The organism is Pontibacter chinhatensis, from assembly GCF_900113285.1.
GTDB classification, from domain to species: Bacteria; Bacteroidota; Bacteroidia; order Cytophagales; family Hymenobacteraceae; genus Pontibacter; species Pontibacter chinhatensis.
Genome location: NZ_FOOT01000005.1, coordinates 1 through 57,671 on the forward strand (window position 1 = coordinate 1; position 57,671 = coordinate 57,671).

General features: G+C 52.9%; 49 protein-coding genes and 1 riboswitch (1 of these 50 running past the window's edge). Of the genes, 30 read left to right on the forward strand and 19 right to left on the reverse strand.

Annotation, left to right across the window (positions count from 1 at the left end; all coding sequences use genetic code 11):
* Positions 1-364 precede the first annotated feature (364 nt).
* Together BM040_RS14440 and BM040_RS14445 are read right to left on the reverse strand one after the other, a co-directional pair.
* Entirely contained in the window at positions 365-994 is a 630-nt protein-coding gene (locus BM040_RS14440; protein WP_092102967.1) for an L-threonylcarbamoyladenylate synthase, read from the reverse strand.
* A gap of 62 nt (positions 995-1,056) precedes the next feature.
* Positions 1,057-1,614, reverse strand: coding sequence for a GNAT family N-acetyltransferase (locus tag BM040_RS14445; protein WP_092102970.1), 558 nt, complete (start codon positions 1,612-1,614; stop codon positions 1,057-1,059).
* 112 nt (positions 1,615-1,726) lie between these two features.
* Between BM040_RS14445 and BM040_RS14450 the strand changes: the two genes are divergently transcribed.
* Positions 1,727-2,329, forward strand: a complete 603-nt coding sequence (locus BM040_RS14450) for an outer membrane beta-barrel protein (RefSeq protein WP_175491080.1) — start codon at positions 1,727-1,729, stop codon at positions 2,327-2,329.
* A gap of 25 nt (positions 2,330-2,354) precedes the next feature.
* Positions 2,355-2,903, forward strand: a complete 549-nt coding sequence (locus BM040_RS14455) for an RBBP9/YdeN family alpha/beta hydrolase (protein WP_092102977.1) — start codon at positions 2,355-2,357, stop codon at positions 2,901-2,903.
* A gap of 746 nt (positions 2,904-3,649) precedes the next feature.
* On the opposite strand, the gene BM040_RS14465 is transcribed toward BM040_RS14455, so the two are convergent.
* From BM040_RS14465 to fabG, 4 genes are all read right to left on the reverse strand, one after another.
* Positions 3,650-4,321: a pseudouridine synthase gene (locus BM040_RS14465; RefSeq protein WP_092102983.1), complete on the reverse strand. Its 672-nt coding sequence runs from the start codon at positions 4,319-4,321 to the stop codon at positions 3,650-3,652.
* A gap of 40 nt (positions 4,322-4,361) precedes the next feature.
* Positions 4,362-4,994 (reverse strand): GNAT family N-acetyltransferase, encoded by a 633-nt coding sequence (locus tag BM040_RS14470; RefSeq protein WP_092102986.1) that lies wholly within the window; start codon positions 4,992-4,994, stop codon positions 4,362-4,364.
* A 131-nt stretch (positions 4,995-5,125) separates the two neighbouring features.
* Complete coding sequence (locus tag BM040_RS14475; protein ID WP_092102989.1) at positions 5,126-7,204, reverse strand: hypothetical protein; 2,079 nt, start codon at positions 7,202-7,204, stop codon at positions 5,126-5,128.
* A 319-nt stretch (positions 7,205-7,523) separates the two neighbouring features.
* On the reverse strand, positions 7,524-8,270 hold the full coding sequence (gene fabG / locus BM040_RS14480) for a 3-oxoacyl-[acyl-carrier-protein] reductase (RefSeq protein ID WP_092102992.1): 747 nt from the start codon (positions 8,268-8,270) through the stop codon (positions 7,524-7,526).
* A 280-nt stretch (positions 8,271-8,550) separates the two neighbouring features.
* On the opposite strand from fabG, the gene BM040_RS14485 reads away from it, so the two are divergent.
* Positions 8,551-9,888, forward strand: a complete 1,338-nt coding sequence (locus tag BM040_RS14485; RefSeq protein WP_092102995.1) for a peptidoglycan DD-metalloendopeptidase family protein — start codon at positions 8,551-8,553, stop codon at positions 9,886-9,888.
* Positions 9,889-10,690: 802 nt separating this feature from the next.
* On the opposite strand, the gene BM040_RS14490 is transcribed toward BM040_RS14485, so the two are convergent.
* Positions 10,691-11,299, reverse strand: a complete 609-nt coding sequence (locus tag BM040_RS14490) for a tetratricopeptide repeat protein (RefSeq protein ID WP_092102998.1) — start codon at positions 11,297-11,299, stop codon at positions 10,691-10,693.
* A gap of 204 nt (positions 11,300-11,503) precedes the next feature.
* On the opposite strand from BM040_RS14490, the gene lpdA reads away from it, so the two are divergent.
* From lpdA to BM040_RS14525, 6 genes are all read left to right on the forward strand, one after another.
* The gene (gene lpdA / locus BM040_RS14495; protein WP_092103001.1) at positions 11,504-12,898 is read left to right on the forward strand and encodes a dihydrolipoyl dehydrogenase; all 1,395 of its coding nucleotides are present in this window, start codon (positions 11,504-11,506) and stop codon (positions 12,896-12,898) included.
* 321 nt (positions 12,899-13,219) lie between these two features.
* Positions 13,220-14,338, forward strand: coding sequence for a fatty acid desaturase family protein (locus BM040_RS14500; protein ID WP_092103004.1), 1,119 nt, complete (start codon positions 13,220-13,222; stop codon positions 14,336-14,338).
* A 127-nt stretch (positions 14,339-14,465) separates the two neighbouring features.
* A complete protein-coding gene (locus BM040_RS14505; RefSeq protein ID WP_092103007.1) occupies positions 14,466-14,987 on the forward strand; it encodes a GNAT family N-acetyltransferase in 522 nt (173 codons plus the stop codon).
* A 90-nt stretch (positions 14,988-15,077) separates the two neighbouring features.
* Positions 15,078-15,722, forward strand: a complete 645-nt coding sequence (locus BM040_RS14510; RefSeq protein ID WP_092103010.1) for an NAD(P)-dependent oxidoreductase — start codon at positions 15,078-15,080, stop codon at positions 15,720-15,722.
* 636 nt (positions 15,723-16,358) lie between these two features.
* Positions 16,359-17,339 carry a YpdA family putative bacillithiol disulfide reductase gene (locus tag BM040_RS14515; protein ID WP_092103013.1) on the forward strand — a complete coding sequence of 327 codons (981 nt, stop codon included), beginning with the start codon at positions 16,359-16,361 and terminating at the stop codon, positions 17,337-17,339.
* Positions 17,340-18,256: 917 nt separating this feature from the next.
* Complete coding sequence (locus BM040_RS14525) at positions 18,257-19,612, forward strand: DEAD/DEAH box helicase (protein ID WP_092103020.1); 1,356 nt, start codon at positions 18,257-18,259, stop codon at positions 19,610-19,612.
* 325 nt (positions 19,613-19,937) lie between these two features.
* On the opposite strand, the gene BM040_RS14530 is transcribed toward BM040_RS14525, so the two are convergent.
* Positions 19,938-20,834: a DMT family transporter gene (locus BM040_RS14530; RefSeq protein WP_092103023.1), complete on the reverse strand. Its 897-nt coding sequence runs from the start codon at positions 20,832-20,834 to the stop codon at positions 19,938-19,940.
* 63 nt (positions 20,835-20,897) lie between these two features.
* On the opposite strand from BM040_RS14530, the gene BM040_RS14535 reads away from it, so the two are divergent.
* The 5 genes from BM040_RS14535 to BM040_RS14555 all read left to right on the forward strand — a co-directional run bounded on the left by BM040_RS14535 (position 20,898) and on the right by BM040_RS14555 (position 26,683).
* Entirely contained in the window at positions 20,898-22,043 is a 1,146-nt protein-coding gene (locus BM040_RS14535) for an AI-2E family transporter (RefSeq protein WP_092103026.1), read from the forward strand.
* 81 nt (positions 22,044-22,124) lie between these two features.
* Positions 22,125-23,393, forward strand: a complete 1,269-nt coding sequence (locus tag BM040_RS14540) for a replication-associated recombination protein A (protein WP_092103769.1) — start codon at positions 22,125-22,127, stop codon at positions 23,391-23,393.
* 52 nt (positions 23,394-23,445) lie between these two features.
* On the forward strand, positions 23,446-23,649 hold the full coding sequence (locus BM040_RS14545) for a hypothetical protein (RefSeq protein WP_092103029.1): 204 nt from the start codon (positions 23,446-23,448) through the stop codon (positions 23,647-23,649).
* A gap of 189 nt (positions 23,650-23,838) precedes the next feature.
* Complete coding sequence (gene sppA, locus BM040_RS14550; protein ID WP_092103032.1) at positions 23,839-25,614, forward strand: signal peptide peptidase SppA; 1,776 nt, start codon at positions 23,839-23,841, stop codon at positions 25,612-25,614.
* Positions 25,615-25,870: 256 nt separating this feature from the next.
* Complete coding sequence (locus tag BM040_RS14555; protein WP_092103035.1) at positions 25,871-26,683, forward strand: purine-nucleoside phosphorylase; 813 nt, start codon at positions 25,871-25,873, stop codon at positions 26,681-26,683.
* Positions 26,684-26,764: 81 nt separating this feature from the next.
* Here the strand turns inward: BM040_RS14555 and BM040_RS14560 are convergent, their stop codons facing one another.
* The 8 genes from BM040_RS14560 to trxA form a co-directional block, all read right to left on the reverse strand.
* Positions 26,765-27,544: a hypothetical protein gene (locus BM040_RS14560; RefSeq protein WP_092103038.1), complete on the reverse strand. Its 780-nt coding sequence runs from the start codon at positions 27,542-27,544 to the stop codon at positions 26,765-26,767.
* Between the two features lie 250 nt (positions 27,545-27,794).
* Complete coding sequence (locus BM040_RS14565; protein WP_092103041.1) at positions 27,795-28,610, reverse strand: DUF4249 domain-containing protein; 816 nt, start codon at positions 28,608-28,610, stop codon at positions 27,795-27,797.
* The gene (locus BM040_RS14570) at positions 28,610-30,916 is read right to left on the reverse strand and encodes a TonB-dependent receptor (RefSeq protein ID WP_092103044.1); all 2,307 of its coding nucleotides are present in this window, start codon (positions 30,914-30,916) and stop codon (positions 28,610-28,612) included. Before BM040_RS14570 ends, BM040_RS14565 begins: the two co-directional genes overlap by 1 nt.
* 224 nt (positions 30,917-31,140) lie before the next feature.
* Positions 31,141-32,502, reverse strand: coding sequence for a TolC family protein (locus BM040_RS14575; protein ID WP_092103046.1), 1,362 nt, complete (start codon positions 32,500-32,502; stop codon positions 31,141-31,143).
* A gap of 45 nt (positions 32,503-32,547) precedes the next feature.
* Positions 32,548-34,428: a M61 family metallopeptidase gene (locus BM040_RS14580; protein WP_175491081.1), complete on the reverse strand. Its 1,881-nt coding sequence runs from the start codon at positions 34,426-34,428 to the stop codon at positions 32,548-32,550.
* A 347-nt stretch (positions 34,429-34,775) separates the two neighbouring features.
* Positions 34,776-35,477 (reverse strand): ABC transporter ATP-binding protein, encoded by a 702-nt coding sequence (locus tag BM040_RS14585; protein WP_175491093.1) that lies wholly within the window; start codon positions 35,475-35,477, stop codon positions 34,776-34,778.
* Between the two features lie 149 nt (positions 35,478-35,626).
* Positions 35,627-36,904, reverse strand: a complete 1,278-nt coding sequence (locus BM040_RS14590; protein WP_245756229.1) for an efflux RND transporter periplasmic adaptor subunit — start codon at positions 36,902-36,904, stop codon at positions 35,627-35,629.
* A 396-nt stretch (positions 36,905-37,300) separates the two neighbouring features.
* Positions 37,301-37,606: a thioredoxin gene (gene trxA / locus BM040_RS14595; RefSeq protein WP_092103055.1), complete on the reverse strand. Its 306-nt coding sequence runs from the start codon at positions 37,604-37,606 to the stop codon at positions 37,301-37,303.
* A 207-nt stretch (positions 37,607-37,813) separates the two neighbouring features.
* On the opposite strand from trxA, the gene BM040_RS14600 reads away from it, so the two are divergent.
* From BM040_RS14600 to BM040_RS14655, 12 genes are all read left to right on the forward strand, one after another.
* Positions 37,814-38,143, forward strand: a complete 330-nt coding sequence (locus BM040_RS14600; protein ID WP_092103058.1) for a hypothetical protein — start codon at positions 37,814-37,816, stop codon at positions 38,141-38,143.
* 107 nt (positions 38,144-38,250) lie between these two features.
* A complete protein-coding gene (locus BM040_RS14605) occupies positions 38,251-38,799 on the forward strand; it encodes a hypothetical protein (RefSeq protein WP_139217815.1) in 549 nt (182 codons plus the stop codon).
* A 1-nt stretch (position 38,800) separates the two neighbouring features.
* The gene (locus BM040_RS14610; RefSeq protein WP_092103065.1) at positions 38,801-39,622 is read left to right on the forward strand and encodes a sensor histidine kinase; all 822 of its coding nucleotides are present in this window, start codon (positions 38,801-38,803) and stop codon (positions 39,620-39,622) included.
* Positions 39,623-39,636: 14 nt separating this feature from the next.
* A complete protein-coding gene (locus BM040_RS14615) occupies positions 39,637-40,056 on the forward strand; it encodes a response regulator (RefSeq protein WP_092103068.1) in 420 nt (139 codons plus the stop codon).
* Between the two features lie 135 nt (positions 40,057-40,191).
* Positions 40,192-40,710: a CsgE family curli-type amyloid fiber assembly protein gene (locus tag BM040_RS14620; RefSeq protein ID WP_139217816.1), complete on the forward strand. Its 519-nt coding sequence runs from the start codon at positions 40,192-40,194 to the stop codon at positions 40,708-40,710.
* Positions 40,711-40,744: 34 nt separating this feature from the next.
* On the forward strand, positions 40,745-41,173 hold the full coding sequence (locus BM040_RS14625) for a curli production assembly/transport component CsgF (RefSeq protein ID WP_092103074.1): 429 nt from the start codon (positions 40,745-40,747) through the stop codon (positions 41,171-41,173).
* A gap of 56 nt (positions 41,174-41,229) precedes the next feature.
* Complete coding sequence (locus tag BM040_RS14630; protein ID WP_092103076.1) at positions 41,230-42,636, forward strand: CsgG/HfaB family protein; 1,407 nt, start codon at positions 41,230-41,232, stop codon at positions 42,634-42,636.
* 131 nt (positions 42,637-42,767) lie between these two features.
* Positions 42,768-43,967: a hypothetical protein gene (locus tag BM040_RS14635; RefSeq protein ID WP_092103079.1), complete on the forward strand. Its 1,200-nt coding sequence runs from the start codon at positions 42,768-42,770 to the stop codon at positions 43,965-43,967.
* A gap of 219 nt (positions 43,968-44,186) precedes the next feature.
* Positions 44,187-45,473: a hypothetical protein gene (locus tag BM040_RS14640; protein ID WP_092103082.1), complete on the forward strand. Its 1,287-nt coding sequence runs from the start codon at positions 44,187-44,189 to the stop codon at positions 45,471-45,473.
* A 63-nt stretch (positions 45,474-45,536) separates the two neighbouring features.
* A complete protein-coding gene (locus BM040_RS14645; RefSeq protein WP_092103085.1) occupies positions 45,537-46,109 on the forward strand; it encodes a hypothetical protein in 573 nt (190 codons plus the stop codon).
* Positions 46,110-46,355: 246 nt separating this feature from the next.
* Positions 46,356-47,861 (forward strand): carboxypeptidase-like regulatory domain-containing protein, encoded by a 1,506-nt coding sequence (locus tag BM040_RS14650; RefSeq protein WP_092103089.1) that lies wholly within the window; start codon positions 46,356-46,358, stop codon positions 47,859-47,861.
* A gap of 132 nt (positions 47,862-47,993) precedes the next feature.
* Entirely contained in the window at positions 47,994-48,284 is a 291-nt protein-coding gene (locus BM040_RS14655; protein ID WP_092103092.1) for an HNH endonuclease family protein, read from the forward strand.
* 231 nt (positions 48,285-48,515) lie between these two features.
* Here the strand turns inward: BM040_RS14655 and BM040_RS14660 are convergent, their stop codons facing one another.
* Positions 48,516-50,003, reverse strand: coding sequence for a nicotinate phosphoribosyltransferase (locus BM040_RS14660; RefSeq protein WP_245756230.1), 1,488 nt, complete (start codon positions 50,001-50,003; stop codon positions 48,516-48,518).
* 134 nt (positions 50,004-50,137) lie between these two features.
* Here BM040_RS14660 and BM040_RS14665 point away from each other — a divergent pair, with 134 nt between their 5' ends.
* Entirely contained in the window at positions 50,138-51,193 is a 1,056-nt protein-coding gene (locus BM040_RS14665; RefSeq protein WP_092103094.1) for a DUF6687 family protein, read from the forward strand.
* A 964-nt stretch (positions 51,194-52,157) separates the two neighbouring features.
* Here BM040_RS14665 and xseB read toward each other — a convergent pair.
* Both xseB and xseA read right to left on the reverse strand, forming a co-directional pair.
* A complete protein-coding gene (gene xseB / locus BM040_RS14675; protein WP_092103099.1) occupies positions 52,158-52,415 on the reverse strand; it encodes an exodeoxyribonuclease VII small subunit in 258 nt (85 codons plus the stop codon).
* Positions 52,408-53,967 (reverse strand): exodeoxyribonuclease VII large subunit, encoded by a 1,560-nt coding sequence (gene xseA / locus BM040_RS14680; RefSeq protein ID WP_092103102.1) that lies wholly within the window; start codon positions 53,965-53,967, stop codon positions 52,408-52,410. The genes xseB and xseA overlap by 8 nt, the downstream gene beginning before the upstream one ends.
* 742 nt (positions 53,968-54,709) lie before the next feature.
* A riboswitch (SAM riboswitch) is annotated at positions 54,710-54,819 on the forward strand.
* A gap of 296 nt (positions 54,820-55,115) precedes the next feature.
* Here xseA and BM040_RS14690 point away from each other — a divergent pair.
* The 3 genes in view from BM040_RS14690 to BM040_RS14700 are tightly spaced (at most 8 nt apart) and all read left to right on the forward strand, a layout consistent with a single transcriptional unit that may run on beyond the window.
* The gene (locus BM040_RS14690) at positions 55,116-56,438 is read left to right on the forward strand and encodes an O-acetylhomoserine aminocarboxypropyltransferase/cysteine synthase family protein (RefSeq protein ID WP_092103108.1); all 1,323 of its coding nucleotides are present in this window, start codon (positions 55,116-55,118) and stop codon (positions 56,436-56,438) included.
* 8 nt (positions 56,439-56,446) lie between these two features.
* Positions 56,447-57,511, forward strand: a complete 1,065-nt coding sequence (locus BM040_RS14695; RefSeq protein WP_092103111.1) for a homoserine O-acetyltransferase family protein — start codon at positions 56,447-56,449, stop codon at positions 57,509-57,511.
* Positions 57,492-57,671, forward strand: partial view of a homoserine dehydrogenase gene (locus BM040_RS14700; protein ID WP_092103114.1) — the 5' end (the start) only. 1,080 nt of this gene lie beyond the right edge of the window; only the first 180 of its 1,260 coding nucleotides appear in the window; it begins with the start codon at positions 57,492-57,494; its stop codon lies beyond the right edge, outside the window. Before BM040_RS14695 ends, BM040_RS14700 begins: the two co-directional genes overlap by 20 nt.

Here is a 57,671-nt window from a genome sequence, read left to right on the forward strand (position 1 = left end):
CCTGATTATGAACCAGTTTGTAACTTTATACCCGGAAAGATGTAGATTCTAAAACACCAGCCCGAACTCACTTACACACTTTTCTGGACACTGTCCTGCTCCGCAGAAAGCAAGTTGACCTGCCCCGAAGCATTTCGGGGAAACTTGCCTCATGCACAGCCACAAGTTACGCTACGCTAAACTTGCGGCAGGAAACGGCAAGTATAAACAAGGGCGGCTGGCACTATAAGTAGTACCAGCCGCCCTTGTTTATACTTCAGAGTTAACCTTTTAACCTTCTAACTCTCTAACTGAAAAGACGCAACGTATGGCGTCTCTGCAACTCTCTAACCCTCTAACTCTCTAACTCCCCAACTCCTAAACTCTAGAGGTATTGTTCGATATCGCCGGCGCCTTCGCGCAGGACCTCGAAGCTGTTGTTGGTCACATCCACCACGGTAGAGGCAATGTTGTTGCCGGGGCCACCGTCAATCACGGCATCCACCAGGTTTCTATACTTTTCATAAATCAGTTCCGGGTCGGTGCTGTACTCCAGTATCTCATCTTCGTCGCGGATGGAAGTGGAGAGGATGGGGTTGCCCAGCTCCTTTACCAGCTGCAGCGCAATGTTGTTGTCGGGCACGCGAATTCCCACGGTCTTCTTTTTGGCCGAAGCATACTTGGGCACATGGCTGGTAGCGTTCAGCACGAACGTAAACGGTCCGGGAAGCGCCTTCTTCATCACCTTATAAGTTGGCGTGTCGATTTTGGCGTAGTCGGAGATGTGGGTGAGGTCGGAGCAAATAAAAGACAGGTTCACCTTATCGGGCTTCACCCCCTTTATCTGGCACACGCGCTCAATGGCACGGGCGTTATGGATGTCGCAGCCAAGGCCGTAGATGGTGTCGGTGGGGTAGATGATGATACCGCCGTTGCGGAGGATGTCTGCTACTTCCCGAATCCTGCGCTCCTGCGGGTTGTCAGGGTGAATCTGAATAAAGGCTGCGTTACTCATGGTGTCTGTTATTGGTTTAAGGTAGAAGTACTGGTTCGGCAGCGCAATCGTTGCACTAACACTCAGCCCTCGTACTCGCTCCGGAGCAGGCTGTATACTTCCAAGTCGTGATAATGGTCGTTCAAAAACTCCCCGTCGCGCTCTACGCCCTCCAGCGTAAAACCAAGCTGCCTGGGGATGTTGCTGCTCCGCTGGTTGTCCACACCCACCCTTATCTCGATGCGGTTCATGCGCAGTTTTTCGAAGGCGTAGGCTAAAAGGGTTTGGCAGGAGCGGCGCATGATGCCTTTTCCCTGCTTGTGCTCAGCCAGCCAGTAACCGATTTCCAGCTTTTTGTTCAGCCTGTCAATCCGCTTGTAGCCAATCAGGCCGCATACTTCCCGCTCATGCACAATCACGAAAACAAGGTCGGAGGTGTTGTTGGAGGCGGAAACATACTTTAGGTATGCCTCTGTATCACCAGGGTCTTGTGTGAAGTCTATGAAAGGAAGCCACTCGCGCAGGTAAGGGCGGTCGCGGTCGATGATAAAGTATAAATCCTGTGCGTCGGCGGCGGTGGCGCGGCGCAGGTAAAGGTCTTCATCTACAGGAAGTTGCAGTAGGGGTGCAGTGGATTTCATAGTTAGGGATTTAATAGGCAATAGCAATATAATCAACTTAAAGCACAAGTCCAGCAACAGTGGCGGAATAAGGGCTTCCTACGTATAGAGGTAAAGTATAAAAGCGATGTGTATGAAAAAGATTTTTACGGCTTTCGTCTTTATCCTTACCTGTTCCTTCACTTCCCGGGTGCTTGCGCAGGATAACGCCGAGCTGACCATCGGGGCCAAGGCGGGTATTAACTTCTACAGCCTGAGCAGCGATGCCTTAGTAGAGGATGACGACACAGGCCTAAGCTACGAGTTTGGTATTTACGGGCGGATAGGTGACCGGTTTTTTGTGCAGCCGGAGCTGAACCTGGTAAGCCACAAAACGCACCTAATTACGCGCACCCAGGCCAGGGTAGGGGAGCGTGATGCCCTGAATGTGCACTACCTGCGCGTGCCCGTGTTGTTCGGTTACCGGACAGACTACAATGGGGCGGTGGCCTCGCAGATACGGTTTATGGTGGGCCCCTCCATTTCGTATGCCGTTGGTGTGGCTGATAACCGTATCGATGTAAAACGAAATGACCTGCGCAACGCCCAGTTTGCCCTGAACGGAGGAGTAGGCTTTGAGCTTTGGGTTTTTCACCTGGACCTGATGTACCACCACTACCTGAGCACGCTTTTCAAGGATGGCCGTTCGGAAGGCAAGGGCCGCGCCTTCTCTTTAACCGCTGGGCTGGGCTTTTAAGGCAGATTTTACTTTATACTTCACCATGCAGCAGAACGGCGTTATACTTGTTCCCGGCCTCGGTAATTCAGGTCCTGACCACTGGCAGTCCCTTTGGCAGCAGCAGTACCCCATATTTGACCGGGTGCAGCAGCAGAACTGGGACACGCCCGGGCGTGAGGAATGGGTAGGGGAGCTGCACAAGGCTGTGCAACGGCACAAGCCCGGGCAGGTAGTGCTGGTGGCGCATAGCCTGGGCTGCATTGCCGTGGTGTTTTGGGCCCAGCAGTACAAGCAGAAGATAAAGGGCGCCCTGCTGGTAGCCCCCGCCGACACCGAGGCACCCACGTTTCCAAAGGAGGTTACCGGATTTGCGCCCATCCCCATGCAGCGGCTTCCGTTCAGAACCATACTAGTAGGCAGCAGCAACGATGCCTACCTTACTGCCAGGCGGGCACATGAGCTGGCAAGCGCCTGGGGCAGCCAGTACGTAAACATCGGCCTGGCCGGGCACATCAATGGCGCCTCCGGCTACGGCCGCTGGGACGAGGGTTTGGAACTGCTCCGCGGCCTTTGTGGTACTTCAAGGCTGTAGGATTGCGGTGGATTTTCCAAAGCAGGGAGCAGCATTTTGCAGTACCGGGTCCGACCGCCCCTAACCCCTCCTTGTCTAAGGCGGGGAATTTTCTACAGCCGATTACACCCCTATTGAGTTTTGCTCGCAAGTTTCGAACTCGCGTTCTCACTTGTCCTCAAGGGGACAGTCTATACTTGCTTCTTTCCCTGTCATCTCGAGCAGCGTGATAGATCTATCTGGAATTCTAAAGAGATCTCCCATTTCATTCGAGATGACAGTAATGGCCGTGGCTATCGAACTTGTTCCCAGCCTTTGGGTTGAGCGCCTTGTGAGATCCGGTGCCCGTCAAGGGCATGCTGAGCGCGAGCGAGGCAAGGAGGGAACACAGCGCGATGCCCGAAGGCGAGCCCTCTCGGGCTTGAGAGTTCCAAAGCAAGAGATGAAACAATAGCTTAAGTAAGGCTGGAGGAGGAACGGCAGCTAGAAAGGATAGCTTGGTTCAATTGGAAGGAAGCCGTGGCTAGGAAAGTATTAACCGGAAGTATAAAGCACGAGCTACAAGCCCGCACTAGCGAAAGTATAAAGTATAGCCGAAGTATAAAGTATGACTTTTAAGCCAGTTGGGTTACAAACCCAACACCATAGGTAGGCACGGGTTGTAAACCCGCGCCAGCGACGGGCAATTACAAAGCATGGCTTGCGCGGATACGGATGTCCGGAACAGCGGGAAAAGCCCAAGTATAAAGTATAGGCGCTTCCTTTTGTTAATTAATCTGCTTTCTAAAACCACCACTACCTCTGCGGCCCTTGTTGCCGGAACCAAAGCTTTTGCCCCTCACGTTACTGCCACTCGAACTACTTCCCTGACTGGCTATACTTTTAAGCTGCTCCACTTCTTCCGGGGTGAGATCGCGCCACTGGCCGGGTTGCAGATCTCCTAAGCTTAACGGACCTATACTTGGGCGGATAAGGCGGAGGGTAGGGTATCCCACGGCGGCTGTCATGCGGCGCACCTGGCGGTTCATGCCCTGCGAGATCCTGATTTCGAGCCAGGAGGTGGGGATGTTCTTGCGGAAGCGGATGGGCTTTGAGCGCTCCCATACTTCGGGCGCCTCCTCCAACAGCCGCACTTTGGCCGGTGTGGTTTTTCCGCCTTTTATCTGTACGCCCAGGCGCAGCCTTGTCAGGGCTTCGTCCACTGGCACACCATCCACCTGCACCCAATATGTTTTCTCCACTTTAAACATGGGGTTGGAGAGACGGTGCTGCAGCTGTTTGTCGTCGGTTAAGAGTACCAGGCCCTCGCTGTCGTAGTCGAGGCGGCCGACAGGGTAAATGCCGGGAACTGGCACAAAATCCTTGAGCGTGGAACGACCGGCCTCGTCTGTAAACTGGGTAAGTACCTCGTAAGGTTTATTGATGATGATGTATCGCAAAGTATAAAATGTATGGTAAGTATGATGGTTAAGGCCCGTGCTATACGTTATGCTTCCGCTTCCACGCCTCAAATTCCGGCTTCAGGAGTGAGTAAATGTAGGTATCCACCAGGTGTTCGTCTACCAGGTAGTGGTTGCGCAGCAGGCCTTCCCGCTGAAAGCCAAAATGTTGCATGAGCTGCAGCGAGGGAGTGTTGTACGTGGTAATCACGGCCTCAACCCGAAACAGGTTCATCTGCCCAAAGCCAAAGGTAAGTATACTTTCCAGCGCTTCCTTCATCAGGCCCTTGTTTTTATACTTTTCATTCGTGATGGCATAGCCGATCTCGGCCCGCCGGTGGCCGGGCACCCAGGTATGGTAGTCGCAGTGGCCGATGACTTTATTGGTTGCCTTGTCTAACAGGTGGAACCCCTTGAAATCCTGGAAATAGGTGGTGATGCCCTTGGTGTAGCGCTCCTCCATGTCGGCATACTCCTGGTCCGTTTTCAGGTTCAGGTACTCCATTATCTCCTGCTTCGTTTTCCGGAGGAACAGGTTGTTGAACATGGCCGGAGTCAGTTCGCGGAGCAGCAGGCGTTCGGTGGAAAGTATGACAGGGGAGGCGCTGAGCATGTTGGCTGGATCAGGACTTACAGGATTTTTGGATGCACGGGATATAAGAAGCTTCATCATACTGGTATAAGTTCAGCAAAGTATAACTCAGAATAAAACCTCCTTTCCGCACCGCAAAAACAAGTATGGAAGGCAATCGAAAGTATAGGTGCGTTCGAACTATATACTCATTCAATAACGAACAACGAGGCTCAATAGCTGCCGTTATACTTGCGCACGAACCACTCCACGCACACCAGGCCAAGCAGCAGGAAGAAGAGCCACTTCAGGTCTACCAGATCGCTGAGCTCCTCTTTGCTGTAAATCACATTCTTGTGGTCGGCCTGCAGGATGTCCTGCTCCAGCTGCTGCAGTTGCTGCGGATAGTATAGCTTAGAGCCGCTGTTGCTGGCCAGTTGGTAAAGCAGGTTATGGTCGGCTACGGCGTTGAGGGCCTCCAGCTGCAGTTCCTCCACCACAAACTCGCCTTCGTCTTTTTGCCGCTGCCCGTTTATACTTGCCGTGGCTGAGTAAGTATAGCGCCCGCCGGGCAGGGTGCCGATGTTTACACCGCTCTGGTTCTCGCCGTTGGCAAAGGTAAACGTGCGCGGCTGCTCGTCCTCCCCGGTAATGTTAAGGGTGATGCTTTGGCCGTAAACCGGCTCCAGCGCCTCGTTGTAAGCCTCAGCGTTAAAGCGGATTTCGTCGGAGGAGGTGTACTCGGTTTGGGTGGGATATACGTTCAGTCGTTTCTTGTTTCGTGGCGCGCTGAGCAGCTGCACCAGGTTGGTGATGAGCTGGTTGTAGGCCTGCGGCTGCTCGTGGTTAGCTGCCTCCTGCAGGCGCCATTGCCAGGTGCCGGAAGCCAGCAGCACCGCCGTGCGCTTATCATCAGAATTTTGGACGGTGAGCAGCGGCTTGTTGGTGCGCACACGGCCCACCTGCTGGTAAAGTATCACCTCGGTATTGGGCGCTAACCGCACCTCTCCATATGGTACCCGAGCCGGAGGATATTCCTGCAGCCGCTCAGCAGCGTTTTCGGGCAGCTGGAAATTGCTGAAGCCGGAGTTGGGCACGGCCGTTACCTCATCCGTCTGGCCGCTGCTGTTCAGGCTGATGCCTGTGTTCAGCCGGTTGAAGCCGGACAAATCGCTTTGCGGACCGAGGATGTAAAGGACGGGCAGGTTTTTCTGGCGCACCAGGTTGAGGACGGGCTCGGCACCACCGGTACGGCCAGGCAGCTGGTGCAGCACCGCTACATCGTAGTCCTGCTGCTGCAGCTCGTTTACGCCGGGGATGAACAGCACTGTCTCATAGTTTTCATTTGATTCGATGGCAGCGCGGATTGCTTTGATGTCGGGATGCGGGGAGGCAGCGGCCACCAGTACCCGGATTTTTCCCTTCACCACGTCGATATAGGCGTGCTTGGTATTGTTGAGGGTGGTGAACTCGCCTTTCAGCGGCTCTACCTGCACCACGTAGTGGCGTTTCCCGGTCCCGCTGGCTAGCACCTGAAACGGCACCTGCTGCACCGGCTGGTTATCCCGGAACGTGACTTTTTTGCTGGCGATGGTTTTGCCGTTCTCCTGAAGTAAAACATTGGCCGTTCTGCCGCCAAAACCTTCGTGCTGCACCTCCACCTCCAACGGGAAACGGTTGCCGCTGTAGTTAACCTTGTTATAGCGCAGCGAGGACAACAGTACGTCCTTCTTCGGGATAGTGTCGCCCACGGCCACGGGGTACAACGTATAGCCGTAATTGCTGTACACCGGCGATATGCCCTGGTTCACGATGCCATCCGACAGCAGCACCACGCCCGCCAGGTTCTGCTCGGCGTAGCCATCCTGCACCTGCCGCAGCAGCTGGCTCAGGTTCGTTGTCTCGGAGCCGTATTGCACGTCATTTATACTTTGCAGTTGCTCCTCGCCGAGTGTCTGAACCGCTGTGGCATAGCCCTGCGCCTCCAGCCGCTCGCGCACCTGCTGCAGTTGCTGCTGTGTGCCTTGTAGGGCCGTTGAATCAGAAAACAGCTTCACCGACTGCGAATTATCCACAGCAAACACAATGGTGGGCGGCACGGTGGTGTTGGATACATACCTTACCAGCGGCCCCATCAGCAGAAAACACAGCACACTCACCACCACAAAGCGCAGCACCGCCAGGCCATAGTTGAGCGGCCTGGGCCACGGCGTTTTTTTGCTGTAGAGCAGCCACGCATACAGCGCGCCCGCTGCCAGGCAGGCAAGTAGAAGCCAGGGTGAGGCGGTGGTGATGAGGCGGAACGAGCTCAAAGGAGTTTAGGAGTTTGAGAGTTAAAGAGTTTCAGAGTTATACTTTTATTGCTAGGATTTGCTTTACGGCAGCCTTTAAGTATGGGTGCAGGTAAAGTATACTTAACAAGTTTCATGGTACAGGTGTCGGGTTGTGCTATACAGGCAAAAGGACACTTACACCTCACTTAATTACCGTTATCCCAACAAAACTAAATATAAAGCAAAAAGACCAATGCTACTAACGTAAACGCCGTCGCATTGGTCTTTTTCTATTATCAGGTTCGAGTTTAGTTACTTTTCACTCCTAAACTCTTTAACTCCTAAATTCTCTAACTCGCTACGTGAGCATGCCGCCGTCTACCTGCAGCACCTGGCCGGAGATGTAGGCTGAGTCGTCGGAAGCCAGGAACACGGCTGCTTTGGCCACATCCTCCGGCGTGCCGCCACGCTTCAGCGGAATCGCCTTGCGCCACTCGTCCACCACTTTCTGGTCCAGTTCGCCGGTCATCTCGGTTTCGATAAAGCCCGGGGCAATGGCGTTGCAACGGATGTTGCGTGAGCCCAGCTCCAGTGCCACTGACTTGGTGAAGCCGATGATGCCTGCCTTAGAGGCCGCATAGTTAGCCTGTCCGGCGTTGCCTTTTATACCTACTACAGAAGTAATGTTGATGATAGAACCGGCTTTGGCGCGCATCATGTGCTTGGTGGCGGCCTTGGTCACGGAGAACACCGACTTCAGGTTCACGTTCATCACCGCGTCCCACTGCTCCTCGTTCATGCGCATCAGCAGGCCGTCGCGCGTAATACCGGCGTTATTTACTACGATGTCGACCTTGCCGAACTCTTTTACCACGTCCTCTACCAACTGCTCGGCCTGAGCGTAGTCGGAGGCGTCGGAGCGGTAGCCTTTTACCTTGCCGCCGCCGGCTGCCAGCTCCTGCTCCAGCTGCTGTCCTTTTTCAACACTTGAGAGGTAGGTAAATGCTACCTGTGCGCCTTGCTCCACAAACTGCTGTGCGATAGCGCGGCCTATTCCTTTTGATGCTCCTGTAATAAGAGCTACTTTTCCTTCTAATGCTTTCATAGGCGCCAAAGTTAAAAAAGATTTTGGTAAACAGAAGAGGGGAGGGGAGCGGCTGGCAAAGTATAAAACAAATCGGCTGATGGTAAGCGCATTACAGCGAGTATAGTAAAGTTAAATTGAACCACTTTTCCGGGAGATTTTACTTTGGCGCAGCTGTAGAATTCCATGGAATGGATGGTAACATATTTACAATCTGAATATTGTGTGAAAATTGTCTTTTATTTTTATAGGTTAAATTCTATTTTCGTGCGACTGTTAACCAAAGGTATCCCCAAAAATCATGTTGAAACGCAGAAAAGGACTTGCCCTCCTGATCGCGTTGTCGTTGTTGATCTGCATTACGGCTGCGCAAACATTGGACTTTATCCCATCTAACCTGCTGGGAACAAAGCGAGTAGAAGCGGCTTCGGTGAGCGAGCTCGCTGACGCTGAGGAACACGTAAAACTGCCCGCGCCTATCGTGTACGGCATCCCCACCGACTCGCTGGAGATAGTGGAGGCCGAGGTGGCCCGCGGGGAAGTGCTCTCCCAACTGCTTGCCAAGTATAACATCGACGCCACCACGGTGCACAACCTGGCTCAGAAGGCAAAAGATGTTTTTAACGTGCGCCGCATTGCCGCTGGCCGCAACTACACCATCCTGCACCAGCGCGACTCAGCCCAGACCGCCCGATACTTTATCTATGAGCCAAGCCAGGTAGAGTACGTGATTTTTGACCTGCGCGACAGTCTGAACGTAACGCTGCACCAGCGCGAGGTGCAGGTGCTGGAACGCACGATTGCCGGCGAAATCCGCAGTTCGCTTTTTGAAAGTATGGTGGACGCGGGCGGTTCGCCGCAGCTGGTGAACCTGTTTGCCGACATCTTCGCCTGGCGCATCGACCTGAACCGCCTGCAGCCCGGCGATACCTTTAAGCTGATCTATGAGGAGAAAGTAGTGGAAGGGCAGAAGATTGGGTATGGCGAACTGAAGTCTGCCGTGTTTGCGCACGAGGGCGAGGAAATTTATGCTATCGGGTTTGACGAGGGCAACGGCCTGAATTACTACGACCAGAAGGGGCAGAGCCTGAAAAGGGCATTCCTGAAGGAGCCGCTGGAGTATACCCGCATCAGCTCCCGCTTTACCAAAAGCCGTTTCCACCCGGTGCAGAAGCGCTACAAGCCGCACCTGGGCACTGATTTCGCCGCTCCGCACGGCACGCCCATCCGTACAGTAGGTGATGGCGTGGTGCTGGCTGCCCACTATACCAGAGGCAACGGCTATTTTGTGAAAATCCGCCACAACGATACTTATACCACGCAATACCTGCACATGTCCAGGTTTGCCAAGGGCATCAAAAAAGGCACGCGCGTGAAGATGGGGCAAACTATCGGATACGTGGGCAGCACCGGCCTGGCCACGGGACCGCACCTGTGCTACCGCTTCTGGAAGAATGGCAAACAGGTAGATGCCCTGAAGGTAAAACTTCCGGCCGCCAATCCTGTTAAGAAGGAAAACATGGATCAGTTTGCGCTAATTAAGGATGAAACCATGGAGCGCATGCAGGCGATTGATATTAAAGGTGTGAAACAGGAGCTACTGGCTTCAGAAAAGGCTAAGGAACCAAACGATGCATAAAATTATACTTTAGTGAACATTTAATTTTATACGACAGGAGGCGCTTCTTATAGCGTCTCTTGTCGTTTTAATAGCTTGCGCTTTGTAGCTGTTTGATACCTTATACTTGTCTGAATCAGGATTTACAGGATGAATGGATGAACAGGATTTTATACTTTGGTTATACTTTAAAGTATAGCTATTCCCGTAGCTCCGGATTTCTCTTCGCTGGCGCGGGTTTGCAACCCGTGCCTACTATAGTGTTGGGTTTGTAACCCAACTGGCTTGAAAAGCCATCCTTGCTTAGGCTATACTTCTTAAATATGTTGGCTATACTTCCATAGCCCTTGATTCCTGCAACTGGAACCAAGCTATCCTTACTAGCTACTGTTCATCCTCCTGACTTACATAAGCTACTGTTTCACCTCCTGCTTTCTGCTCTCAAGCCCGAGAGGGCTCGCCTTCGGGCATCGCGCTGCTTTCGCTTCCTTTGCTCCTGACGTCGCAATGCCTTTCAGGCACCGGAACCTCTCGAGGCGCTCAACCCAAAGGCTGGGAAAGAATCGAAAGCTACGGCTTTTGCTGTCATCTCGAGCATAGCGAGAGATATCGGGAATCCTAAAGAGATCTCTCGCGCTGCTCGAGATGACAGGGAAAGGAGCAAGTATAAATTCCCCTCTCGGGAGGGGCTAGGGGTGGGTTTTACTTTGTAGGGACAGGTCGCGACTGTCCGCGCGAGAACGGAGGCTACGAAACTTATACTTCAGTCAAAGCAAATACAGGCTCCCCGCCTTAGACAAGGAGGGGTAGTTGGAACTTAGTCCTACTTACAATACTTCTTCAGATAAGGCTCAGCTTCTTTCAGGCCGAGTTTCTTGGCGGTGGTCCAGTCGGCGCAGGCGTTGGTTTTTTCGCCGATATTGTAGCGGGGGGCGCCGCGGTTGTAGTAGGCTTCCGCGTAGTTCTGGTCCAGTTGCAGGGCTTTGGTATAGTCAGAGATGGCGCCGCTGTTGTCTTTAAGGGCATAGCGCACCAGGCCGCGGTTGTTGTAGGCGCGGGCGTCCTTGGGCTTTAGTTCGATGCCTTTGTTAAAATCCTGAAGGGCAGCTTTATAATCCCGGAGGTTATACCTGGTGAGGGCACGGCTCAGGTAGGCCTCGGCATACTTGGGGTTGGCCGCAATGGCTCTTGTAAAATCATCAATGGCACCCCGGTAATCGCGCAAGCGGTCTTTGGCCACACCACGGTTGGTAAGGGTGGCGGCATGGCGCGGCTCCAGCTTCAGCACCTCGTCGTACTGCTGTATGGCGTCCTGGTAGCGGCCTGCCTTAAACTTCTCGTTCCCGTTCCTGAAATAATCCTTTGAAGTTTGCTGTGCGGCAGCGCTAAAGCTAAACAGGACGAAAATCAAAAAGGGTAGAACTTTGTGCATAGGTACTAACTAATTTATACTTTCGCGGGCTAAAGTATGTAATCGCGTGTTTTAGTCAAAATTATATTTGTATTATAAAAGTATAAAGGTAGCTGAATATAGTTTTTTCGATAATATCTGGCTTAAAATCAGGAGGGTAAAAGGTGGTTTTGCAGAGTTGGGATTATCGTTTAATTTTGTCTGCAAACTTATAATAAAGAAACTATGGCATCAAAATACGATTTAGTAGTGCTGGGTAGTGGCCCGGGAGGTTACGTGGCGGCAATCCGTGCCTCGCAGCTAGGGATGAAAGTAGGCGTTGTCGAGCGCGAGTCGCTGGGAGGCATCTGCCTGAACTGGGGCTGTATCCCGACTAAGGCACTGCTGAAAAGCGCTAACGTGTTTGAGTATATTAACCACGCAGCTGACTATGGCATCAGCATCGGCGAGGCTTCGGTTGACTTCAATAAAGTAATCCAGCGCAGCCGCGGCGTGGCTGACGGCATGAGCAAAGGCATTCAGTTCCTGTTCCGCAAGAACAAGATTGATGCGATCATGGGCAACGGAAAAATCGTTGGCAAAGGCAAGCTGGAAGTGACAGATGCTGATGGCAAAAAAAGCACGGTAGAGGCTAACAACATCATCATTGCCACAGGTGCCCGCTCCCGCGAGCTGCCTAACCTGCCTATCGACGGCAAAAAAATCATAGGCTACCGCCAGGCGATGGCGCTGGAGAAACAGCCTGAAAGTATGGTGGTGGTGGGCTCCGGCGCTATCGGCGTGGAGTTTGCCTACTTCTACAATGCCATGGGCACGAAAGTAACCATCGTAGAGTACATGCCGAACATCGTTCCGGTAGAGGACGAGGAGGTATCACGTCAGCTGTCCAAGTCTTTCCGCAAGTCCGGCATCAACATCATGACAGACTCTTCTGTGGAGCACGTGGACACGAAAGGCGACCTGTGCAAGGTAACCGTGAAAACTGCCAAAGGCGAGGAAACCCTGGAGGCCGAGGTAGTGCTTTCTGCCGTGGGTATCCAGACAAACCTGGAGAACATCGGCCTGGAAGAGCTGGGCATTAAAGTAGACCGCGGCCGTGTGGTGGTAGACGAGTTCTACAAGACCAACGTGGACGGCATCTACGCTATCGGCGACATTGTGCCAGGCCCTGCGCTGGCGCACGTGGCCTCTGCCGAGGGTATTATTTGCGTGGAGAAAATTGCCGGCCACAACCCTGAGCCGCTGAACTATGGCAACATCCCGGGCTGTACGTACTGCTCTCCGGAGATTGCCTCTGTGGGCCTGACCGAGAAAGCTGCCCGTGAGCAAGGCCTGGAGATTAAAGTGGGCAAGTTCCCATTCTCTGCGTCTGGTAAGGCGAGTGCCGCCGGTGCCAAGGATGGCTTTGTGAAAGTGATTTTCGATGCCAAGTATGGCGAGTTCCTGGGCGCGCACATGATTGGTGCCAACGTAACCGAGATGATTGCCGAGGTAGTGGTAGCCCGCAAGCTGGAGACAACCGGACATGAAATCATCAAGGCGGTGCACCCGCACCCAACCATGAGCGAGGCCATTATGGAAGCCGCTGCTGCTGCCTACGACGAGGTAATCCACCTGTAGCAGGCAAGTATAGTGATACAAAAAATGGGCTGCCCAGGTAACTGGGCAGCCCATTTTTATTTCGGGCCTTATACTTTAGTGCAGGTTTTATTCGTTTACCATACAACCCGGGCTTGCAATAGGCTCGATTTTAATGCGTATATTGTACGCCTTTTACAGCCAATAATTTTGCAGCCACTGCCTTCATCGGCAAGTTTGGTATTATTATAGCAGTAGGAGACCCTGAACTACATGCTGCGGGTATTTTTTGCCCACGATTCACTCCTGAGTATTTCCTCCTCGTCGTGTGAGTTCTGTTTCACACAATCTAATTTCCCTTTAATGAAGCTCAAAGGCAAAGTAAAATTCGTTAACAAAGACAAAAGCCTGTTTTTCCCCACCCTGCGCAAGCGAGTAGATACTTATTTCAAGGACAATAATATTTCGAAGGAAGGTGACGCGAGCATGCTCACTAAAAGCATCATCCTGCTGTTAGGCTACGTGGTGCCGTTTATGCTGCTGCTCGCCCTGACGCCCTCGCTGGGCATAAGCCTGGTGCTGTGGCTGGTGATGGGCGTGTGCCTGGCAGGTATCGGCATGAGCGTGATGCACGACGCCAACCACGGGGCCTATTCCAAAAACAAAACCATGAACTACCTGATGGGCCATTCGGTGAACTTGGTGGGCGGATCGGCCTTTAACTGGAAGCTGCAGCACAACATCCTGCACCATACCTATACCAACGTGGTGCACATGGACGAAGACATACAGGACCGCGTCATGCTCCGCTTTTCGCCCCACACCGACGTGAAGCTTTACCACAAGCTGCAGTGGATTTACGCTTTCTTCTTCTACGGCCTGCTGACGCTGTACTGGGTGATTCTGAAAGATTTTGTGCAGTATGTAGGCTTTATCCGGAGCGGCGTGAATGCCAACTCCAAATCAGAGAACAGGGTAGTGCTGGCCAAAATTGTGGTGATGAAGGTGCTATACTTCTTCTCGATGCTGGTGGCCCCGACACTGCTCTTCGGCATTCCGTTTTGGGAGGTGCTGCTGGGCTTTGTGCTGATGCACTTTGTGGGCGGTATCATCCTTTCGGTGGTGTTCCAGCTGGCGCACACCGTGGAGGGTACGAGCCACCCACTGCCCTGCGAGAACGGCACGATTGAAAACGATTGGGCCATCCACCAGCTCAACACGACGGCCAATTTTTCCCGCAATAGCAAGTTGCTTTCCTGGTATGTGGGCGGGCTTAATTTCCAGATAGAGCACCACCTGTTTCCGCGCATTTGCCACATACACTACCCGGCCCTGGCCGAAATTGTGCGCCAGACAGCTGAAGAATTCGACATCCCATACTTAGAGAACAAAACTTTTCTGACGGCAGTACGCTCTCACCTGGCCACGCTGCACCGCTTTGGCCGGCTGGAGTTGCCCCACCTGAAGGAAGTGATGGCATAAGGCCCATTTTATACTTTAAGGCAAAGGGCAGGAGGGAAACCTTCTGCCCTTTTCTTTTGCCCATGTGGCATATCGCATTCCGGCTTTGCGATTTTAAGTAAATTTGCGGTTGATAAAAGCTATTCTTATGCCTGATATCCGCATCACGCCCTGCACCACAGCAGACCTTTATACGTTGCAGGACATTGCCATCCGCTCCTACAACGACCACTATTTATACTTGTGGTTTGATGGCGGCGCCTGGTACGTAGACCGCAGCTTCCGGGAAGAAACCCTGCGCGAGGAGCTAACGGACCCGAATGCGGCCTTTTACCTGATCTACTATCAGGAGGAACTGGTAGGCTTCCTGAAACTCAACCTGCATAAGGAATTTGAAAGCTATACTGCTGCCGAGGCCCTGGAACTGGAGCGCATCTACCTGACCAAGGCCGCTTCGGGAAAAGGCATTGGGCGAAGTGTGGTGGATTTCACAAAAAGTGTGGCCGCCAAATATAACAAGCGCCTTATCTGGCTCAAAGCCATGGACAGCAGTCGCTCGGTGGACTTTTACGAGCAGAACGGGTTTACCAAATGCGGCACCTACACCCTGCCTTTCGAGCAGATGAAACCCGAGTACAGGGGTATGTATGTAATGAAGCTAGAGCTTTGAGGGAGCTGAACAATACTACGCCAGGGCAGTTTGTAAAGCGTTAACAGAGCAAATGCGTATGCTATTTTAGCAACTCAAATCTGATAAAGTATGAAAATAGCCATCATTGGAGCCAGCGGAAATATCGGTTCCAGAATCACAGAGGAAGCCCTGAACAGAGGACACGAGGTAACAGCCATTGTGCGCCACCCTGAGAAGCTGACGCTTGAAAACGAAAGCCTGATTGTAACGAAGGGAGACGTGCTGCACCCCGATGACCTTGCCGCCAAGATCAGGGACCATGATGCCGTGGTGGTGTCCTACAGCCCGGGCTGGGGTCCGGGAACCGATTACCAAAGGCACGTGGAGGTAGCCGAAAAAGTACTGGCTGCCGCTAAGAAAGCCGGCGTAAGGCGGGTGCTGAACGTGGGCGGTGCGGGCAGTTTGTATGTGGCCGAGGGCGTGCAGGCCGTAGACACACCGGAGTTTCCGGCGGATTGGAAAGAGGGCGCCTCTGCCCAGCGCGACTCGCTGGAAGTATACCGCAAGGAGAAGGATATCGACTGGACCTTTTTCAGCCCCGCCTTCATGATTGGCCCCGGCGAGCGCACCGGCAAGTTCCGGATCGGCACCGAGAATCCTATATCTGATGACAAAGGCGAAAGTAACATTTCCTACGAGGACTTCTCCGTAGCCGTGCTCGACGAACTGGAGAAACCGCAGTTCATCAAGCAGCGCTTCACCATTGGGTATTAAATTATAAACCTGCCCTTTCATGGTGATTTTGAATTCCTAAAGAATAGGGGAGTGAGGCGTTTTGCAGTACCGGGTCCAACCACCCCTAACCCCTCCTTAGCCAAGGCGGGGAATTCTACTTACTCCTTCCCCTGTCATCTCGAGCGGCGCGAGAGATCTAACTGGAACTCTATTTAGATCTCTCATATCATTTGAGATGACAGCAAAGGCGACAGCTTTCGAATGTTTCCCAGTTTTTCAGGGAGGCGCCTATGCGAGTTTTTCCGGTGACGAGCGTGAGCGAGGCAGCCCGAGGCACGAGGGCAGGAAAAGCTCCCAGCGCCGAGCGGGAAAACGAGGCCTCCCGGCCTGGGAGGGCAGAAAGTATGAGATGCAACTGTAGCTCATGTAAGACTGGAGGATGAATGGAGGCTTGAAAAGTATAGCTTGGTTCAAATGGTAGGAAGCGGTGGCTAGGAAAGTATAGCCAAAGTATAATTCCAGTATAAATATGGCTATCAGAGCCAATCTAGTCACATACACAATTTTGCAGAAAGCCGCTACAACCACGTTCTTTCCCCATCTCCTAAACTTAAACAAACTATCCCCTGTTTCTAGAAGGACATATCTGAAAGTATAGCATCAGAAAGTATAAACTTGAAAGACATCCTAGACATACTCATTATTGGAGCCGGTCCGATTGGCCTGGCGGCCGGATTGGAGGCGCAGCGCGAGGGGCTTAGCTACCTGATTGTGGAGCGCGGCTGCCTCGTGAACTCCATCTACAACTACCCGCTTAACATGACCTTTTTCTCCACCTCCGAAAGGCTGGAGATTGGCGGCATTCCCTTTACCTCGCTCAACGCCAAGCCCACGCGCGCCGAGGCGCTGGAGTACTACCGCCGCGTAGCCGACTCGGCTGACCTGAACATCAACCTGTTTGAGGAGGTGCAAAACCTGCAGCCGGAGGGCGAAGGATACCGCATCTTCACGAGCAAAGGCGAGTATATGGCCCGCAAGGTGGTGGTGGCCCTGGGCTTCTACGGCATCCCGAACCTGCTGCATGTGTCTGGCGAGGAGCTTCCCAAAGTACGGCACTACTACTTCGACCCGCACTATTACTTCCGCCAGAAGGTGCTAGTGGTGGGCGCCAACAACTCCGCCGCCGACGCTGCCCTGGAAACCTGGCGAAAAGGGGCAGACGTCACGCTGGTAGTGCGCCAACCTGAGCTGGGAAGTATAAAATACTGGACCAAGCCCGACCTGGAGAACCGCATCAAGGCTGGCGAGATAAAGGCGTACTTCAACACAAGTATAACCGAAATCCGGGAGCGTGAGGTGGACATCCAGACGCCGGAGGGCAAACTGACACTGGAGAACGACTTTGTGCTGGCCATGACGGGTTACCAGCCGGACTTTAGTTTCCTGGAGAAGATAGGGGTAAAGCTAAGCGAGGATCAGAAGCGCTACCCGCAGTACGATACTGAAAGTATGGAAACCAATCTTCCTGGCGTGTACTTAGCCGGTGTAGTTTGTGGTGGCATGGACACGCACGTATGGTTTATCGAAAACTCCCGCGAGCACGCCGTAAAAATCGTGAAGCACATTAAAGAGGAGTTGCAGGCTGAGAAAGTATAAATGCTGTGGGCAAGCGTGCGCTAGAGCCTGAGGTAAACTCCATGATTCTCTGCACACAGTAGAGAGCATGCATTTTATAGTATCGGGTCCAACCACCCCTAGCCCCTCTTTGGCCAAGGCGGGGAACCTGTCATTACAGATGCTAAGTATGAGCCTCGTAGTGGCTGTCTGTTCTAGGTATAAACCCACCCCAGCCCCTCCCAAGAGGGGAATTGCTCAGCAGACGATTACATCCCCCTGCCCCCTTCGAAGGGGGACTTTGGCCGAAGCTCCGTTAGCCATGGCTATCGACTGATTCCCAGCCTTTGGGTTGAGCGCCTCGAGAGGTTCCGGTGCCCGTGAGGGCATTGCGACGTCAGGAGCTAAGGAAGCGAAAGCAGCGCGATGCCCGAAGGCGAGGCCTCCCGGCCTTGAGGGCACCAAAGCCAGAAATGAAACGAAGCGCCTGTGGGAACTAGAGGATGAACGGTGGCTTAAAAAGTATAGCTTGTTTCAAGTGGAAGGAAGCAATGGCTATGGAAGTATAGCCAACATATTTGAGAAGTATAGCCAAAGCATAAATATGGCTCTGCGAGCCAGTTGGGTTGCAAACCCAACACCATAATAGGCACGGGTTGCAAACTCGCGCCAGTGAGGGATAAAGGCAGAGGCACAAGCAGACGCCTGCGCCAGCAAAGTATAAACAAGAAGTATAAACCCTGCTAAAATAGGATGAGACAAAACCTGGCGCTATCTTTGCAGCTTGTGTTTTGCTCAAGCTCCTAAAAGAAACTATACTTTCCGTTTTTAGGTTGAAGAGAACAACACCGGTCGGGAATGGCCTTTTGCAGCTTGCTGCAGTGATATCAAATTCCGGCCAACCTTACCGCAAAGTGGCGCACATGGCGTCGCGCGGTTTTTAATTCAAAAACCATTTGATGACATTCGAGAATCTAAACCTCATTGAGCCAATCCTAAAAGCTCTTAAAACAGAAGGATACACCACCCCAACCCCCATCCAAGCCAAATCCATCCCGCTTATACTTCAGAAAAGAGACCTGTTGGGTTGTGCCCAGACGGGTACCGGGAAAACGGCGGCTTTCTCTATTCCGATTCTGCAGCTGCTGCACGAAAAGCAGGGAAGCGACAAGGGGCAGCGCAAAATCAAGGCGCTCATCCTGACGCCTACCCGTGAGCTGGCGCTTCAGATTGCAGATAGCATAGAGGCGTATGGCAAGCATACCGGCCTGAAGCATACCGTTATTTTCGGCGGCGTGCCGCAGAAAAAGCAAACCGACGCCCTGCGTGCCGGCGTGGACATTCTGGTAGCAACCCCGGGCCGTCTGCTCGACCTGATGGCGCAGAAGTACGTGCACCTGCAGCACCTGGAGCTGTTTGTGCTGGACGAGGCTGACCGCATGCTGGACATGGGCTTTGTGAATGACGTGAAGAAGGTGCTGAAAGTGCTGCCGGAGAAAAAGCAATCGCTGTTCTTCTCGGCTACCATGGCTCCGGAAATCATGAAACTGGCCGATACCATCCTGGTAGATCCTGCCAAGGTGGAGGTAACGCCGGTATCATCTACAGCTAACACCATTCAGCAGTCGGTATACTATGTAAAAGGGCCGGACAAGCGCAAGCTGTTGCTGCACCTGCTAAAGGATGACGCCATGGAAAGCGTGCTGGTGTTTACCCGCACCAAGCGTGGCGCCGACCGCGTAGCCAAGGACATTGCCAAAGCCGGCGTAACGGCAGAGGCCATCCACGGAAACAAGGCGCAGAACGCCCGTGTGCGTGCGCTGGATAACTTCAAGTCGCGCAAAACGCGCGTGCTGGTTGCTACTGACATTGCCGCCCGCGGCATTGATGTGGACGACCTGAGCCACGTGGTAAACTACGAACTGCCAAACGAGCCGGAGACCTACGTACACCGCATTGGTCGTACGGGCAGGGCAGGGGCAAGCGGCATTGCGTTGTCGTTCTGCGGTGCCGATGAGGTGCCTTACCTGGCCAGCATCCAGAAGCTGATTTCCAAGAATGTACCGGTTATCGATAACCACCCGTTCCCGCTCACAGCCAAGGATTTTGCCGAGGCAGCCAGCACGGTAAAAGAGCAGAAGAAACAAGGCAGCCGTGGTGGCAGAAGCCGCTGGGGTAACAAACCAGCAGCAGCCAGCAGCACAGGCGGCGGAAACTTCAGCACGCAGAACCGTGGTAACAACGGCGGTGGCGGCCAGCGCGCAGGCGGAAACCGCAGCAATGGTAACCGCAACAGATCGCATCAGTCGAGCTAAGCTAATAGCAAGTATAAAGTATAAAAGCCCTGCCAGAGAGATTTGGCAGGGCTTTTTGTTTGGTCAGGATTATGAAGGATCTGCAGGGCTAAGCTCATGCAGCAAGTTTAGCGGTAGCGTAAATGTGGCTGTGCATAGCAGCAAGTTTGTAACTTGCATTGCTTCGGAAAAGCAAAGTTGATTAATGGCCCAGCTATACTTCACACTTCCTGCTAAAAGGTCAAGTATCAACCATCCAAGCTTATACTTTTCTGCTTGTGCAGAAAGCTGGTTACTAAGGGGTATCCATCTATCCAGAGATCCTGTAAACCCTGATCCAAGCAGTTTACCCTTCCGTTACCGCCTGCCGGGTATGGCTCACCAGGTACACCCCGGCAAAGATGAGCAAGGCAAAGAGGGCTTTCTGAAGGGTGAAAACATCCTTGCCGGCCCACACCGCCACCAGAATAGCCAGCACCGGCTGCAGGTAAATGTAGGCACCCACCAGCGAGGGGTTGGCATAGCGCAGCGCCCAGGTGTTGAACAGGTACGCAATAATCGTCACGGCAATCACCATAAAGGCAATCGCCCACCAGATGGAAGCCGGAAAGGACGCATAATCGGGTGCCATTACCTGCTGCCAGCCAAAAGGAACCACAATTACGGCACCGACGGCAAAGATGCGGCTCACGACGGTAAAGGCGTTATACTTCTGCATCAGCGGCTTAACCAGCACCAGGTATAAGCCATAGCTGGCCGCGTTCAGCACGATCAGCAAATCGCCCAGCAGGTTGCCGGGAGTGCCCTCGCCGCTGGAAGTATAAATAAGCAAAAATGCCCCGGCACAAGCCAGTGCGATCCCGCTTACCTTCCGTAGGCTTACCTTTTCACGCAAAAGTATGGCCGAGAAGATGAGCACAATGATCGGCACGATGACCATGAGCAGCGCCGCGTTGATGGGTGAGGTGAGGTTGAGCCCGCCAAAAAAGCCAAGTTGGTTGATAGCAATGCCCGTGATGCCGCAAAGTATAGCGCGCAGGTTGTCGGCCGTGCCCACGATCTTTTCCTTGATTACCAGCCGCGAGAAAACACCAAAGAAAATCGCCGCCGACACCACCCGGATCACAATCAGCCCGTAAGGGCCTACATAAACCGGCATCACTTCCTTGGCTATACTGTAGTTGCTCCCATAGATCAGGGCCACCAAAAAAAGTGCCCCGTGCACATGCATTTGCTTGCTCATGGTACAAAGGTACGCGCTTCTTGCAATCCTGCCGTATAAGGACAAACAAGAAAAAGACATTGCATGAACCAGCTGCCGCTTACCGTCCGGAGAGCCATTGAAATTACCGGGCTATTCTTTTTGGGTTGGATTATCGTACTGGGCAGAGGCCTGCTGGCCCCGCTGCTTATGGCGTTTTTTATCAGCATCATGCTGCTGCCCATCTACCGCTTCTTCCGGAACCGCAAGTTCCCTGATACGGTGGCCATCGGCATCAGCCTGCTCGCGCTGATCATCATCCTGGGCGGGATCGTCTGGTTTTTCTCTTCCCAGATGAGCATCCTGATACGCGATTTCCCCACGATACAGAAAAACGTGATGAACCACCTGACGGCTCTGAGCGAGTGGATCGGCAGCAAAACGCCTTTCTCCACGCAGGAGCAGACCACTTTTATCCGGGAGCAGAGCAACAACCTGCTCAACTATGCCGGCAACCTGCTGGGCACCTTGGCGGGGAGCGTAACAGGCACGCTGGTGTTCCTGGGGCTGCTGCCTATTTATATTTTTCTGCTGCTGTTTTACAAAAACCTGCTGCTGCGCTTCGTATTTCTGTGGTTTCCGAGGGAGCGGCACGAGAAGGTGGAGGAAACGCTGGGCGAGATACAGGCTATCATCAAGAGCTACCTCTTCGGGCTGCTGATCCAGGTGACCTACATGACCGTCCTGCTGGGCGGCATTCTGATGATCATCGGCATCAAGCACGCCTTGCTCATCGGGGTGATCTTCGCCTTCCTGAACCTGATCCCGTACGTGGGCGCCCTGCTGGGCAACATCATCGGGGTGCTGCTGACGCTGGCCTCTTCGGAGGAGCTGTGGCCGGTGGTGGCAGTGCTGGGCACCATCGCGGCGGTGCAGTTTCTGGATAACAACATCCTGATGCCGCGTATCGTGGGCTCTAAGGTGAGGATTAATGCGCTGGCAACCATTGTGGGCGTGGTGCTGGGCGGCGAGATAGCGGGGATAACCGGCATGTTTCTGTCGTTGCCCGTTATTGCCATGCTAAAGGTGATTTTTGACCGTACCGAGCAGTTTAAGCAGTGGGGCGTGCTGTTTGGCGACGAACGCCCCGAACACAGCCCCATGGCGGTGCCAGCGTTTCGCTGGCGGGGCGATCGCATCCGCAAATTTCTGGAGCGCAAAAACAAGATAAAGCCGCCGCATGCCGACTAAAGAGACCTGTTTTATACCTGCCTCTTTGGCTGCAAATTCGTAGCTTTGTTTTTAACCGATTCCGGAGAAAGTATAGAGCAGATGAATCACCCGAACATACCTTTGGCCGAGCGCATGCGGCCCCACAACCTCGATCAGTATTACGGACAAAAGCACCTGGTAGGGCCCGATGGCATCCTGCGCCGCTACATTGAGGGGGGCGTGATCCCAAGTATGATCTTGTGGGGGCCTCCGGGCGTGGGCAAAACCACACTCGCCAATATCATTGCCAATCAGATGAAAGTGCCTTTCGTGGCCCTAAGCGCCATTAACTCCGGCGTAAAGGACATCCGCGAAGTGATAGACCAGGCCAAGAAACGCCAGGGCACGGTGCTGTTCATCGACGAGATTCACCGCTTTAACAAATCGCAGCAGGACGCCTTGCTGGGTGCTGTGGAGAAAGGCACGGTAACGCTGGTGGGCGCCACTACCGAGAATCCTTCCTTTGAGGTGATCTCGGCCTTGCTGTCGCGTTGCCAGGTATACATCCTCAAGCATCTATCCAAAGACGAGCTGATTGAACTGGTGGACAAGGCCCTGGAACAGGACGAGTGGATGCGCCACCGTAAGGTGCGTGTGGAGGAGTATGAGGCGCTGCTGACCATCTCCGGCGGTGATGCCCGCAAGCTGCTGAACCTGCTCGAGATTGTGGCCGAAGGCGTGAAAGCTGAGGAAGTCGTCGTGACCAACGAGCTGGTGAAGCAGGTGGCGCAGCAGAACATTGTGATGTACGATAAGAGCGGCGAGATGCACTACGACCTGGTGTCGGCCTTCATCAAATCCATTCGCGGCTCGGACCCTAACGCAGCCGTGTACTGGCTTGCCCGCATGATTGAGGGCGGTGAGGACCCCAAATTCATTGCCCGCCGCTTGCTGATCTCCGCTTCCGAGGATATTGGCCTGGCCAATGCCAACGCGCTGCTGATGGCTACCAACTGTTTTCAGGCGGTGCAGATGATCGGCTACCCGGAGGCAGAGATTATACTTTCGCAGTGCACGGTGTACCTGGCCACTTCGCCGAAAAGCAACGCCAGCTATAAGGCCATCAAAACAGCCAGGGCCCTGGTGCAGCAGACCGGAAACCTGCCGGTGCCTTTGCACCTGCGCAACGCCCCCACCAAGCTAATGAAGGAGATAGGCTACGGCAACAACTATAAGTACGCGCACGACTACGAGGGCAATTTTGTGCAGCAGGAGTTTATGCCGCAGGAGCTGAGCAACACCGCCCTCTACCAGCCCGGCAATAATGCACGCGAGCGCGACATGCTGAAGCAGCTGCAGGCGCAGTGGGGGAAGAAATATCGTTATTAGGGAGTTAAAAAGTTAGAAGGTTAGAAAGTTAGATAAACTGACAGCGAACACCATGAGTAGGCTTGTATTTATACTTTCGTTTGCGCTGCTGATTGCTTTTTACATCGTGTGGGGCCTGCTGGATTTGGCTTTCGGAGGCATTTTGACGGTGGTGGGCACCATAGCGCTCATTTACTTCAGAAGGCGCTACCTGGGCATGCGGCCGTACTGGGCCGGGCGCTTGTCTGATATCCCGAAATACTTTAAATTACCTTGAGTTACAACTTTCTAACTTTTTAACATTCTGACTTTCTAACTTAAAAGGTTTGTCTAGAAATTGGCGTGGTTGGTCGAGTAGGTGCGAAAAGGATGAACTTTAAGCAATATTTTTGATTGTCAAGTACGGGGGCAGACGGCTCCCGAAGTATAAAGAATCAATCCAAACCAAATTATACGAGAATAAACCATGCTAAATTTCCTGAAGTATGTGCTGGCTACCTTTGTAGGCCTGCTCATATTCTGCTTCATCGGTCTGCTGATCCTGATAGGTATACTTGCCAGCGCAGGCTCCGACGATGAGGTTAAAATTGCCAACAACTCCGTACTGGAGCTTAAACTAGACAAACCGATTTCGGAGCGCGACCCGAAAGACCCTTTCTCAGAACTCGGCTTTTCGTCTGGCCCATTCTCGGGCTTTGTTTCCAGCACCGATGGCCTGGACCAGATTAAGGCCGCCATCCGCCGTGCCAAGCAGGACGACAAGATCAAAGGTATTTTCCTGAACATGACCTTCGTGGACGGTGGAATGGGCAAGCTGGAGGAAATCCGCAATGACCTCATCGACTTTAAAGAGTCCGGCAAGTTTGTGGTGTCCTATACTGATTTGTCTACCGAAAAGGCGTATTACCTGGCTTCTGTTGCCGACAAAATCTACATGAACCCGATGGGTACGATAGAGTTTAACGGCATGAGCTCCGAGCTATACTTCGTTAAGCGCATGCTCGACAAACTGGGCATCGAGGCACAAATCTTTAAGGTAGGAACTTACAAGAGCGCCGTGGAAATGTTTGCCATGGAGCAGGCCAGCGAGGCCAACAAGGAGCAAGTTACCTCTTTCCTTAACTCGATAAACAACTACCAGCTGGAGCAGATTGGCAAAACGCGCGGGATCACCACTGAAGAGCTTAAAAACATGCAGGACAACCTGCTGGTGCGCGACCCGCAGGACGCCAAAAAGCACAAGCTCGTGACCGATGTGGGCTACTTTGACGAGGCCATCAAGTACATGAAGGACGAGATTGGCCTGGAGGAGAAAGACAAGCTGGAGCTGGTGCAGCTCTCCAAGTATAAAAAAGTAAAAGACAAGAACATCAGCACCTCCAAAAACCGCATCGCCCTGATTTATGCCGAGGGCGACATTGTGGATGGAGAAGGCGATGAGGATAACATCGGTAGCCGCCGCTTTTCCAATGCCATCCGCGACGCCCGCCTCGACGAGAACGTGAAAGCCATCGTGCTGCGCATCAGCTCACCGGGCGGCAGCGCCCTGGCCTCCGACGTGATCTGGCGCGAAGTGCAGCTGGCCCGCGAGGTGAAGCCTGTTATTGCCTCCATGTCTGATGTGGCGGCCTCCGGCGGTTATTACATTGCCATGGGTGCCGATACGATTGTGGCGCACCCCAACACCATTACCGGAAGTATAGGCGTGTTTGGCGTGGTGCCGAACATGGAAGGCTTCCTGGGCGATAAGCTGGGCATTACCGTAGACCACGTGAGCACCGGTAAATTCTCTGACATGCCTACCGTTACCCGTCCAATGACAGGACAGGAGAAGCAGATCATGCAGCACCAGATCGACCAGATCTATGAAGTGTTTACCAGTAAGGCAGCGCAAGGCCGTAACATGACGCAGGACCAGCTGAAGGAGTATGCCTCCGGCCGCGTTTGGTCTGGCATCGAGGCCAAGGAACGCAAACTGGTGGATGTGTATGGTGGCCTGGACGAGGCGCTTGCCATTGCCGCCAAGAAAGCCGGTGTGGAAGGCGATTATCGTCTGAAGGAGCTGCCTGCCCGCAAAACGTTCTTCGATGAGCTGCTGGGCGGTAGCATGGGATCCAAAGCCAAGGAGCAGGCCATTAAGGCCGAGATGGGCGAGATGTACCCCCTCTACAAACTTTACAAGAAGGCCTCCACCATCGTAGGCGCACAGGCCCGCATGCCATTCGAGATGGTAGTGGAGTAATACCGAATGAATTAGTAACGCAGCATTGCTGTAGAAGTATAAAAAGCGCCTCCAGGACATCGTACTGGAGGCACTTTTGTTTTCGGGGCTTGCTATTTTTTTTGCAACTTGCCCACCTATACTTGCCGGTTGCAGCTACCGTGCCGGCAAGTATAAACTATAAAGTATAGGGCATGAGGAATGTCATTTTAAAGTATAAAACGGAGGGCTTACTTCGTGCCCGCAACATGTAAAATCACAGTCATACATTAAAACGATGCAGCAACTACACGAATCTACAGCGTATATCAAAAGAGTTACCGGCGACTTTGCTCCTGAGTTTGGCATTATACTGGGCACCGGCCTTGGCGCACTGGTAAACGAGCTGGAGGTGGCGCACTCCCTCCCTTACGCCGAAATCCCGAATTTCCCGGTTTCTACAGTGGAGAGTCACTCTGGCATTCTGATTTTCGGGCACCTAGCCGGGCGCAGGGTGGTGGTGATGCAGGGGCGTTTCCACTTTTACGAGGGCTACAGCATGGAGCAGGTGGTGTTTCCGGTACGCGTGATGAAGCTGCTGGGGGTGAAGAAGCTGTTCGTGTCCAATGCGGCGGGCGGCCTGAACCCAGCCTTCAACACCTCTGATCTGATGATTATCACCGACCACATTAACCTGCAGCCAAGCAACCCGCTTATCGGCAAGAATATGGACGAGCTGGGCCCGCGCTTCCCGGACATGAGCGACACGTATGACGAGCAGATGGTGCGCCAGGCCATGGTGATAGCCGAAGATGCCGGCTTTACGGTGCAGGAGGGCGTGTATGCGAGCGTACCCGGCCCAATGCTGGAGACACCGGCCGAATACCGCTACCTGAGCATCATAGGTGCTGATGCTGTGGGCATGTCGACGGTGCCGGAAGTAATTGCCGCCCGCCACATGGGCCTGCCGGTGTTTGCCGTATCGGTAATCACGGACATGGGCACGCCGGACCGCATCAAGAAGGTGATACTGGCCGATATTCTGGAGGCAGCCGCCATCGCCGAGCCGCGCATGACATTGCTCATCAAAGAACTGGTACGAAACGCTTAGGCACAGTCACTAAAGTATAAAACGGCAGCGGCAGGGAAATCATACTTTACCTGCCGCTGCCGTTTTATACTTTCCCAATACCTAAACCCCTGCCCAGTATCCTAGTAGCACCAGCAGTACAACCAGGTTGTTGAACATGTGCAGAGCAACAGACCAACCCATGCCCAACCGCAGGCGCGTGTAGCCCATAAAAACGCCCCCCACCAACTTATGCAGCAGCAACAATACAAACAGCGCCTGCGGAAGGGTATAGCTTTGAGGGGAGTTAAAATGCAGCAAGGCGAAGGTAGCCGTAAATGCATAAAATACCAGCTCAAAGTGTCGCTTCCAGAGCAGGTGCACCCTTAGTTTGTGCTTTCGGTGGGTAAGCAACCAAGAGACGAGGCCAAGAAGCATTATGGCCCCCATGGTGTAAGGTACAAACGAAATATTTAGGGCAAACGCTATCACAGGGCCCAGGCTAAGTAGGAATGTGAGCAGTGCTATAAGTATAAAGGTGCGCGAGTAGATGAGCGGTAACCTGAAAATCAGCTCCTCTGTTACGGGAGCCAGCAGCACTATCGTCGTAAACACCGGCACAAAGGAGCTTTGGGCGAAAATATAGCTGGCAATGCTCGCATTTAGCAGTTGAACCCCCAAGATGGTACACAGAAGGGCTACAGCAATAAACAACCCCACCTGCAGCAGGAGCAGGATGAAAGCCAATTGGAAGATGAGCGGCAGCTTCACCTCCAGCACGTTCTGCTCGCGCTTCAGCAGCCGTGGGCGCCGGGTAAATGCCCATAGCTCCTTAAGGGTATCCTTAAGGGCTGGTGGCGCTATGCACGGCGGCGCGGCGGTATAAAATACAGGTGTTTTCATAGGGATTTGGTAAGCTGTAATAATTACAATGATATAGTTATATAAAAATACTTATATAAACAAAGGTAAGTTCAACTATTTATCGGAAAACGTCTATAGGTGGGTGGTGGCAAGGTGCTGGTAATGTGCTGCGACAGTATAACCGCAACTATTACAGCATTACTGCATTTAAGCAATTTGGTTGGGCGTGGCCAAAAAAAGAGCGGCTACATTGCTGCAGCCGCCCCAATAGGCTTATGTAAGGCATCAGTTATTTTCTTATAACCACGGTTTTGCGGTCGAAAGCCAGGTTGGTGAAAATGCCGATGCCGCCTTCCAGTGAGGACTTAATTTGCGAGGGCTGCGCAAAGGGGTTGCCATTGGCATTCTTGGCGTCGGAGACAGAAGCCAGGAAATCATAGTACTGCTTCTCGATATGGTAGAGCGTTACAATCAGGGTGTCGCCCTCCGCATACTTGTACGAGGAGCCCAGGGATACGCGTTTCCCATCCGTCAGGTCGTCGGAGGTGACAAAGTCTCGGTCAGAGCCCCCGCTAAGACTGTCGATGTGGGTCATGTAGCGGTAGTAGTTAGGCGTATGGGGCGCATCCTGAAATGTGGTAATCAGCAATGCCTCGTCCTTGTCGTTAAAGCGCCACTCTACTTCCTCTATGTTTACTTTCGAATGGATTTTTGTGAAGCCGGTTACCTTGCGGCCCCTCCCGTCTACTACCTCCATCTGATAAATGTCGCCAGGCTTGCCAGTCATCACCTCTGAGGAAGTATGGGTGTAGAAGCGGCCGGTGCTTTTCACCATCACAGGCTTATACTTCAGCTGCACGCGCTTTCCGGATGGGGAGGTGATGTACACAATGGCGTCCGGCACGACGGGAGGATTGGGCTCCTCAAAGTAACCGGAACTCTCCAGCACGGTGGCCCGCATCTGCTTGCCCGGCTCCAGGTAGCACTCCACAACCAACTGCGGTGCATAGGCCGGCAGGCTCACGTCAATATCCTTCTCCAAATCGCAGGAGGAAAGTAGGGCCAGCAGCGGCAGGAGCAAGTATAGAACACAATTGCGCATCATCAGAATTTAAAGTTATAGGTAACCGAAGGGATAACCGGGAAAAGCGACACCTGCTTTGCCTGGAAGCCAACAATCTGCTGGTTCGACCGGTCCTTCTGCTGCTCAAAGTATACAAAGTAGGGGTTGCGGCGGTTATACACGTTGTACACACTGAAGGTCAGGTCGGCCTCGCCACGCCGGGGCTTTAGCTTCAGCACCGCCCCCAGGTCCAGGCGGTGGTAAGCGGCCAGGCGATAGGAGTTACGGTCTTCGTAAATGGGCACAATGCTCGGGTCTTTCCCCTCCACATCCTGGAAGGCAAAACGGGCAATGGGAACCGAGTATGGGCTGCCGGAGCCATAGACAAAGGCCCCCGTCAGGCTGAGGCGCTTGTTGAGCTGGTGCATGAGCACCAGGCTGATGTCGTGGCGGCGGTCGTGACGGGCCGGAAAGCGCCTGCCGTTGTTAATTTCGTCGAACTTACGGTAGGTCCAGGAGAGGGTGTAGCCCAGCCAGCCGGTGGTTTTGCCGCTCACTTTCTCCAGGTACAGCTCGTTGCCGTAGCTTTCGCCTTTGCCGAACAGGAACTCGTTCTCCAGGCTATCGTTCACAAAAAGGTTAGCCCCATCGCGGAAGTCAATCTGGTGCTGCATCCACTTATAGTATACTTCGTTGGTGAGCAGAAACCGGCCTTTCCCAAACAAGTGGCTGACGCCCAGGGCTGCCTGCTGCGAGCGCTGCGGCCGCACCCCTTGGCCCGAGGGGTACCAGATGTCGGTGGGGAGCGAGGCGCCGGAGTTGGTGAGCAGGTGCACGTACTGCATCATGCTGGCGTAGCTGGCCTTCAGGGACGTATGCTCGTTCAGGGTATACTTTACCGAGGCGCGCGGCTCCAGGGCCGCGTAGGTTTTGCCCGAGCTGTTAAAACCCGACAGGCGCAGGCCGTAGTTAAAGGAGAGCATCGGGCTGAGCACGAAGTCGTCGGAGGCGTAGAGGCCAAACTCGCTGCCGCTGTAGGTGTTCCCGGCGCCAAAGTTCTGCGTGCTGTCGGCTGACTCAAAGTTCAGGCGGCCCACTGTAAAGCCGTGGCGTGTGGCCTGCGCCCCAAACTTAAGGCTGTGCCCGTTGCCCACAAACCAATCGAAATCGGTTTTGAAAGTATAATCCTGCACCTCCGAGGTCAGTTTAAAGCTAAAGATGTCAATCTCGTTGTTGATGTTATACTTGTAGCCGGTGGAGGTGAGGGAGGTGGTGGCAAAAAGGTTGTCATTGAGCTTGTGACGCCAGCGCAAGGTGCCCATGGTGTTGCCCCAGTCGAAGCCGAAGCTGAAACCGCTATCGTCGAAGCCAAAGAAGTCGCGGCCAAAGTAGCCGCTAAAGCTCAGGTCATTCTTCTCGTCTAGGGTATAGTTCAGGTTGGCATTCAGGTCATAGAAGTAGTAGTCGGGGATGGGGCTGAAGTCGTCGTCGCCCTCTTTCAGGCGGTTAATCTGCCGCGTGAAAATATCGACATAGGTACGCCTCCCGGAGACAGAAAAGTTGAGTTTGTCTTTCAGGATAGGTCCCTCCACAGTGAGGCGCGAGGAGATAAGCCCCAGGCCGCCGCTGCTGCTGATGCGCTCGTTGTTGCCCCGGTTCATCTTCACATCCACCACCGAGGAGAGCCTGCCGCCAAACTGCGCCGGAAAGCCGCCTTTGTAGAGCTCCACGCTCCTGACGGCGTCAGGATTAAACACGCTGAAAAAGCCAAAGAGGTGCGAGGGGTTGTAGATCATGGCATCGTCCAGCAACACCAGGTTCTGGTCGGGGCCGCCGCCGCGCACATACAGGCCGCTGGTGCCCTCCCCCCCGGACTGGATGCCGGGCTTCAGCTGCAGCGTCTTCACCAGGTCTACCTCCCCAAACAGGGCAGGCAGCAGTTTGGCCTCTGTGGAGGAGAGTGTTTCCACGCTCATGCGGGTGTCGTTCAGCTTCTGCTCCAGGGAGCTGGCCTGTATCTCCACGACCTGCAGCTCGTTGCTGGCGAGGTCAAGTATAAAGTTTATACTTTGCCCGGTTGTTGCCACCCTGACGGTGCGGGTGCCGGTGGTATAGCCGATGTAGGTGGCCTGCAGGGTGTGCTCCCCCTCTGGCAGGCTAAGGGTATAATAGCCGTTTTCGTTCGTAATGGTGCCGGCCCCCGACTCTGGCGAAGATACCGTGGCCCCGATCAGCGCCTCACCGTTGCTGGCGGCCCGCACGTAGCCCTGCACCACCTGCCGTTGCGCCCAGGCTGGCCAAGAAATGAAGAGCAACAGTAACAGTAAGGTAGTATAGTAGCTTCGCATGTATCCATCTGTTACGGTGAGGTTAGGCTAAAATAGCCAGAAGTACCGGCAACAGGAAATAAACTTTTGTCAGTGAGTCTTAGGATTAGAACTGCAAGTGCAGCCAATTGGTTTACCCGGCGACCGTTTTATTAAATGCGAAAGCCGTTGCCACGGGCAACGGCCTTTGCAAAGTATGGGTAATAGTAGATAGGTTAGGTGATAGGTTTCGCGTTATTCGGTACTTAATTTGCCTGCCCCTGGTACAGCTCCAGAATCCGTTTCTTCAGGTAAAACTCGCATTTGCTCTGCAGCAGCTCCGCCTGCGACCTGTTCATGTTGTTGAGCGACTCCATGTAGGCAAAGAAATCGATGGAGCCCAGCTCATAGCGCCGCTTGGCCGACTCAAAAGCACGCTGGGTATACTCCAGGTTAGCGGTGACGGTGTTATACTTCTCGCGGGCGGCCAGCACATCCTGGTAGGCCTGCTGCACCGTCTGCCGGAGCTGGTTTTGGCTGGCCACATAGTCGAGCTCGGCGTTGCGCAGGTCCAGGCGCGCGGTTTGGGCATCGAACTGGCGGCTCAGGCCATTAAAAATCGGCACGCTCAGGTTCAGGGCCACTACCTTGCGTTGGTTCAGGTCCAGCTGGTCGAAGTAGGGCATTGTCTTGAGGTTACCGTTTTCAGGGTCTTTGTAAATGTTGCTGGAGTAGTTGGAGCCCAGCATCCCCTCCAGCGAAAGGGTGGGAGAGAAGTTGCTTTTGGCAATTTTGAGCTCGGTTTTCGCGGCATCCAGGCTGGCGGCGGTAGATTTTACCAGAGGCGAGTAGGCCAATGCATTACTCATTACCTGGTCCTCAGCAGGCAGTTCCATGTGCACCTCATCCGGTGTGGCCGGCAATGCCAGCTGGTAACTCGGCGTTCCCTCCACGTTCATCTCCTGGATGAGTTGCAGCATGGCCCGGCGGGAATTGTTCTGGTGCGTGATCAGGTTGAGTTTCTCAGTGGCCACCTGTGCCTTTATCTGGTATACTTCGTCCATGGCGCGCACCCCGGCCCGTTCCAGCTTCTCCATTTGGCTCAGTTGTCCTTCCAGCAGCGCTATCCTGGCTTCCGATATTTTGATGTTCTCCCCTTCCACCAGGGCCTGCAGGTAGTAGGCGGTAATATTGGTTTCCAGGTCTATCTCCGCCTGGTCCTCGGCAAAGGCCCTTGCCTGCGCCAACTGCCTGGACTGCCTGAGCTCGTGGAGTTTGGCGAAGCCATCAAACAATACCACCTGCCCCGACACGTATGGGTAGGAGGCTGTGGTGTTGCCCCGCTTCACCTCACCCGCCACGTTGTCGAATACCAGGCCGTTGGTGCGGCTCACATCGGCATTGGCCGAGATGGAAGGCAGGTAGCTGTACTTGCTGCGGCGCACATTAATATCGGCCTTGCTACTGTTGTAGCGCGCATGGCGCAGCGCCACGTTGTTCTGGAGGGCCAGGTCCAGGCTTTTTTCCAGCGTCAGGGGCTCTTGCGCGTAGGCGGCAGAAGTTAGGCCAAGGCACAGGGCCAGCCCTCCCAGCTTTGCCAGCAGGGCTTTGGTGGTACATTTTTTCATAGTTTTATTTTATACTAAGTGGCAATGATCCTCTGCAAAGTATAGCTATGCGCCTTCTGTGCCCAGCCAGGCGTTGCGCAGCTGCAGCTGCTCCGGCGTAGCCATGGGGTCTGGCTTAAGCAGGTGCTGTTGCTCGCGCTTAATGGCGGTGGCCCTTCCTTTCAGCTTCTTCTCCTTCATCTCACCTTTCTCGTTCAGCCTGCCCACCGTAAAGGTCAGCTTCTCGCCAGGCTTCATGTTCTGCAGGTCCTCGCTGATGAGTTGGCGTATGTTGGCCGGGGTGATTTCGGTGCCATTAAAAGCAAGCAGCAGGTCGTTGTTCCGGAAACCTATTTTGCGGCCAAACGCATCCATGTCTGTGGTGTCGGCTACCTTAATCTTTCCTGTCTCCTCGTCATAGCCCGGGGCAAAGCTGCCGTAGGAAATAATCTCCTGTTGTCCCTTTGGCTGGTACAGGATGCCCACTTTGCGGAATGTCTCCTCCAGCGGAAGCGGCTCCGAGCCCTCGACATACCTGGCAAAGAAATCCCGGATCTCAGGGTAAGTAAGCTCCGTAATCTTATCGAACAGCTCGTCGTCCTTAAAGGCGTTTTCCTTGCCGTAGGTTTTCGACAGGTCGAGCATCAGGTCGCGGAGGCTATACTTGCCCTGGCTGAGCTCGCGCAGCCGTACGTCCAGCACCATTCCAATCAGGGCGCCCTTCTGGTACACGTTGCCATACTCGTTCGCATACTTGTCCAGCACGTTGGCGCTCATCTCGGTGAAGGGCAGGGTGTCGTTGTAATAGGTCTTGGAGGTGAGGATATAGTCGCGGATTTTGTCCAGGAACGTTTCCATGTCATACAGGCCCTCATAGAGCTGCACGTGTGTGGCAAAATACTCTGTCACGCCCTCGTATAGCCACAGGTGCTTCGACATTTTGGGGTTGATGAAGTCGAAGTTGCCGATCTCCTCGGAGTGCACGTTCAGGGGCGTTACGATGTGGAAGAACTCATGCGCCGCCACGTCGCGGATGGTGCTGCTGAACTGCTCCTCCGGCATCTCGGGCAGAAAGTATACCGAGGAATAGGAATGCTCCAGGGCTCCGAAAGAACCCGATTTGCCCACACGCTCCGGCACGTAAATCAGGAACGCATACTTATCCACCGGAAGCGTGCCGCCCAGGTAACTACGCTGTGCCTCCAGTATACTTTTAACGTTGGCAGCAATTGGGCCGGAGGTGACACGACCGCTGGGGGAGTATACCGATACAAGCACATCCGTTCCGCCCAAATCTATGATGGTGGTGTCAGGGAGGTTATACATCAGCGGCGAGTCGGCCAGCTCCACGTAATTGGGCAGCTCGAAAGTGTCCTGCTTGTCTGTGGTAGCCGCGGCAACCAGCGGGGTGGAGCCATAGAAGCCCTCAGGCTTGGTGACGTTCAAAGTATAAGGCACTTGCTTTAGATCATCGAAATAGCCTATGAAGCCGAAGGGGTTGATGAGGAAGTTTTTGCCCTCCTCGATGTTGGTGCCGCCTGGCTCAAACACCACGTCCTCGCGTTTGGAGGCATCAAAGGTATCGTCCACCCAATAAGTGATTCTGTCGAGCTGGGTGGCATTGCTTATTTTCCAGCGATTGGTGTCCAGCCGCTCCACGGCCAGGGTGTCGCCTTTGGCGTTATATGCCTTAAAGTCGTTTACAAACTTGCCAAAGTCGGAGACGGAGTAAGTGCCGGGTACGATTTTGGGCATGTTGTACACGATGTCGTTTCGGGTGATGGCTGGCGCCTGCACCGTTACCTGCACCCTGTCGTTCTGTGCGTTTGCCAGGTCTACAGTTACGTTATACTTTGTGCTGGCGGGGTTCTGCGGTGTACTGCCGGCCAGGGTTGCCATACTCAGGCTGAGGCAAAGTGTAAGAGCGGTAAAAGTTTTTTTCAGCATAGTGTGTTTCTGTTTCTATCAATTTAACTTCTACGAAGTATAAAGGATAGTCTTTTTAGACAAACAGGCCTAATTTGTAGACCAGCTCTTAAATGCCTTGCCAGCCACCCGACCAATAGATGCAGGAAAAGTATAAATGGTTGCCTGCTTATACTTTCAGGATGATGCCCCGGGGACCGGCAGGCGTGCCGGCATCCCCGGGATACTCACCATACAAACAAACAACAAACATTCGGGAGTTAGAAAGTTAGAGAGTTAAAGAGTTAGAAAGTTTGGGAGGTGTACTCACACGTGACCTGTAACCAACAACTAATATCTATTAACTAACAACTAACCTTAATTATTCTTTACAGCAACTCTGCGGCGTGGCGGCGCACGTTCAGGTTCTCGGTTACAATCTGTCCGTCAAACAGGTTGACGATGCGGTGGGCGTACTCGGCGTCGGTTGGGGAGTGCGTTACCATCACCACAGTGGTGCCGGCATCGTTTAGCTCCGACAACAGCTGCATCACCTCGCGTCCATGCACCGAGTCCAGGTTACCGGTGGGTTCGTCGGCAAGTATAAGCGCCGGCTCAGACACCACGGCCCGGGCAATGGCGGCACGCTGCTGCTGACCGCCGGAGAGCTGCTGCGGAAAGTGGCTACGACGGTGCGCGATACCCATGCGCTCCATGGCCTGCAGGGTGCGCTGCGCCATTTCCGACTTGGAATAACCCAGGTAAGCCAGCGGGAGGGCGATGTTTTCCTCCACGGTCAGCTCATCGATCAGGTTAAAGCTCTGGAACACGAAGCCCAGGTTTTGCTTGCGCAGCTTGGCGCGCTGGCGCTCCGACACGTTGGCCACCTCCTGGCCTAAAAACTTGAAACTGCCTGCCGACGGGCTGTCGAGCATGCCCAGGATGTTAAGCAACGTAGACTTGCCGCAGCCAGAGGGGCCCATGATAGCCACAAACTCACCACGTTTAATCTTCAGGTCTACCCCGGCCAGGGCAGTCGTTTCCACCGTGTCGGTCACATACTTCTTCTGCAGGTTTTGTGTATCGATGATAAGTTCTTGTGTGCTCATGGTTATTGCTTTTGAAATGAGGTTAACGTTCTATTTTGTACTAATGGATGCTTTATTGCTGGTTGTTGATAGTTGATTGTCGTTTTCTCAATCATATGTAGGGAAAACAATTAGCAATAAGCAATCAACAATTACTTTAACTCCAGCCTGTCAATGTCTCCGTAGCTGTCGTAGGAGGAGAGGACCACTTTCTCGCCGGGCTGCAGGCCTTCCAGCACTTCGTAGTAGTTCGGGTTCTGGCGGCCCAGTTTGATGCTGCGCTTTTCGGCGGTGCCACCGGCGTCGTTGAGGACGAACACCCAGTTGCCGCCGGTGCTCTGGTAAAAACCGCCGCGTGGCAGCAGTACAGCCTGGGCGCCGTCGTTCAGGTTCAGTTTTATCTGTAGCGTTTGGCCGCGTCTAACGCCTGCCGGGGTGCCCTCTGCAAACTCCAGGTCCACCTGAAACGTGTTGTTCTGTACCTCCGGGAATACCTTGGCTACGGTCACGTTGTAGCTCTTGCCGTTAAAGTCGAAAGTGCCGCTCAGGCCGGGGTGTATCTTCGAGATATAGTGCTCATCGATGTTGGCTTTCACCTTGTAGCCGTTCAGGTCATCGATCTGGCCGATGTTCTCCCCAGCCGCCTTCGACTCGCCTACCTCCGCCTTGAGGGTGGAAAGCTGGCCTGTGAAAGGAGCGGTGACATACAGGTTATTAAGCGTGTTGCGGGCCATGCCAATGTTGGCCTCCATGCGGCGGATGGACTCGTCGAGCTGCTTGAGTCGGTCTGTCATAAGCTGCGCATCCTGCTTTACAGAGCGCTCCGCCAGGTTTTTGCGGGTAGTCAGGTAGTCGTACTCATCTTTGGCCGCCTCATACTCTTCCCGCGAGATTACTTTCTCTTCGATCAGCATTTTGTTGCGGTCATACTTGCGCTGGGCCAGGGCCAGTTGGTACTTTATCTCGGCCAGGTCGTTCTCCTTGCGAATCAGGTCCTGTTTCATCGTAATTTCGGAGTTCTGGCGCTCGTTCATCAAATCGTACAGCTGCGTCTCGCGGGTCATAAAGTCAATCTGCAGCGTGGTGTTGGACAGCTTCAGAATCGTGTCGCCTTTCTCTACCATTTTGCCGTCGTCGGTGTAAATCTTCTCCACGCGGCCTCCCTCGGTAATATCAAGGTAAAAAGTCTTGAGGGGCTCCACGGTGCCATCGATGGCGATAAACTCCTGAAACATGCCCTGGCTCACCTGCCCTACGGTAAGGCGCTTGCTGTCTACATTTAAGGTGGAGCTGTGCTCGGCAAACAGCAGGTTATAGAGCAGCAGCGCCAGGCCCGCTACACCGGCCGCTAGCAGGATTATTTTCTTTGGCGTTACCTTCTTTTTCTCAATGACGCGGTCCATAGTAGTAGGTTGAGGTCGTGAGTCCATAGCTTTCATAGTTTCTGTATCCGGTATGCCAATTTACATGCCATGTTTTGCAAATGTTTGAAATACAGTAACTTATAATGAAGTATAGCGTTGGGTATATGTCATTAGTGTCCGCTTCCGTACACTTTAGTGTCCTGTACCGAACAGCAATAGGATAGTATAGCTTGGGTTTTGTGTAACGGAGATCTTATACTTTGCAGGATGCAAGGCAAGCCGTACAAATGATACAGGCTCTTGTCCCTGCATTGGCTTTGTGTGCAGAGGGAAGAGCCCGTGTTTAGAGGAATGCTGAAGGCAGGCTGAGTATACTTGCCGGAGCAGGCTTCATGAGGGAAATGAGCGATTGTGTGGATTACGTATTCGCTCATGCCCTCCATCACTCATTCAAAATTAAATCTACACATACTGCTGGATAACCTGCGTGAGCTGCTGTGCCGGCATCGCCCCGGACTGCCGCCATACTTGCTGGCCTTTATGGAAAAGTATAAACGTGGGCACCCCCTGAACCCGGTACTGGGAGGCGGCGGCCTGGTTGTTGTCCACGTTTATTTTAATCACCTTCAGCTTGCCGTTAAACTGGCTGGCTACCTGCTGAATTACCGGACTCATGGCTTTGCAGGGGCCGCACCAGTCGGCATAAAAGTCCACCAGCACCGGCATGCCCGGGCTATTTATAAGTTCCTGAAAAGATTTCTTTGCCATTGCTTCTCTTAAAGTATGTCGTGTTACTAAATACGTCTGCTTAAACTATACCGTTCGATCCTCGGGCTTGCTTGGTTATGAGTTAGTTAGCCGTCTTGCCCGTCAGCCGGGTTTGGGTGCTTTACTTTCGAAAGTTATACTGTAAATATGCTGTGTTTAAATTAGAAATTAACTATATTTCGGATCACAACTAAAGCCAAAACAAATATGCCAAAATTCGACGGAACTGAGGGTGCTCCAATAGAAAGGGGCACAGCCGCAAAGTGGACCAGGAACTACCGCCAGGGAGCCAAACCAGACCCTGCCCTGGGAGCAGTCGTTAAAGCCCACTTTTTCGGCCGCGAAATACTGGAGAAGATCCTTGCACAGGAAGGCTGCATGGGCATCCGGATGTACTATGCCCGCGATGAGCGTGGCCAGCGGCAACTGGTGCTGGTGGGTGCCGATGGTGATGGTGAAAACATGTTGGAAGGCACGATTGCGGATGGGTCTAAAGTATGTCCTCCTGACTGCTCGACGGGAGATTTAGATGAATAATGGAATTTTACATTCAGGAAATTTATCCTTGGCTGGCAAACATCTCTTCTTATAGTTTTAGTATCCCGCTTCTAGCCGGCCTTTTCCTGATATACAGGCGGAGCAGTTTGCATTTCAATCTGCTCCTGCTTTATACTGCATTTATCGCCCTGGTAGAGATAGCAGGGCAGCTTACCGTGTACATAGGCACCAGTAACAACCACTGGATACAACATATTTATACGCCTGTAGAGTACCTGCTGCTGGGAGTGATTTATTATTATAGCCTTAGAGGAAAGCTTGTGAGGCTTGGGGTGCTGGCAAGTATAGTCTTTATAGGTTTAGTGTGTATCCTGAGTGTGGTTTTGGCGGAAAACATTACGCAGATGAACACTACGCCACGCATGGTAGCCGGGGCTGCGCTGGTCGCTTTGGCTGTATTATACTTTTACCAGTCCGCCAGAGAGCCCAACTTTATTTACCTGGACCGGGACCCGATGTTTGTGCTCAGCAGCGGAATTATTGTTTATCAGGCAGGCACTGCCATGGCCTACAGCATGTTTAATGCTGCTTTGGAAGAGTCTTATGATGCGGCTAGAATTTGTCTGTCCATCATTATGGTGCTCAACATCTTGTTTAGAGTTATACTTATGATGGCCCTGCGAAGGACCGCCTGACATGAAGACGCTGGACCCGCTTATACTTATTACACCCGTCATGCTGATGCTGGCAGTGGGCATTATTGTGTTTGTGGTGCTCTACCAGCGGCGCATGCTGCAGCACCAGGAGCAGCTGCGCGAGTTGCAGTCCGTAAAGCAGCAGCAACTGCTGGAGGCGACGCTGCATGCCCAGGAGGAGGAGCGACGGCGCGTGGCCCGCGACCTGCACGATGAAGTAGGCGCCATGCTGGCCCTCGTCCGCCTGAACCTGCACCAGATGGTGAGCAACACCGAGTGCAAGGATGAGAAGATGCAGGAGGGCGCCCGGCACATGAAACAGCAATTGGACGAGGTGCTGAACAGTGTGCGGCGCATCTCCCATGACCTGATGCCGGTGGTGCTGGAGAAAATGGGCCTGGCCCAGGCTTTGGATGCGCTGCGTCGCAACCTGGCTGCCAGCGGGTTTATTAACCTGACCGTCAGCTACAACGATAAAACAAAACGGCTGAAACCCAAACACGAGTTGCTGTTATACCGTATGGTGCAGGAGTTACTGAACAACACCATCAAGCACGCGCAGGCTACGCAGATTAGCATTGAGTTGCGCTTTTCTCCGTCCGAAACAGTACTTTTGTATAAAGACAACGGGGTAGGCTTTGATATGGCAACCGTGCAGCAGGAACAGGTACCAAGTGGGGGCTTGGGAATTATGAGCCTGCAAAGCCGTGCGGCACTCATGGACGGGAGCATCGAAATTGTTTCCGCTCCCGGAACTGGCACATCTGCCAGTATTACCATACCACAAGCATCACCCGAACACACACATAACGTACCAACCTAAACCTGTTACTGCACATGGAGTATCAGCCACTCACATTGGCTATTGCCGATGACCACAACTTGTTCCGGAAGGGGGTTCTGGAACTGCTGAAGGCGTTTGATGAAATCACGCTAATAGCCGACGCCAGCAACGGCGCTGAGCTGCTCGAGAAAATCGAGTCTGATTTGCCGGATGTAATTATGCTGGACCTGGAAATGCCGGAGATGGACGGGGTGGCCACTTCGCGGTACCTGCTCTCGAAGTACCCCGATGTGCGCATCCTGGTCATGTCTACCTATGGCGATGAGGCCTTGGTGGAGAGCCTGCTAGAAGAAGGCGTAAAAGGCTACCTGCTCAAAAACTCTGAACCCGACGAGCTGCGGCAGGCGCTGCAAGCCCTGAAAGCCGGTAAGGGCTACTTTTCCTCAGGAATAAAAATAGATATGTTCAACTAAGCTTTATACTTAGCTTCCCTACCAAAACCCGGCTATGCACAGCCGGGTTTTTTATTTTATACTTTTATTATACTAAAATAAACTTTTTCTGTATTAATCAGTATTATGCTTATATAAGATTAATCTGATATAGGCTTGGCATTATTCAATTGCTTTCCTGGAAGTACAAAGTCACTGCTGATCATGCTGGTCGTGGGGGTGCTGCTTTGTGTACTGGTACTACCAAACGTTTATGCGCAGCGCCCTGTTCAACAGGACAGTACGGCGAGGAGGCAAGCGGCGCCGCGGCCTAATCAGTTTGAGGAGGCTGTTCGCAGCTCAGCAGATTTGGAGGTGGATGGCCTTGTGGTGGATGAGACCATCACCAAGATTGGGCGCGACTTCTACGATGTTTTCCACCGGCAATGGGAAGCTCCCCCCTCAGCAAAGAATTACACCATACTCATAAAAGAACGGCCCACCCGGGGCAATGGCGCGCTGATACAGGTGACCCTGAATGATGAGCTCCTGTTTGAGCAGCAGCTGATGCCACGGTACGATACCATAGAGGAAACGGCTACTTACGTGGCGGAAGGCCTGTTCGATTACCTAGTCCGCAACCAGCTACAGCAGCAGTTGGAGGCAGAAGGCGGGCAGCAACTGGAAGTTTTCTGAACCAATAAACCCTAAAAGTATAGATACCCTTACGATGAGAAAATTCATACTCCCCCTGATGGCATCCCTGGTGCTGGTGTTGGTAAACCTAGTCAGTGTGCAAGCGCAGGATCTGGTTTATACCCCTAAAAACCCGGCTTTTGGCGGTAACCCGTACAATTACTCCTGGCTGCAGAGCTCGGCCCAGTCGCAGGATAAGCTCAAGGACCCGAATGCCACCTCCGGCTCGGGCATTAACCGTGACCCGCTCGAAGACTTTAAGAGCAGCCTGAACCGGCAGATACTGAACGAGCTCTCCAGAAAGCTTATTGCCAACCAGTTTGGGGAGGATGGTGTGACGCCCGGCAGCTATACATTGGGTGATTACCAGATAGACGTAACCGAGGGGCCCGGAGGTGTAAACATTGAAATCGTGGACATCGGAACGGGCAACAGAACGACGGTGACCATACCCTACTACTAACCAAACAGTACCTGCTGCTTCATTCACTTCCTACTGCTATACCATCACCCGCTGATATGACCTCTAAAGTTTACAAACCGACGTTTGCCGTCTTGCTTATACTTACGCTCTGGGCCGTGCAGGGCTGCTCTCCATACTTTCACCAACCCATGCGTACGGCAGAGGCGACCCTTGGCGCCCCATCGCCGGCTTACAAGGATTTGGTGGAGTTGCCGGAGCCGCAGCAGAAAGTGGTGGCCGCCGTCTATAAATTCAGGGACCAGACAGGACAGTACAAACCATCAGAAATAGGCACCAGTTGGTCCACGGCTGTCACGCAGGGGGCCACCACCATTCTCATCAACTCGCTGGAGGAGTCCGGGTGGTTTACGCCCATTGAGCGCGAGAACCTGGGCAACCTGCTGAACGAGCGTAAAATCATCCGGTCTACAAGAGCTGAGTCGGAGGCTATTACCGGGAAAAAAGAACCCAACCTGCCAGGGCTGCTCTTTGCGGGGATTATACTCGAGGGCGGCATTATCTCCTACGACGCTAACGTGGTGACAGGCGGTGCGGGCGCACGCTACTTTGGCGCAGGCGGATCGGGCCAGTACCGCGAGGACAAGGTAACCGTTTACCTAAGGGCCATCTCCACCAGCACAGGCGAGATTCTGAAGACCGTTTATACTTCCAAAACCATACTTTCTCAGTCCGTAGACTTTGGCGTGTTCCGGTATGTGCACTTTAAGCGGTTGCTGGAGGCCGAGACGGGCTTCACCTATAACGAACCATCTGAAATAGCCGTGAAGGAGGCCATTGACAAAGCCGTGCAAAGTATGGTTATCGAAGGCATGCTGGCCGGGTACTGGCGCCCCAAGAACAAAGCCGATCTGGAGGCACAGGTGGTGAAGGATTACCTGCAGGAGAAGGAAGACGTGCTAAACAGCGACATACACGGTAACCTGATGGCAGAGCGACGCAGTTTGGTAGGAGTGGGCGGGGCCGTTGGCGCCATGTACTATAAGGGAGACTACCCCGACTCTAACTTCAGGTTTATGGGCGAGGCCGCCCTAAAGATAAACTCACGCCAGAACATCGGCTTCGATCTCAGGCTGGGCAAAGGCAGACTATCCACGGAAAGTAATTTTGGAATCGATATCAATTATGCGGAGCTCAACCTCAATTACCTTTTCTTCCCTAAGCTTAGGTACACGCCCTATGTACAGCTGGGCGGCGGCGGACTGGTAGTTGGCAGCGGGTTCGGCGACATCTTCAATAGTTTTGGCGACAGCGGTTTTAATCCTTATGTAAAGGCAGGCCTGGGCATGGAATACCTCCTCACCCGCAACATCGGCATCGATATAAGTGCTACCAGTTCTTATCTGTTGGATGATGATCTGGACGATGTGGAGCAGGGGCGCTTTAATGACTATTTCTGGACAGGTAAAATAGGCATCAATTTTTACTTAGGTCTATACAAATAAAATATAACATTACCAATATTATTTAACTTAAAAATAATATAAAAAAAATTACAATAAATGAAACTATAATAGTCTATAAAAGTATAGTGATACTGTAAATCATTTTAAACCTTTAAAAATTATAAAGTATCATGAAGAAAAAAGTAATTTTTGCTGCAGCGGCAGCGATGATGTTCACAGCAGGTTCTGCATTTGCACAAGGCGTAGGTAATGCAGCTACATCAACACAGGCCGGTACTACTAACGTGGGTACCATCACACAAACAGGCGGTTTAAGCAACGCAGCTGATCTTTCTCAGGCTGGCTTATCCAACACGGCTGAGATTATCCAAGACTACGGTGCTTTCAACGAGGCTTCCGTATCTCAGGAGGGTACCGAGAACAACGCCTTGGTTTGGCAGGATGGCGGCGTAGGCCACGACGCTGACGTTGATCAGGAAGGTACACTGAACGACGCTTACGTGGATCAGTGGGAAGGCGAGGGCAGTACTGCCGACGTAGACCAGGAAGGTGAAGGCAACTATGCTGAAGTACTGCAGTATTTTGGCGAAGACAACAACGTTGAAGTGGACCAGGATGGTGACTACAACGAAGCTCTAGTAAGCCAGTTTGGAGGTGAGAACCATGATGCCGATGTAACGCAGGATGGTGATTACAACTTAGCTCTGATTGAGCAGTCTGAGGGTGAGAGCAATGACGCTGACATCGATCAGGATGGTGACTTTAACGCTGCTGCCATCACTCAGCTCTACGGAGAGGACAATGATGCCGATATTGAGCAGGATGGTGACTTTAACGTTGCTGAAATCTACCAGGATGGTGGTGAGAACAATGACTCAGACATTGACCAGGATGGTGACTTTAACAGCGCCCTTGTAGTTCAGGTAGGTGGCGAGAGCAATGACGGTGACGTTTACCAGGACGGTGCCTTAAACTCTGCTCTTATTGTGCAAGTGGAAGGTTTCAGAAACGATGCCGAAATCAGACAGGATGGACTTGCCAATGATGCTGAGATTTCTCAATTAGGGGGTGCGTATAACGTAGCTGCCATCGACCAGAACGGTTTGGGCAACAGCGCGCTGGTTAGCCAGTTCCTGGGTTACAGCAACGTAGCTGATGTTGACCAGGATGGCTGGTTCAACAGCGCAGCTGTATATCAGACTGGTGAGTATAACACTGCCTCAGTTGCTCAGGACGGTATCCTGAACGGCGCTGCCGTGCTTCAGTCCGGATCAAGCAACACAGCTACTGTTAGCCAGATGGGCTTTGGTAATAGCGCAGCCGTGCTTCAGTCTGGCACTGGAAACGTAAGCACTGTTACGCAGCACTAATTGTTTACTTAGATAACTCTTTGGCTGGTAAGGCACCGGATTTCCGGTGCCTTATTTTCTGTTTTGTACTTCAGGCAATAGGGATAGCCTGATATGCCTAGGGTTAGTTATTGTTTAAATAGAAAAAGTATAAAAATTAGCAAAATTAATGTAACTAGTTGATATAAGTAAAGTATAATTTAATTGTAAATTATTTTAAACCTCAATTAGTTACATGCTATGAAAAACAAATTTATCTGCGCAGCAGCATTATCTGCTATGTTGCTCGCAACAGGGGCTACCTATGCCCAAAGCAGCACCAACACAGCTGCCACCGTACAAGCAGGCAATACCAATAGCGCCAACATTGAGCAGCTAGGAGGGATGAACAATGCAGCAGGAGCATCTCAGGTCGGCGACAACAACACGGCCAGTGTTTTACAAATTGGTGGCATGGAGAACGAAGCTTCCATTGATCAGGTGGGGCTTGCCAATACAGCTTCTGTTTTGCAGGAGGGCGGCGTTAGCAATGATGTTGACATTTACCAGGAGGGAGATGACAACATAGCCATTGTGGAGCAGATAGTAGGGGAGAATAATGATGTGGAGATTTCTCAGGATGGTGCCCTCAACGTGGCGGAAGTATACCAGTACCTGGGAGAGAACAACGACGCTGATATTGTGCAGGATGGGGACTTGAACAGTGCCAGCATCTACCAGGAGGGAGGTGAAAGTAACGATGCAGATATTTATCAGCTTGGTTCAAATCTAAGTGCAGCGATAACCCAGCTTAATGGCTTTAGAAATGATGCTGAAGTAAATCAGTATGAGACTGATCATGTGGCAGAAGTATGGCAAGTTGAAGGTGAGAATAACAGTGCCCGGATAGATCAGGATGGATGGCGAAACAGCGCTTCTATAACCCAGGAAGGCGGCGTAAATAACGAAGCTGTCATAGACCAGATCAATGACTTTATAAATGAGAACAACAACGCCACAATTCTGCAGTCTGGCGGCAGTGGTAACGATGCTCTTATTAATCAGAATAGCGATTACGGGAATGCCAGCATTACGCAGTTGGAAGGTGTAAATAATAGTGCCACTATTATCCAGTACAATATGGGTATGATAGGGGAAATCCTTCAGGATGGCGGCCAGGATAACATCGCTATGATCGATCAAGATGGTTTGGGCTCAATTGCCTTCATCGAACAAATTGGAGGCATGGCTAATATCGCCAGTATCGTTCAGAGCACCTTCGGAGATCGCGCGGATATTTACCAGAATGGTGGTGATAACAACACTGCCTACATTGAACAGGATGGCACTTTCTCAAGAGCTGTGATTACACAGGACATGGGTTCTTACAACAATGCCATCATTCTGCAGGAAACAGGGGACGGTCTGGCTGAAATCTACCAGACCGGTATGATGAATACTGCCTCTATAACGCAGAGCGGTGAGCTTCAAAGTGCCTCTATTTCACAAAGCGGCACGGGCAATACTACTGTGATTGTACAGCAATAAAGTATAAAAACTACTCCGTGGTGGGTTTTCCGCTCATCACGGAGTAATACTAAATTATATCTCATGGGAAAACTAATCTTTACGCTACTTGCTTTAACAGCATTTGTACTAAACAGCGCCATCGCGCAATCCGGCAGGAGCGAGGAAAATTTGCTGGAGAACCTGCGCGCCAAAAGTATAGGAGCCACTGCCGCGAATGGGAACATAGCTGCTACCCATCAGGAGGGAGAAGCCAATGTGTCGATGGTGCAGCAGGTGCAGACAAGCACAGTAACCAACCAGGTAAGCGTGTTGCAGGTGGGTAACTTTAACCAGGCGGCGCTGCAGCAAAACGGGGCCGGGATCCGGGCAACGGTAAACCAGTCTGGTAACTACAACAGCTTCGAGTCGAGTATGACAGGGGCTAACCTTACTTCAAACGTAGTGCAGCTTGGCAACGGGAACAGCATTACGCAGCAGGTGCAGGGAAGCAACCTCAACTATGGCCTTTTGCAGTACGGCGACAACAACACCATCAACCAGATAGAGACCAGCCCCGCCTCACGCTCTTATAAGGTGGTGCAGGAGGGAAACAACATGAACATCACCATCGAGCAAAGCGCAGGCTTTGTTCCGGTAACAATTCGGCAGCAATAACTGCTGCTGATAAGTGTATCTTATTGGTTGTTAGCACTTCTGTGTATCTGTGCCTCTGCAGGCATAGAAAGTACGGGTAATTTATACTTTGTGTATTATGTAATTTTACCTTTAATATATTAGATAAAAATTGCTTATTGGCTAAACCTTATATTTATATATACAGTATAATAATTGCAATCCAAAATTGACTTATTGTGCTGCAGTGTTCTCTCCTTCTCACCTGACAACTCAAAAATAATCACCATGCAAAAAGCTGCTTTCACCCTGAAGCAAGTTTGCTTACTATTGCTCATACTTTTCGGGACGGTTGCCTGTAACGAGGATACCGTGGAGCCACAGGGAGGTGGCGCCATCAGGGGCACGGTGCTGGATGCCGCAACCAACGCACCGATTCCTACTGCCAGTATCACAACAAACCCGGCCACTTCGGCTGTCATCACAGACCAGGAAGGAAATTTCTCGATAACAGATGTAAATTCCGGCGACTATACCGTAACGGTCCAGAAAATCGGGTATAAAACCAAGTCGGTGTCGGTGGCGGTGAAGAACCTCAAAAACAGTACTATTTCGATTGTATTGGAGGAGTCGACTGGTGGCGGGCTCGCGCCCGGAAAAGCTGCTAACCCCTCTCCGGAGTCAGGTACTACGGCGCAGCCGGTGAACCTCGTGCTGAAATGGAAAGCACCGAAGGCCAACAGCAGCGATACTCTTACCTATGATGTATACTTGTACGAGTCGGGGAATACGGAAAAGAAACTGATTGCCGCCGGCGTAGCCGACACAAGCACCGTAGCCAAAGGACTGAAGTATAGCACTACTTATTTCTGGCAGGTGGTGGTAAAAGACCAAAGCGGCCGCACGGCCAATGGTGAGGTGTGGAGCTTCACGACGCTGGCCATACCGAATGCCCGCTACCTGTTTGCCCGCATCACCGACGGCGAGTATAACATTTACCGCTCCGATGGCACAGAGGCCAATATTTTCCAACTGACCCATGGCGCCAGCCGCGAATGGTGGCCCCTGCTAAACCCGAAGCGCGACATCATCGCCTACTCCTCCAACGCCAGCGTGGAGCCGCAGATTTATACCATGAATCTGGATGGAACCGATCAGAAAAAGATCACATCGGTGCCGGTGGCAGGATATCATAACCAGGGAATCGGGTTTGTGTGGGCGCCGGACGGGGGGCAGCTGATTTATCCGCATTACGAGAAGCTGTACAGAATCGAGCGGGACGGATCCGGCCTGGTGGTGCTGGCTACGGCCCCAGCTAACCGCCACTTCCGCATGCTCGACTGGACTGACCGTGGCAACAAGATTTTGGCCCAGACTATCGGCACCAACATCAATCACTCCGAAATCTATATTATGGACTCTAACGGAGCAAACATGACGCTGCTGGTGGAGGACTTGCCGGGCCGCGTGGAGAGCCCTGTGTTTTCTATTGACGGCAGAAGTATACTTTATACCCGCGATGCGTCAGGCTTTGAGAACACCGAAGGCCGCCAGTTGGACGCGCGCATCTACCGCAAGAACATCGACGGTAGCGGGCTGGTGGACCTGTCTTTCTCCAAACCCGCTGGCACTAACGACTTATACCCACGTTACTCGCCTACGGGAGACAAAATCATCTTTGTAAACACCCCGAATGATGGCCTTGGCCCCTTTGATATCTATGTGATGGATGCAGCCGACGGGAAGAACCGCACCAAGCTCTTCTCCAACGCCACCATGCCGGACTGGAAGTAGAATCATCTTAAACCACTCAATAGCAAAGAGCCACGGTTACAGCCGTGGTTTTTTCTGTTTTATACTTTATACTTGCCGAAGGCCCTAAACCATACTTTGGAGGCAGTTGTTTAGAGTATAAACGTAGAAACGATGGCGAAAAAGGAGGCGCAGCAAGTGTGCGAGTTGTGTGGCAGAGAGGTGCTGAACCTGTCGCGGCACCACCTGGTGCCCCGCGAGGAGGGGGGCCGCTATGGCGCTACCGCCGAGCTTTGCCAGCCCTGCCACAGCACGCTGCACCTCACGTTCAGTAACCGCGAGCTGGCCCTGCTCTACAATTCCATTCCCGCCCTGCAACAGGCCGAGCCGCTGCAAAAATACCTGAAGTGGGTGCGCACCAAACGCATCGAGAAGATCTCCAACCGCCGTGGCAAGCGTAGGTGAAGTGTGAAGTAGGTGGCTTGGGAGTGCCTGCTTTATTCTTGTAAACTCGCTTGTTATGGCGCGAGCGTCCACACTCGTGACCGGCAATTGTTGGCCTCCGGCCCAGTCGGATTACAAATCCGACCTCATAGCAAGGCACGGGTTACAAACCCGCGCCAGCAAGTGGGAATTCCCCTCCTTGGAGGGGTAGGGGGTGGGTTTACACCTTCCCCACAGTATCCCAACTTTATACTATTCTTCCTGCTGCGCTATTTGCCTTAACTCCAGAATCAAGTCCATTTTGTAATGATGCAGCCCGCTCTCGAGGCCGGCGGGGTAGCTGTGCGGGTTCAGGTAGCGGCGTATACTTTCGTGCAGGCAGGAGATTTCCTGTTTCGTGTGCGCCTTTATACTTGGCATGTCCGGTAAAGTATAAACCAGCTTCCCTTGTTCAAAAATCGGCACCAGCAGGTCCTTATACTGGGCACTTTCCTCTACCTTGCGGCGGCGGGTGGGGTCCAGCGGGTCTACTATTTGCGGATGCTTTGGCAGCGGCTCCTGCTCGTTGTAAATCATGTCGGCCAGGTAGCGCTCCTGGTTGTAGTAACGCCGCACCTGCAGGATACCCGGGTTGGAGGTCTTGGCCAACTGCTCCGAGAGCTTGATTTTATACTCCCACTTCCCGTTTTTGATGGCCGCTAGTTTGTACACACCGCCCAGCGCTGGCTGGTCATAGGCGGTTATCATTTTCGTGCCCACGCCCCATACATTAATCTGGGCCCCTTCCTGTTTCAGGTGCGTGATAAGGTTCTCGTCCAGGTCGTTGCTGGCTACGATGCTGGTGCTGTGGAAGCCGGCATCATCCAGTAATTTGCGGGCGGCTTTGCTCAGGTAAGTCAGGTCACCTGAGTCGAGGCGGATGCCCCCGAAGACGAAGCCTTTGGGCTGGAGTTTCTTTGCCACATCAATGGCTTTCTGCACACCCTCCAGGGTATCGTAGGTATCCACCAGAAAAACAGAATCCTTCGGAAAAGCATCGCCATAGGCCTCAAACGCTTCTTCCTCCGAATCGAAAGCCTGTACCCAGCTGTGGGCATGCGTTCCTTTAACCGGGATGTTGTAAAGCTGCCCGGCCAGCAGGTTAGAGGTGGCATCAGCCCCGCCAATGTAAGCGGCACGCGCGGCCGATAAAGAGCCGTCGATGCCCTGCGCCCGGCGCATGCCAAACTCAATCACCATGTCGCCTTTGGCGGCTTCTTTGATGCGGGCTGCCTTGGTGGCAATCAGGGTTTCAAAGTTGATGATGGTGAGCAGGGGCGTCTCAATTAGCTGCGCCTGCAGCAAAGGGCCTTTTACTCGCACCAGCGGCTCGCTCGGGAATACCACGGTCCCTTCCGGCACGGCGTCCACATCGCAGGTGAACTCCATCTGGGCCAGGTAATCAATGAAACCTTGTTCAAACAGCGGCTGGCCCTGGCTGCCTTGCAAGCTGCCCAGATAGGCAAGGTCATCCTCTGTAAATTTGAGCGTCTGCAGGTACTCCACCACATGCTCCAGGCCGGCCGCCACCGTGTAGCCGCCGCCAAAGGGGTGCTTTCTAAAGTATAAATGAAACACGGCCTCCCGCTCGGCCATTCCTTGTTTCCAGTAGCCGTAGGCCATGGTCAGTTGGTAGAGGTCGGTGAGCAGGGTGAGGGAGGTGCGGTACGTTTTATGCAGCGACATGGACTCAAATTTCATGATGATTCTGCCGGTAAGTTAGTAAGTAAAGATTAGAATGTAAGCCTGATTTAGGAGTACGGTCGTAGCTCGGTAACAGTCAGGTTCTTACAGAAAAACTTGCAGGTTGCGCTTTGTATCTGCAATTTTAGGCTATGCAGAAACGACAGTTTATACCTTTTTCGGAGGTTAAAGATAAAAAGGCGATTGTGGTGGACAGCACCCACGCCAATGGCTTCATGCTCTCGCACTGGAAAGGTGCGCCCACACCCGACGCGGTGCAAGACGATACCAGCGCCGCCATTGTGCTGAACGCGATGCGCCAGCAACTTCCCGAGCTGGACCTGCCCTATGTTACCGCTAACCACTTCGACATCGACGGCTTTGTCGGCGTATGGGCCCTGCTGAACCCGGAACTGGCATTGGAAAACGAGGAATTGCTGCGGCAGATGGCTTTGATTGGGGATTTCCGGGAGCTGGACTTGAACCACCCGCTGGCCGGTGAGGCACTGAAGCTGGTGTGCTGGCTCAACGCAAAGGAGCGCGAGCTGTTCTACAAACCTTTCGAGGCCGATGAGATGGAGGAGAAGGAGGCGGCTCAGTGCGTGCAGAAGTTCAGGTACTTTTTGCGCGAGTTTGGCCGTGTGCTGCAGGACCCAGACTGGGAGAAGGGCGCCTGGGAAGATGAAGTGGCTAGTGTGCTGCTCGGCTACCGCGACATGTACAAGCCGGACACCAAAATCACCCGCCTCCCCGAGATTGGCCTCATCATCATTGAAACGCCGCACCCCCTGCACTACTACGCCCTTTTCAGCCGCACACAGGGTTTTGACATGGTGCTGGCCTGCTACCAGGGCAACAAGTATGAGCTGGAGTATAAGTATACCACCTGGGTGGATATCACCTCGAGGCCAACACTGCCGCGGCTAAGTATGGCGCCGCTGGCTACCCGCCTGAACGAACTCGAAACCTCCGGCCGTCGCTGGACCTACGACGCTATTACCGAAACCGGCCCGCTCCTACGCCTCGACGGCGACAAACTCACCCGCTCCGAAACCTACGCCAACCCCACCGAACGCGAGATTTATACTTCATCCATCCCTGTGGAGCAGCTGAAGGAGGAGGTAGTGCAGTACTACCAACAGGCCTATCAGGGCATCCAACCCAAGTATAACTGGACCTGGAAAGAGGTGAAGGAGCTTAACCGGTGATTTTCTCAGATTAAGACTGATTAGTATGATTTTATCTTATGTAGAGACGCAATGCGTTGCGTCTCTATTTACTGGCGCGGGTATCTAACCCGTGACGCTTAGTGGGTGCGAGTCTCCAGACTCGCTTTTGCAGTACCGGGTCCAACCACCCCTGCCCCTCCTTGTCTAAGGAGGGGAGCCTGTAGTTACTCTTGCAAGAGTATAAGTTCCATTACCTCAGTTCTCACGCGGACAGGTCGCGACCTGTCCCTACAGAGTATAACCCACCCCAGCCCCTCCGAGGAGGGGAATTATACTTGCTCCTTTCCCTGTCATCTCGAGCAGCGCGAGAGATCTATCCGGAATTCTAACCAGATCTCTCCCGAAGGTCGAGATGACAGCAGGGGCAGGAGCTATCAGATTAAAACTACCTCTTGTCTTAGCAGGCGATTATCATCCCCCAGCCCCCTTCGAAGGGGGACTTGACTGAAGTTGCATTAGCAGTGGCTATCGAACCTGTTCCCAGCCTTTGGGTTGAGCGCCTCGAGAGGTTCTGGTGCCCGCAAGGACATTGCGACGTCAGGAGCTAAGGAAGCGAAAGCAGTGCGATGCCCGAAGGCGAGGCCTCCCGGCCTTGAGGGAGCCAAAGCTAGAGGTGAAACGATAGGTTGGTGGGAACTAGAGGATAAGCGGCGGCTAGTAAGGATAGCTTGGTTCAAAAGGAAGGAAGCAGCGGCTAGGAAGTATAAACAGGCAAGTATAAAGTACAGCCGGAGCAAGTATAGAAGTATGGCATTTCAAGCCACTCGGATTACAAATCCGAGAGTATAGGAAGGCACGGGTTGCAAACCCGCGCCAGCAATAGGGGAGAGTTTCGGAGCACTAGGAAGTATAAAGTATGCCCCAAGTATGAAGTATGGCTAAAGTATAAATATGGCTTTTAAGCTGGTCGATTCAGCCAGCTTAAAAGCATTTTGGGAAGAAATTAAAACAACGTACCGGCACTACCTTCCTGCGGTTTGGCAGGAGCAGGGGCTTCGCAATTCTCTTCGTTAAACACTTGGTCGATGGCTTTTTCAGCTTTGCGGAGCTTCTCCTTGCATAGCTTTATCAGCTGCGAGGAGCGCTGTACTTTCTGCGTCAGTTCGTCCACATCCACTGCGTCGTTTTCAATGGCGCGTAAAATTTCCTCCAGCTCCTGTGTCGCTTCGCGGTACGTCATATCCTTTAGGTCCTTATTCATCTGTATCAATATTTACAACGATGCTGTGGAGGCTGCCATCTTGCATTCTGGTTTCCACTACATCATCGGTTTTTACGTCTTTTATACTTTTGATAATCTTGCCGTTGATGAGCGTGAGCGTATAGCCGCGGAGCAACAGCTTCTCCGGGTTGTTTGCTTCTATGCTCATTTCCAACAATTTTAGCCGGTGATTTTCGCTCTGTAGCTTGCTTTTGGAAGTATACGCCAGCTTGTCGTTATACTTGGTAAAGCTCAGTTGTTCTTTCTTTAGCTTGTCCTTGGCCTCGGTTTCTACGCAGTGTACCAGGTGGTTTAATTCGTGCTCCTTTAGGTGCAGGTAGCGCTGGCTTTTGCCCTCTACGCACACCGACAGCTCCTGCAGATACCGCTGCCGCTCGTGCAGCAGGTCTTTAGTACCGGCGCTTACGTCCTTTTCCAAACCGCTTAGCAGGTGACGTTGTGCCTCCAGGTAAGCCTTCGGTTTGAGCAGCAGGCCTCGCGAGAGGTTTTCCAGTTTGTCCTTTCGGGTTTGTAGTTGTTGCCGCGTCAGGTTTTGGAAACGTAGGCTCAGGCGCTCCAGTTTGTCGTCCGTCAGTTTGAGTTGCTGGGCGGCAAACATCCGGATGCTATCGAACAAATCTTCTGCATAGGTCTCTGCTTCCCGAAACCTATCGATGAGAAAGCCAGCTACGGCAGTCGGGGTTTTCAGACGCGTATGCGCCACCAAGTCGGCTATACTTTCGTCGCGCTCGTGCCCAATGCCCGTCAGTACCGGCAGTGGCGCATTGCCAATGGCAGCCGCTATCTTATAGTCATCGAAGCAACTCAGGTCCGTCTGGGATCCCCCGCCGCGAATAAGGACAATGGCATCAAAGGCCTCGCTGTACTGTGCCACCTGCGCAAAAGCCTTCGCCACCGAAGCAGGCGCCTCGTTGCCCTGCACTACCGCGGGGAAAAGGGTCGTCTGGAAAGTATAACCGTAAGTATTGTGCTCCAGTTGATGTATAAAGTCCTGGAAACCAGCTGCGGTAGCCGATGAAATCACCGCCAGCCGTTGCGGCACCAGCGATAGCTCCAGTTCTTTGTTTGCCTCCAGCAGGCCTTCCGCCTCCAGTCGCTTCAGCGTTTCGAGGCGCTGGCGGGCCAGGTCGCCGATAGTATAATTGGGGTCGATGCTGGTGATGTCGAGGCTGAGGCCATAGAGCTCGTGAAAACGCACCGATGCCTGCAGCAGCACCTTTAGACCTGCCCGTAACGGTTGCCCTGTTTTCTCCTCAAAGTAGCGGCCCAGCATCTGGTAGCGCGAGCTCCAGATGGTCGCTTTGGCCTGCGCCAGCATCTGCCGGGCGTCGTCGCCTTTGTCCACCAGCGTGAGGTAGCAGTGGCCCTTGCGGCGGTCTACATTTACCTGGGCTACCTCGGCCACCACCCAATAGCTGTCCGGGAACGCCACCTCCAGCTCCTCGCGTATCTGCTGGTGCAGCTCATACAGCGAGAGCGGGGCCTGGTGCTCCTCGTACACTACCGTCTGGCGAAAAAAGATTTGGGACATGGGTTCCACAACGTTACATTTCTCCTGCACAACCGGCAGAGAGCCGGCTCCTTTGCTTCGAAGTTAGGACTTTTTGGCTAAAATAATTAGTAGGGGAGTGGAGAAAATGTTTTTGGTTTTCTGAATTAGGGTATGAAGGGGTAGGGTTTGGAAAGATTTTAGCAGTGCCGGGTCCAACCACCCCTGCCCCTCCTTGGCTAAGGAGGGGAGCCTGTGATTAATTTGGCTGAAGTTTAAGTTCTATGGTCAAAGTATAAACACCCCTGTGGTCCCCTCAAGGGGACAGCCTATTCCTATTGCATAGCAAAGGCTGGAGCTATCGAATGCTTCCCAGTTTTTCTGCGAGGCGCCTATGCGAGTTTTTCCGGTGCCGCAGGCAGCCCGAGGCACGAGGGCAGGAAAAGCTCCCAGCGCCGAGCGGGAAAATGAGGCCTCCCGGCCTAGGAGGGAGCCAAGCAAGAGATGAAACGAGACGCTTGTGGGAACTAGAGGATGAACGGCAGCTAGTAAGGATAGCTTGCCTCAAGTTGCAGGAAGCCGAGGCTAGAGAGCATATAGAATGTTTGCGCAAGAGGGGGGTGTAAGTTAAAGCGGTGTGAATCAAGTATAAGCATTAAGAGTCATGCAGATAAATCATCGCCATAAAACCTGCTTTTCAAAAAATATCAGAAATAAATTTGGCTTTTTAAAAAGTCGTGTCGTATACTTGCAACATCAAGTCAATACTCCCTTTGCGGATATTGGTTTATAAAGAAGCGTGGAGAGACAGGCTCTGTGAAACGCTAGCAACCTAACCATCGGAGTTAAGGTGCTAATTCCTGAGTTCGGCAGGGTGCCGGACGAATATAAATTGATACGGTCATGTACATCAAGGGAATCAAGCCAACACAGCACGTATTATTAGTTTCTAAGGCAGCCACGCAGCTGTCCAGAACCTCTATTTTAACTTCTGTTAAAACCAACAACATGCACATGCCTATGTGCACGATGTGTTGTTGTTGCTGTTAATCCAGGTATAAAATTCCTGTCTTCATACTTGGTTTAGTGGCAGATCCAGCATCTGCTGCTAAGCCGCTTTATACCCCATCTGTACTTCTGAATTTCCATAAGCCATATTTTCCATTTTAAACAGATAAATCTACATAGTTATGTCTCAGTCACTTCACTTCGAAACACTTCAGCTGCACGCCGGCCAGGAAATAGATCCAACTACACAGTCTCGTGCCGTGCCGATTTACCAAACCACCTCTTATGCCTTTAAGAACGCCGAGCACGGGGCTAACCTGTTTGCCCTGAAGGAGTTCGGCAATATCTACACCCGCATTCAAAACCCAACCACCGATGTATTGGAGAAGCGCGTGGCGGCCCTGGAAGGTGGCGTGGCAGCAGTAGCGGTTTCCTCAGGACAGGCGGCGCAGTTTCTGGCGCTCACCAACATCCTGCAGGCCGGCGACAACTTCGTGACATCCAGCTTCCTGTATGGCGGTACCTATAACCAGTTTAAGGTGTCCTTCAAGCGCCTGGGCATTGAGACCCGTTTTGCTGAAAACGACGACGTGGCCAGCTTCGAGAAACTGATAGACGAGAAGACAAAGGCGATTTATACGGAAACCATTGGCAACCCGCGCTTCAACATTCCGGACTTTGAGGCCCTGGCCGCCCTGGCCCGCAAGCACAACATTCCGCTGATTGTAGATAATACCTTCGGAGCTGGTGGTTATCTGTTCCGTCCGATTGAGCACGGAGCGAATGTTGTTGTAGAGTCTGCTACCAAGTGGATTGGCGGGCATGGCACCAGCATTGGCGGTGTAATTGTAGATGGCGGCAACTTCAACTGGGGCAACGGGAAATTCCCGCAATTCTCGGAGCCGTCGGAAGGGTATCATGGCCTGAATTTCTGGGAAGTGTTTGGTGCAGACGGCCCTTTCGGAAATATTGCCTTCGCTATCAGAACCCGCGTGGAGGGCCTGCGCGACTTCGGTCCGGCCCTGAGCCCGTTCAACTCCTTCCTGTTGCTGCAGGGACTAGAGACACTTTCACTGCGTGTGGATAGAACGGTGCAGAACGCGCTGGCGCTGGCCCAGTGGCTGGAGCAGCACGAACTGGTGGAGAGCGTGAACTACCCGGGCCTAGCGAGCAGCCCGTACCACGAACTAGCTAAAAAATACCTCAAGCGTGGATTCGGCGGGGTGCTTTCCTTTAAGCTGAAGGGAGGCAAGGAACAAGCCGAGAAGTTTGTGAACAGCCTGCAGCTGATAAGCCACCTGGCCAACGTGGGCGATGCCAAAACACTCATCATCCACCCGGCCTCTACCACCCACCAGCAGCTGAGCGATGCTGAGAAGTTGAGTTCCGGGGCAGAGCCGACCTTGCTGCGCATATCCGCTGGCATCGAACATATAGAAGATATAAAAGCAGATTTAGAGCAGGCTTTCGCCAAAGTAAAGGAGGCAGAGCCCGCCTTAGCCTAAGTATAAAAATGTCAGAACAGCACGTTTTTCATTACCAACAAGAGTTTCAGCTGGAGTCCGGGGCTTTGCTGCCGGGCTTCCAGCTAACCTATACCACCTATGGTACGCTCAACCCTGAGCGCAGCAACGTGGTGTGGGTATGCCATGCCCTTACCGGCAGCTCCGATTTTACCGATTGGTGGTGCGACCTGTTTGGGGAAGGCAAGCTATACAACCCGCAGGAGTGGTTTATAGTTTGCGCCAACACCCTGGGCGGTTGCTACGGCTCCACGGGGCCGCTATCGGTTAACCCTACCACCCTGCAGCCATATTTTCATACTTTCCCGCAGCTCACCAACCGCGACATCGTGCGAGCCTTCGATTTGCTGCGGCAGGAACTGGGGCTGAAGCGGGTACATACTTTAATCGGAGGTTCTTTAGGGGGGCAACAGGCATTGGAGTGGGTGCTGCAAAAACCTGCTGTTTTCGAGCGATTGGTGCACGTGGCCAGCAACGCACGCCACTCGCCGTGGGGCATCGCCTTTAACGAGAGCCAGCGTATGGCCATCCGCCAAGACCCGAGCTGGGGCAGCGACACGGCGGAAGCGGGCAAGGAAGGCCTGAAAACCGCCCGCGCCATTGCTATGCTCTCTTATCGCCACTACAACACCTACCAACAGGCGCAACAGGAGCCGGGCCATAGCATCACCGATAACTTCCGGGCCTCCAGTTACCAGGTATACCAGGGCGAGAAACTGGCACAACGCTTCAACGCCTATACCTACTGGCTGCTCTCCAAGGCGATGGACTCGCATAACGTGGGCCGCGGCCGGGGCAGCGTGGAGAAGGCACTGGCGCAGGTAAAGGCCAAATGCCTTTTTGTGGGCGTGGATACCGACCTGCTGTTTCCGGTGGAGGAGCAGTATTTCCTGCATGCCCAGGTATCGGGTTCCTCCTTCCAACTTATCCGCTCCAACTACGGCCACGATGGCTTCCTGGTGGAGGTGGACCAATTAGCAAATGCCATCCGGCAATTTTATTTAAATGAAAAAGTAACAGAAGAAGAACTTAACTATGAAAAGCAAGAGCGGTAAACGTATCGGGATATTTGGTTTTGGATGTGTAGGCCAGGGGCTGCACGATGTGTTGCAGGAGAACCCACACCTGGACGTAGCCCGGATTTGCGTGCGCGACCAGGAAAAGCTACGCACCCTGCCCAAGCATCATTTTACTTACGACGCGCAGGAGCTGCTG

Bases quoted from the DNA above. Each gene is read 5' to 3' on its own strand.
- BM040_RS14445 (WP_092102970.1), bottom strand. From the start codon at position 1,614: ATGAAATCCACTGCACCCCTACTGCAACTTCCTGTAGATGAAGACCTT.
- BM040_RS14570 (WP_092103044.1), bottom strand. From the start codon at position 30,916: ATGCGAAGCTACTATACTACCTTACTGTTACTGTTGCTCTTCATTTCT.
- BM040_RS14555 (WP_092103035.1), top strand. From the start codon at position 25,871: ATGCAGCAACTACACGAATCTACAGCGTATATCAAAAGAGTTACCGGC.
- BM040_RS14560 (WP_092103038.1), bottom strand. From the start codon at position 27,544: ATGAAAACACCTGTATTTTATACCGCCGCGCCGCCGTGCATAGCGCCA.
- BM040_RS14535 (WP_092103026.1), top strand. From the start codon at position 20,898: ATGAACCAGCTGCCGCTTACCGTCCGGAGAGCCATTGAAATTACCGGG.
- BM040_RS14450 (WP_175491080.1), top strand. From the start codon at position 1,727: ATGAAAAAGATTTTTACGGCTTTCGTCTTTATCCTTACCTGTTCCTTC.
- BM040_RS14610 (WP_092103065.1), top strand. From the start codon at position 38,801: ATGAAGACGCTGGACCCGCTTATACTTATTACACCCGTCATGCTGATG.
- BM040_RS14505 (WP_092103007.1), top strand. From the start codon at position 14,466: ATGCCTGATATCCGCATCACGCCCTGCACCACAGCAGACCTTTATACG.
- BM040_RS14655 (WP_092103092.1), top strand. From the start codon at position 47,994: ATGGCGAAAAAGGAGGCGCAGCAAGTGTGCGAGTTGTGTGGCAGAGAG.
- BM040_RS14600 (WP_092103058.1), top strand. From the start codon at position 37,814: ATGCCAAAATTCGACGGAACTGAGGGTGCTCCAATAGAAAGGGGCACA.
- BM040_RS14525 (WP_092103020.1), top strand. From the start codon at position 18,257: ATGACATTCGAGAATCTAAACCTCATTGAGCCAATCCTAAAAGCTCTT.
- BM040_RS14490 (WP_092102998.1), bottom strand. From the start codon at position 11,299: ATGCACAAAGTTCTACCCTTTTTGATTTTCGTCCTGTTTAGCTTTAGC.
- fabG (WP_092102992.1), bottom strand. From the start codon at position 8,270: ATGAAAGCATTAGAAGGAAAAGTAGCTCTTATTACAGGAGCATCAAAA.
- BM040_RS14650 (WP_092103089.1), top strand. From the start codon at position 46,356: ATGCAAAAAGCTGCTTTCACCCTGAAGCAAGTTTGCTTACTATTGCTC.
- lpdA (WP_092103001.1), top strand. From the start codon at position 11,504: ATGGCATCAAAATACGATTTAGTAGTGCTGGGTAGTGGCCCGGGAGGT.
- BM040_RS14455 (WP_092102977.1), top strand. From the start codon at position 2,355: ATGCAGCAGAACGGCGTTATACTTGTTCCCGGCCTCGGTAATTCAGGT.
- BM040_RS14645 (WP_092103085.1), top strand. From the start codon at position 45,537: ATGGGAAAACTAATCTTTACGCTACTTGCTTTAACAGCATTTGTACTA.
- BM040_RS14565 (WP_092103041.1), bottom strand. From the start codon at position 28,610: ATGATGCGCAATTGTGTTCTATACTTGCTCCTGCCGCTGCTGGCCCTA.
- BM040_RS14470 (WP_092102986.1), bottom strand. From the start codon at position 4,994: ATGATGAAGCTTCTTATATCCCGTGCATCCAAAAATCCTGTAAGTCCT.
- BM040_RS14530 (WP_092103023.1), bottom strand. From the start codon at position 20,834: ATGAGCAAGCAAATGCATGTGCACGGGGCACTTTTTTTGGTGGCCCTG.
- BM040_RS14500 (WP_092103004.1), top strand. From the start codon at position 13,220: ATGAAGCTCAAAGGCAAAGTAAAATTCGTTAACAAAGACAAAAGCCTG.
- BM040_RS14485 (WP_092102995.1), top strand. From the start codon at position 8,551: ATGTTGAAACGCAGAAAAGGACTTGCCCTCCTGATCGCGTTGTCGTTG.
- BM040_RS14660 (WP_245756230.1), bottom strand. From the start codon at position 50,003: ATGAAATTTGAGTCCATGTCGCTGCATAAAACGTACCGCACCTCCCTC.
- sppA (WP_092103032.1), top strand. From the start codon at position 23,839: ATGCTAAATTTCCTGAAGTATGTGCTGGCTACCTTTGTAGGCCTGCTC.
- xseA (WP_092103102.1), bottom strand. From the start codon at position 53,967: ATGTCCCAAATCTTTTTTCGCCAGACGGTAGTGTACGAGGAGCACCAG.
- BM040_RS14440 (WP_092102967.1), bottom strand. From the start codon at position 994: ATGAGTAACGCAGCCTTTATTCAGATTCACCCTGACAACCCGCAGGAG.
- BM040_RS14540 (WP_092103769.1), top strand. From the start codon at position 22,125: ATGAATCACCCGAACATACCTTTGGCCGAGCGCATGCGGCCCCACAAC.
- BM040_RS14630 (WP_092103076.1), top strand. From the start codon at position 41,230: ATGACCTCTAAAGTTTACAAACCGACGTTTGCCGTCTTGCTTATACTT.
- BM040_RS14640 (WP_092103082.1), top strand. From the start codon at position 44,187: ATGAAAAACAAATTTATCTGCGCAGCAGCATTATCTGCTATGTTGCTC.
- BM040_RS14580 (WP_175491081.1), bottom strand. From the start codon at position 34,428: ATGCTGAAAAAAACTTTTACCGCTCTTACACTTTGCCTCAGCCTGAGT.
- BM040_RS14635 (WP_092103079.1), top strand. From the start codon at position 42,768: ATGAAGAAAAAAGTAATTTTTGCTGCAGCGGCAGCGATGATGTTCACA.
- BM040_RS14510 (WP_092103010.1), top strand. From the start codon at position 15,078: ATGAAAATAGCCATCATTGGAGCCAGCGGAAATATCGGTTCCAGAATC.
- BM040_RS14590 (WP_245756229.1), bottom strand. From the start codon at position 36,904: ATGGACTCACGACCTCAACCTACTACTATGGACCGCGTCATTGAGAAA.
- xseB (WP_092103099.1), bottom strand. From the start codon at position 52,415: ATGAATAAGGACCTAAAGGATATGACGTACCGCGAAGCGACACAGGAG.
- BM040_RS14690 (WP_092103108.1), top strand. From the start codon at position 55,116: ATGTCTCAGTCACTTCACTTCGAAACACTTCAGCTGCACGCCGGCCAG.
- BM040_RS14665 (WP_092103094.1), top strand. From the start codon at position 50,138: ATGCAGAAACGACAGTTTATACCTTTTTCGGAGGTTAAAGATAAAAAG.
- BM040_RS14695 (WP_092103111.1), top strand. From the start codon at position 56,447: ATGTCAGAACAGCACGTTTTTCATTACCAACAAGAGTTTCAGCTGGAG.
- trxA (WP_092103055.1), bottom strand. From the start codon at position 37,606: ATGGCAAAGAAATCTTTTCAGGAACTTATAAATAGCCCGGGCATGCCG.
- BM040_RS14625 (WP_092103074.1), top strand. From the start codon at position 40,745: ATGAGAAAATTCATACTCCCCCTGATGGCATCCCTGGTGCTGGTGTTG.
- BM040_RS14575 (WP_092103046.1), bottom strand. From the start codon at position 32,502: ATGAAAAAATGTACCACCAAAGCCCTGCTGGCAAAGCTGGGAGGGCTG.
- BM040_RS14545 (WP_092103029.1), top strand. From the start codon at position 23,446: ATGAGTAGGCTTGTATTTATACTTTCGTTTGCGCTGCTGATTGCTTTT.
- BM040_RS14615 (WP_092103068.1), top strand. From the start codon at position 39,637: ATGGAGTATCAGCCACTCACATTGGCTATTGCCGATGACCACAACTTG.